This is a genomic window from Ochrobactrum sp. P6BSIII, assembly GCF_014138065.1.
GTDB lineage: Bacteria > Pseudomonadota > Alphaproteobacteria > Rhizobiales > Rhizobiaceae > Brucella.
Genome location: NZ_JACGXB010000008.1, coordinates 1 through 57,671 on the forward strand (window position 1 = coordinate 1; position 57,671 = coordinate 57,671).

Here is a 57,671-nt window from a genome sequence, read left to right on the forward strand (position 1 = left end):
ATTGCTACTCGATACGACCAACTCGCCGAGAGCTTCATCAGCATGGTTCATATTGCTACCGCAAGATACTGGCTCAAATTCGTCCACGCCGCCTAGCTCGCTACCTATCCTGCTGACGTGCAGCTGAATATATCGTTTTGTTAAGAGAGTTGACCGCCTTATCAGGAACCGGCGGCTGGGTATCTCGTTCATTATTGCGGCGGGCGCCAAACGAATAATGGATAATCGCCATGTACAGGTTTTCGGCAATCGCAGCAGTGATCGTGACAGCCCTTGTGTCCACCGTCCCGGCACAAGCGCAAAGCATCGAAATCGGACCAAACGGCATTCAGGTCAATCCAGATGATGACCGCAGAATGCATCGTGATCGCCGTGATTACGGCGAAACAATCAGCGAGCGTCGAGCAGCAAGAATTGCGCGCAACGAAGGCATGGATGAGGTGGAAAGCGTTTCCAGACGCCGAAATGTTTACGTGGTCAGAGGCATAGATCGAGACGACAATGATATGCGCGTCGTCATCGATAGCCGCAGTGGAGAAGTGCTCGAAGTGCAGTGAATTTACGCTGCCTCGCAGCCAAACCCACTCGGTATAGCCAGTATCAAGTAGAATCGAAGAGTCGCCCCTCGCCCTGCAACTGCCGGAGAGGGGCGGAAAACTCTGCTGAAAAGCCTTCTGGATTGAAGTCCGACTTGACTTCACCCGAACCCAGAAGCCCCATTCTGATCAGCTTCGAACCAAATCCGGACTTTTGCGGTTTTACAACAGTCGGACCATCAATCTCATTCCAGAAAAGCGTTAGGGTCGGCTCGTTCTGGCCTTTCGATACCTTCGCCTGCAACTGGACACGGCCACTATCGTTGGAAAGCGCCCCATATTTGATCGCATTGGTGGTCAGTTCGTGAATAAGCAGCGAAAGCGTGGACGCCCCTTTCGGACCGATCATGATATCCCTGCCTTCAAACTGGACCCGGCCGCTTACCGCCAGCGCATTTGTAATGCCGTTTACGATCTCCTGCAGTGAACCTTCAGAACTCTTACCAAGCCGAAGCACATCATGTGCATTCCCCAGCGCGAAAAGCCGTCGGGTAAATGTATGGATCACATCGTCATCAGCATTGTTATTGAAGGTCTGGCTTGCAATCGCGGAAACCACACTAAAAGTATTCTTTATCCGATGCGCAAGCTCCGCATTCAGGATCCTGGCATGCTTTTCGGATTCTACCTTGGACGTTGTCTCGATGACCGTATCGATCATTCCGGCAACGCGCCCTTTTTCATCAAAGATCGGGCTGTAGCAGAATGTAAAATAGCATTGTTCGGAATAACCGTGGCGATCTATCACCAGCGGGAAGTCTTCAATAAATGTCGCTTCTCCCACATAAGCGCGCTCAATCATCGGAAGCAGTTCATCCCAGACTTCCGCCCAGATGTCGCGGAAGGAAGCGCCCATGCAGTTCTCTTTCTCGCCGAGAATCTGCCGAAAAGCATCATTATAGATCGTCGTATACTCAGGTCCCCAGACAATTGCTTTTGGGAACTGTGAGGCGAGCATCATTTGCACTGCGGTAACGAGCGGCGCTGGCCAACTGTTCGGCTCCCCAATCGGATTTTTACTCCAATCCAGATTTCTTATCTCATCGGCCGACCGTCCGCGTGCATGCAGGAAAAGCACCGCACTATCCATTATTTTTTCCATATTTATGAGGAAGTTACCGAGGCGGGCATCGATCTTAGATTCGTCGCATCACGTATTAAAAGCTATTCCAGTTGCCTCTAATATGTCAAACGGCACTTCAGATCGAAACAATCAGAACAACCGCTCATGAACTCTGAAAAACTCGTTGCCTCAATCGTTGTACTCGGAGGCGTTATTCTCCTGACGGCGCTCGGTATACGCCTATACGACACCTATCACGGTATCGATCCCACCTGGGGCAACACCCATATCGGCGTTCAACCCAGACTGGACGATTGAACGTAGCGGCCCACGCCGCACCTCTCCATGAAGCCATGTGATTTGTTGCTCGGAACGAACGCAGGGCAATTTCGTTTATCTTCCTCGGGGGAGCTACAGCAACGGATACCAGCTCACGTTTGCGCTGATACTCTTCTCAAAAGCCTCAAGCGCGGAAAAAACAACAGGCACGAAACGGGCGGCAGCGGCAGTAGCATGGAGGAATGCTATGATTGAGAATGGTTTTGAGGTCCGGCAAGAAGCCGACAACACCTGGTCCGTTTTCGATAAGTTCAGCGGCGAAGTTGTCGTGATTGACGGACATGTTCAAGCGCACTTGACCGAGGCAGGAGCCAGAGAGGCGCTTAATTTGTTGATCCGCAAATACATGGTCCGCCACCATGAGGATGGCAGCGGGCGACTGCCTTAAACAGCGGAGGGAGGAAAGCATGAGCAGCGAACTTGAAAAGCAGCTGGAGATCGAAGAGCTTGCGAAACAACTGTTTGAGCATGAAAATCCAGATCCTGACTTGGACTGGGATGCTGCCACCGGCAAAATCGTCAGCGGCGCAAGCGTTGGCGGCGGCGTTCCGGACGAGGTGAAAGAGAAATACCGGACCAGAGCTGCGCAAATTCTTAGAGACCGCGCAGAAGGTAACGATCGCTAAGCGGGGCAGTAAGGGTAAGTCAAACACTTGGCCGCGTTATGTTGTGCCGATCACCACATAACGCCCGTTTTCCGATTCTCTCAAGATTGCTATCGCAGTTTTACCGTAATCGCGATGATGTTTTCAACATATGCGCGTAGCGTTCTTGCTTATCCCTGCAAATGCGAAACGAATTTCGTATTCTGGTAAGCATCCAGAGCATCGGCTCCACCTTCGGTTCCGTAGCCGGAATCGTTGATGCCGCCGAAGGGCACTTCTGGCAGTGCCAGACCGTAATGGTTAATAGTGATCATTCCGCTACGGACGGATGAAGATATCTTCGCTGCATTGGCCGATGATCCAGTAAATGCATAAGCCGCAAGACCATAATTGAGCCTATTGGCTTCTACCAAAGCGTCGTCAAGTGACTGGAAGCTATTGAGAAGTGCCACCGGACCAAATGGCTCTTCGTTCATGATTGCCGCATCACGCGGCACATCTGCAAGGATCGTCGGCTCAAAGAAATTGCCACGATTGCCAATGCGTTCGCCGCCCGTAACCACTGTAGCCTTATTTTCCTTTGCATCACCGATCAATCGCTCCATGGCGTTGACCCGACGCGCATTGACCAACGGCCCCATTGTCGTCTCGGCATCCAGACCGTCTCCGACTTTCAACGAACGGGCATAAGTTGAAAGACCTTCGATAACCTGATCGTAGACCGGTTCTTCAATCAAAAACCGAGTGGGTGCGATGCAAATCTGCCCTGCATTTCTAAACTTGGCCGCAGCTGCCACTTTGATTGCCCGCTCCACGTCGGCGTCAGCCATGATGACAACAGGCGCATGTCCGCCAAGCTCCATCGTAGCCCGCTTCATATGCAAGCCGCTCAGCGCTGCAAGCTGTTTTCCCACCTGCGTCGAACCCGTGAACGACACTTTCTTAATTACCGAATGAGGGATGAGGTAAGACGAAATCTCTGCCGGATCGCCATAAACGAGATTGATAACACCATCAGGCAAACCAGCATCAGCGAAGGCGCGCACCAGTTCGGCTGGTGCTGCCGGCGTATCTTCAGCAGCTTTCAAAATTATGGAGCAGCCAGCCGCCAGAGCCGCAGATATTTTGCGAACCGACTGGTTGATTGGAAAGTTCCAAGGTGTAAACGCAGCCACTGGGCCAACCGGCTCTTTGACTTCCGATTGCATCACATTCGCAAAACGCGGGGGGACGATGCGCCCATAGCTGCGCCGCGCTTCTTCCGCAAACCAATCGATCAGGTCACCGGCCGCAGCAGCCTCGGCACGCGCTTCCGCCAAGGGCTTGCCCTGCTCAATCGTGAGCAAGCGCGCAATGCTCTCGCCGCGTGTCCGAAAAATATCTGCAGCTTTACGCAGCATCTTATAACGATCAAAAGCCGACACCTTGCGCCAAATCTCAAAGCTGCGCTCGGCTGCCGCCAAAGCATCGTCGAGATCGGTCGTCGTGGCTTTTGCAATATGTCCGATCACGTCATTGGTCGCCGGGTTCAAAACGTCAATCGTCTCGCCGGAACTACCATCCCGCCATGCTCCATCAATGAACAGTTTGATGTCGGAATAGTCTAGCTGAGTGTTGTGCATCACCCTCTCCTCAAACTGTTGCCTGATATTGATGAATGACACCGGATTCTATCAATTCGGCCAGCTTAGTTTTGTCGAATTGGAGTACGTCCTCCAGAATGGATGCACTATCTTCGCCCAGCATCGGCGGCGCCTTATAGGAAGCGTGCTTCTGTGCTTCCAGCCCTTGCGCGGGCCGTACAAGAGAGACCGAACCCAGATGTGGACTTTCCAATGTTTGCACCACATTTCGCGCCACAACATTGGGGCTTTCGAAGGCTTCTGGAACTGTCTTCACCTGGCCCGCAGGCACGCCCATCCTGAGACATTCACTCATCCAATATTCGCGCGTTTGGGTGCGGAAGCGCTCCGCCATCGGCGGTATCAGTTCAGAACGATTGAGCGCTCGCCCGCTTGCCGTCTTGAAACGATCGTCCGCTGCGAGTTCTGGCAGGCCAATGATTTTTTCACAGAGGATTGCAAACTGGCGGTCGTTACCGACAGCGAGGGCAAAAGCGCCATCGGAACACTCGAAAATCTGATAGGGCACCACAGTTGGATGGGCGTTGCCAAAGCGCTTAGGAACGTGTCCGCCATTCAGATGTGCACTACCGACATTGATCAGCGTATTGAGCGCACATTCAAAGAGAGAAATATCTACGAACTGCCCAAGACCCGTGGTCTTGCGCTGGTAAAGCGCTGCCAGAATAGATTGTGTACCAACCATACCCGCTACGATATCTGTCATCGCCACACCAATGCGCATTGGCTCGCCATCGGTTTGTCCGGTGATCGACATCAGGCCGCTTTCAGCCTGAACCACAAAGTCATAGCCGGGGCGACGTGCTTCCGGGCCGGTTTGGCCATAGCCGGATATCGAGCAATAGATGAGCCCGGGATTGAGCGCCTTTAAAGTCGCGTAATCAATTTTCAGACGTTCGACAGTTCCGGCACGAAAGTTCTCGACCACAACATCCGCCTGCTTGGCCAGTTCGTAAATTATGTTCAGACCTTCTGGCGACTTCAGATCGAGCGCCAGGCTTTTCTTGCCGCGGTTGGCACAGAGAAAATAGGTGCTTGCTCCTTTATAATTGGGAACCGACCACGCGCGCGTGTCATCACCGCCTTGAATATTCTCGATTTTCCAGACTTCGGCTCCAAGATCAGCAAGGCTCATCGTGGTCCAGGGACCGGCAAGAACGCGCGAAAGATCAAGAACCTTTATTCCAGCCAGCGGAAGGGCGGAGTTGTTATCGCCCATAACAGGAACCTCAAGTTCGTTCATTATTTTCAAGGTCACGTCCTTCTCAAACATCCGCGATAAGCGGCACCTGATAGTCAAAATTAGTCACGGGAATTACTGAGGTGATCGCCATTCCTGCGGGAAGTGACACGCGACCGCGTGTCCGCCTCCCTGAAGCTGCAATTCCGGCCTGATTTCCGCGCAGATCGCTTCCGCCCTGAAGCAGCGGGTTCTGAACGGGCAACCGGATGGGGGATTGATCGGGCTCGGTACATCTCCCTTGAGCAGAATTTGCTGCCGCTTCCGCTCAATAACCGGATCGGCAAGCGGAACTGCCGACATCAAAGCCTGCGTGTAAGGGTGCAGCGGTCGGTTATAGAGTTCTCCAGCCGGAGCCTTCTCAACGATACGCCCAAGATACATCACTGCAACCGTGTGCGAGATATGCCGCACGACTGACAGATCATGAGCAATGAAGATGTAGGACGTGCCGAACTCCGCCTGAATTTCCTGCAAGAGATTCAGCACCCCAGCCTGCACCGAAACGTCGAGCGCCGAGACAGGCTCATCGAGCACCATAACCTGCGGATTAAGCGCCAAGGCGCGTGCGATCACGACACGTTGCCGCTGGCCGCCTGACAACTCATGCGGATAACGCTTGCCGTGCTCCGGGTTGAGACGGACAAGTCGCAGCATTTCCTGAACACGCTCTTTACGCTGCTGTTGCGAGAGATCACTGATACGAAGCGGCTCGGCGATGCTTTCTTCGATGCGCATACGCGGATGAAGTGAAGCAAACGGGTCCTGAAACACGAATTGCAGGTGCTTGCGTGCAGCCCGCATTTCTTTCGGCGAGAACTGCGCCACGTTCTGTCCCTGAAACAGAACCTCTCCGCTCGTCGGCTCGATCAGCCTGAGCAGGCAACGCCCGAGTGTGGATTTTCCGCAGCCGGATTCACCGACCAGACCAAGCGTCTCACCCTTGGCCAGATCAAACGAAATATCATCGACCGCCTTAACCTCAGCCACATCACGTTGAAAGATCGTGCCGCCTTTGATCGGAAATGATTTGCGAAGATTGCGGACCGAAAGAGCGGCATCCGACACGGAGGATGGAGCTGTTTGCGATGAAAAACTCTGGTTCATAGCGCGGCCTCGTTACTGACCGGAATGTCGGCCTTTCGTTGATATGCAGGCAGACTGTCGGCAAAGTGGCACGCCGATATGTGGCGTCCGAATTGCTGATATGTGGGCGCCGTTGTCTTACAAATTTCCTGTGCATGTGCGCATCGCGGATGAAACGCACATCCTTTGGGGAAAGCACCCAGAACAGGCGGCGCACCATCAATGGAATAGAGTTTGCCGCCACTATCATTCAGTGTCGGGATCGAAGCGATCAGCCCGCGCGTATATGGATGACGAGGATTGTCAAAAAGTTCAAAGACATCCGCTTCCTCGACCACCTCACCGGCATAGACAACGGCAACGCGGTCGGCATGTCCCGCAAGGACACCAAGATCGTGAGTGATGAGAATAAGCCCAAGACCGAGTTTATTCTGCAAGTCTCGCAATACTGCCATGATCTGCGCCTGAACCGTGACATCAAGTGCCGTGGTAGGTTCGTCCGCAATCAGTAGGTCTGGATCATTAGCGACAGCCATGGCGATCATGACACGCTGCCGCATCCCACCTGAAAACTCATGTGGATACTGTTTCACACGCTGATCAGGTTGCGGAATGGAGACTAGCTCCAGCAACTCGATCGCCCGCGTCATAGCGGCTTTCCGATTGAGTTTTTTTTGATGAAGCTGCAAGGCTTCTATCAACTGATCGCCAACCTTCATCACCGGATTGAGAGAAGACAGCGGGTCCTGAAAAATCATCGCAATTTTCGAGCCGCGAAGGCTCCGCATTTCGCGCCGCGATTTACCAACCAGTTCTTCGCCCTGAAATGTAACCGAACCTGAAACCTTGGCATTGGGCGGCGTCAAGCCGATTGAGGCCAGCATCCCGATAGACTTGCCGGAACCAGACTCGCCAACGATACCCAGAACTTCGCGCCGTTTGAGTTCGAGATTGATACCTCTGACCGCGTCAAGCACCTCACCATCGCGGCCAAAGCCGACACGCAGGTTTTCAACTCGGAAGAGACTGGCGTTCTCATTTGGATTTGTCATGTTGTTCTCCAATCACTTCGAACACGGGTCGAAATAGTCGCGAAGACCATCGCCGATGAAATTGAAACCAAGAACGATCGTCAGGATTGCAAGGCCGGGACCCATGGCTATCCACCAGTTGTAGAAATAGACTGCGCCTTCGGCGATCATGGAGCCCCATTCCGGCGTGGGTGGTGTTGCACCAAGGCCGATAAAGCTGAGCGATGCGGCAAGCAAAATGACCTGCCCCAGATCCATCGTCGCGCTGATCAATATGGGGGTCCAGCAGAGCGGCAGAATGTGCTTGAAGAGAACACGGGAGCTGCTGGCGCCAGATGCTATTGCCGCCTCCACATGCTCCCGCTCGCGCACTTCCAGCACCTGCGCCCGCATGAGGCGCGCATAGACAGGCCACCAAACAATGACCATGGCTATCGCAGCATTTTCGAGTCCGGGGCCGAGTGATGCAGCAACAGCCATTGCGAGAAGCATCGGAGGAAATGACAGCGTAATATCGACGAGCCGCATGATCGCCGAGCCAATCAAGCCGCCCTTATAGCCTGAGATAGCACCGGCCAGAGCACCAATGATAACCGCACTCACCACCACTACAAGGGCAATTGGCAGCGAATGCTTGGCTCCATAAAGCGTGCGCGTCAAGACATCGCGTCCCAGAGCATCGGTTCCAAGCCAGTGCGACCAGCTTGGCGCCTGCAAGCGTCGTCCAACCATATCGAGCGGATCGTAGGGCGTCATGTGAGGCGCAAAGAATGTCGCGATGATCCAAAACGCTACGACTATCATCCCGATTGCGACCGGCAGTGTGAACCAGCGGGGTATTCTGAATTTGAGCTGACGCGATGAGGTGTTTACTACTGCAACCATCTGCTTTCCTCTAACCCAAGCGTACGCGGGGATTGGCGAGAACATAGGCGACGTCGGTGAGCAGGTTCGTCACCAGGAACATCACACCGCCGACGATGGTGACACCAATGATAGCTGGGAAATCGAGCGAGCGTGCAGCCTCGACTGCATAAGAGCCCATACCCGGCCAAGCGAAGATCGTTTCAGTCAGCACTGCGCCCGTGATGAGATACGCAAACGAATAACTGATGACGGTCAGAACCGGGACAAGAATGTTGCGCAGGGCATGGCGGAACACTACGCGGAGTTCACCAGCACCTTTGGCGCGTGCAGTGAGGATAAACTCACGCCCGATCACATCAAGCATATTGGCGCGAACAAGACGCGAAATCGTACCCGCCACGGTCCAGCCAAGCACTGTTGCCGGAAGAATCAGATGAGCGAGTGCATTTTTGAATGCTGTGAAATCTCCCGCCAGAAAACTATCGATTGTCATAAAGCCCGTAACTGCAACAGGTGGCGCCATGCGCGGATCCAACCGGCCCGGCCCCGGCAGTAGTTCAAACTGCACCGAGAAGACAAATAGAACGGCGAGCCCCAACCAGAAGACCGGTAGGGAAGAGCCCAACAGTGCAAAAAGCCGCGCCACGTGATCGATGGCGCTGTCACGATAATAAGCCGCCAGAATACCGAGCAGGATACCGACAATAGACCCCAAAACCATGGCCGATAAAACCAGCTCCATGGTGGCTGGTAACCGGGTCATCAGGTCTGTGCTTACCGGGCGCTTTGTGACAAACGAAGTGCCCATATCACCTGACAGCAGATTCTTCAGATAGATGATATAGCGCTCTGGGAGACTGCGATCGAGGCCCCATTTTGCTTTCGCCGCAGCCACAACTTCGGGATTATTCATCTGCTGCTCGGCAACAATAGATGTAAGCGGGTCGCCCTTGGTGATTGTTGTTAGCGCAAAGGCCATGGTTACGATGCCCAGTACCAAAAATGGCATCGCAATGAGGCGTTTGAAGAGATAATTTGACATGCACGGTTCCCATTCTGGAAATCTGGCGCGGTTTTTGGTGCGTCCTTGCACATAGTATTGACAAGCAAATTTGACGCCGTCAATATAATTGGAATTAAATTTCATTTTCTACTGTGATATTCCTTTGAACTGAAACCGAGCACGCTCAGGAGACAATGTGAAGAAAAGAACGAAGCCCAGTTCGTTGGACCTCGATAAAGACAGCGCTCAGGTTTCGAGTGCCCTGGTAAGGGGACTTGAGATTCTGCGAAGCTTCACCCCTAATGATATTTCTCTTGGAAATCAGGAGCTTATTGATCGCACCGGCTTGCCGAAAGCTACCGTGTCGCGGCTGACACTGACTCTGGTCAATCTGGGCTACCTCAACTACGACGAGAATCTCGGACGTTACAGTATCGGCCCTGCGACGATTGCTCTGGGCTATTCGGGTCTTAGCGCAAACGCCGTTGTCTATATGGCGATGCCGCTCATGCGAAAGCTCGCAGAGAAGACCGGCGTTGCTGTTGCAATGGGACTCCGTGAGCAGCGCGAAATGGTCTATATCGCCAATGCGCGTTCGGAAAACCCGGTTTCTCTGCGTCTCAATGTCGGCTCAAGATTGCCATTCTGGCGGACAGCCATGGGGCTTTCCTACTATGCGGGCATGGAAGAAGCCCTGCGAGAAGCCCTGCTTGAACAAATGCTTGCAGCAGAGCCCGATCATGCAGAGAAAATTCGCCGCCTGACAAGCCATGCGCTTGAGGACTTCGCAAGAGACGGCTTCGTTGTTTCATGCGGTGACTGGTACAGCTACATCAACGCTGTGGGTGTTCCATTTCGACCAACTGATGGCACCCAGCTTGTTGCAATTACCTGTGGTGGTATCACCGATATTGCACCGCGAGGCATCTGCTATGGCGAAATCGGACCAGCGCTCAAGCAACTGGCAATCGAGTTGCAGGAGCGCCTGATCGGCAAGATTGAAGCACCCTTACCTTCCTTATCATAGTCATCCATAACGCGACGTCGCAGATTGTTGCAGGAAATCTCATGGCAACCGACATTCTCTATCCAAAAGTCAGTCTGGAAACGAATTCCGGCACAATCTCTCGTTGGCATGTGAAAGACGGTGATCTAGTCCGCCAAGGGCAGCTCCTTTTTGAGATCGACAACGATAAAACTGTCGTTGAGGTGGACGCTCCTCACGATGGAACACTCAAAATTCTAAGGGCCTCGACATCCGACGAAATTGACGTCGGCCAGAGCGTTGCGAGCCTGTTTCTCGAAGACGAAACGATCTCTTCAATTCCCGCCATACCCGCATCGGAACCCACTGCTGGCTTGTCTCCTGAGAGCAAAATGAACTCAGCGAACCCGGCGTCGGATATCCGTTCACACACCACACAAACCGGCAGAGCTATTGCAACGCCACTTGCAAAACGCCTTGCCGGGAACGCCGGAATTGATCTTTCACAGATCAACGGCAGTGGGCCGAGCGGGCGCATACAAAAGAAAGACATTATTGCCGCCATCGAAACGCAACAAACTGTAGGCAACAGATCTCACGAAAGCAGTGACACAGCACTCAACGCCGTGTGGCTGCGTAAGGGAGAAGGAACACCAATCGTCCTTCTACATGGCTTTGCTTCGGATCATAATAACTGGCGTGGGTTGTTTGCCGGAACCCAATGGCAGCAACCCTTATTGGCCATTGATCTACCATCGCATGGCGCCTCGTCGCTTGACCTTGTCGAAAACCTCGACGCAATCGCAGAACGCGTAGAAGCGACTATCAGACAGCTCAACCTCTCGCAAACAATTGTTGTCGGGCATTCCTTCGGCGCGGCGGTGAGCACCCGACTGGCAGTCCGAGGCAATATCGATATCCGTGCACTCGGATTATTTTCACCAGCGGGTCTAGGACCGGAAATCAATTCTGGCTTTGTCGAAAACTTCATTAAAGCCAAGTCGAAAGAAAGCGTCACGCCTTGGCTGCATGAACTTGTTCACGCGAAAGATGTGATTTCAGATGCGTTCATTTATGCCGTGGTGCACCAGCGACAAAACCAGTCGCTGAGCGACGCAATGGGCGCTTTTGCAAAGCAGTTCTTCGCAGATGGAACGCAGACCATATCAATAGCAAACGACCTTGCATCGCTTGAAATACCGGTTCGTGTGGTCTTCGGAAAGCAGGATCGCATTCTACCTTTCAAGCACAGTCGCAACCTGCCGGACAACGTAGCGCTTCATGCATTCGATGCCTGTGGACACATGCCTCACCTTGAAAAGCGCGCCCTGTCACTTCGTATTCTGCAGGAGCTTGTAAGCTCTGCCCGTAACTAAAACACTTTGAAAATGGAAAAAGCCGGAGAAAAATCTCCGGCGTTTTTTGTTTGCTGTACGGTATCTTATTTGGCGACTGAAATCTCGGCCAACGGCAAGTTGCAACAAGCCGAGTAACGAACGCCAGTCACCTTGCTGTTGTAGGCCAGAATAACGTCCGGGCTCAGCATCGGAATGATGACATTGGCAGCAGCCATTTTCTCACCAGCCTGAAACCAGACTTTATCAGCCTGATCGACAGGTGCCTTAAGAGCATCAGCCATGACCTGCTGAATATCGCCAATCACGAATGACGGATCCCGCGCTTCACCGGCACGCTTAGCCCACAGGCTGCCCTTCGCCAGACCAAACGCATCAACATATTGTGATGTGCCAAAGAAATCAGGAGCATAATAAACAGCCGTCAATGGCGTACCGTCACCATTCACCTTTTCGCGCCATGTTGCAAAAGAGACAGGCTGCAGTTCAACCTTGATGTTTACCTTGGATAGATCCTGCTGGATCTTTTGCATCATCTGCGTGAAATCAACGCCGTAAACGTTGAGGTTTGGATAAGTCGCCTCAAGCTTGAAGCCATCCGGATGTCCTGCCTTTGCAAGCAGTTCCTTCGCCTTGTCGGGATTGTATTCAGGTATCTTATGATCAGACCCGCCTGGGAAGCCAATCGGAATGGCGGCACCAATCAACTGGCCTTTGTCGCCCAGCATGAAATCGAGCAGGGTTTCACGATCGATTGCCGTGGAAATTGCCTCGCGTACTTCAGGTGTCAGCGGCACTTCGTTGGATTTTGCACCTGGTGAAAGTGCAATATAGATGAAGTTATAGGAGTGAATGGAATCGATCTTCACGTCGGGATTACGGATGGTCTTGGCAGTTTCCGGATCGATCTGCATGGCAATATCTGCAGAGCCATTTTCAAGCATCTGCGCCTGTGCAACCGCATCCTTCACCTGACGGATGACGACTTCCCCTACTTTCGGAGCCTGGCCCCAATATTTTTCATTCCGTTTCAGACGAAGTTCGGAATTGGGCTCGTAAGCAGCCAGAACGAATGGACCACTACCAGCTGAATTGGCGAGGAACCAGGCCTCGGCATTGTCTTTTTCTGCTGCATCTTCACCGTTTACAGCCTTGGCTTCCGAAATTGCAACAGCACTGTTGATGATGCCGAAATAGGGCGAGGCCACGACATTGAAGAACTCGGAATTGGGAGCCTTCGTCTTTACAACCACTGTTGCTTCATCAGGCGTATCAATGGAGGCGATCGTATCAGCAAGGAATGAAGGACTTGCCTTCACATTCTTCAAGCGCTCCCAGGACCATTTCACGTCCTTGGCCTTAACCTTCGAACCATCCGAGAATACCGCTTTAGGGTTGATCTTGAATGTAAATTCAGTTTGGTCTCCATTCGCTGTATAGCTTTCAGCGAGTACCGGTATGACCTTGTTGTCCTTGTCCAGCGACAAAAGACCTTCATAAACGGCCGAGTCATAAATCTGACAAGTATCGCAGAAGGTGCGGTGTGGATCGAGCGAGTTGATGTCCATGTTGCGCGCGATCACAAGCGAATCCGCGTTTTGCGCATAGGCTGCGGGAACCGCAGTCAGCAGCGTTGCCGCCATCATCAGGCTTTTGAAATGCGCCATCAATAGGCGGTTCAGCCCCGTTTTCCCATTTTTCATATCGTTCCTCATTTTTCTCTTCTTATGTTCAAACTCATCAGGCATTGCGCGTGATTTGTTCCAGCGCCGCCCGAACCTTTTCCGATGACCCGAGAGCCGCCTTGTTCAAGACCAGTGAAACCACAGGTGACGACAAACTGCCGGTCACATGCAGAATTTCATGATCAAGATCGTTGAAGAAACGCCGCTGAATTTCAGCAGCCCAATGCCGTCCGAGCGAAAGCCCGCTCGCGACCTGCTCGGCAATCACCACACGATTGGTCTTGGCTATAGACTGGCCGATCAGTTCCCAATCAATGCCTGTCATATCGAGGCTACGCATGTCGATAATCTCGGCATCTATGCCGGATTCTTCCGCAGCTTTGACGGAGGCCTGTACCATCACAGATGTCGAAAGCACCGTACATGCGGAGCCTGATCTCGCGATGCGGGCCTTCCCGAGAGGAATACAATAATCACGGTCTTCCTTGGGCACGAGGCTTTCACGCTGATAAAACTCAACATGCTCAATAACAACAACAGGGTCGTTTGATTTGAGCGCGCTATTCATCAAACCGACATAGTCAAAGGCATTGGTCGGAGACACGACACGCCAACCCGGAAACATGGCGAACAGTGCCGATGGGTCACCTGAATGCTGGGAGCCGTAACCAGTGTGCGGCGACACGCGAACGCGCATCACAATCGGCACAGGAAAACCATCGCCGAACATATGACGGACTTTGGAAATACCATTGGCAATCTGATCAGCAGCAACAAAGCAGAAGTCACCGAACATGATTTCTACAACCGGGCGCAGTCCCCGCAAGGCAGCTCCCAGTGCGACACCCGTAAAACCATTTTCCGCAATCGGCATGGCGAGCACTCTTCCCGGGAACAGCTCAAGTGCGTTCTTGGTGAACCCGCTGACGCCGCCGGCAAAACGGTGAACATCCTCACCCATGACGATGATTGTCGGGTCCTTCTCCATTGCCCGACCAAGCACATCGGACGCCGCAGCCGCAAAACGCACCTTCACAAGCTCATCGGCGGAATAGTCCTCAATTTCTCTAAAACGAGCATCCGAAAACTCCTGCCCGTCGCCAAGTATGCCTTCATCGACGCTTTCTGCTGAAGGCCATAGAGCATCAGGTATCCGCAGCACATTGCTACCGGGTGCAGTTTCAGTGAGGCGAGATCCTGCAGCCTGCACTGCAGCACTGACTTTCACGTCGATCTCGGCAAGCTCTGCATCGCTGGCAATGCCAAGCTCCTTCAGGCGCCGCTCTGCCTGAGCGATTGGATCACGGCGCTTCCACTCTTCCTCTTCTTCGCCTGTGCGATAGCCGAAATCGCTTCCGGCCTTGCTCCCGCTTTGATGAAGGTAGCGATAGCATTGCGCTTCAATAACGACCGGGCCGCCTTCATCCTCAATGATCTGACAGGCATTGCGCATTGCGTGATGAACAGCGACAACATCCATTCCGTCGCACTCAATGCCAGGGAAGCCCAGCATTGGGCCGCGCGAAGCAATGCGGGTTTCACGAGTAGCATCCTGAATATGAGTCGATACGGCGTAGAGATTGTTCTCAACGTAGAAAATCACCGGAAGACTATAGAGTGCAGCGATGTTCATCGCTTCATAGGTAGCCCCCTGCAAGGAAGCGCCATCGCCAAAGAATGCGACCGATATACCCTTTCTGCCAAGCAATTTATCGGCAAGTGCATAACCGGCTGCATGAGGAATATTGCCACCAACGATAGCACTTGTGCCTGCAATGCCGGATGCGGCATCGCGCATATGCATGGAGCCGCCACGACCACCGCAATAGCCGGGATTAAGCCCCATAATCTCTGCCATTAAACGATAGACGGCATCATTCATGTCGTCGGTAAAATCGGATTGAAGAATATCGAAATCCGATGGCGTCTGTGCATTGATCAGCTTTGTCAGCACCTGATGGTGCGCACGATGCGTACCATTGATCTGATCATCAGAACCGAGCATCGACATGGCACCCACTGCCGCAGCTTCCTGCCCGATACTGGCATGAGCCGGACCATGAACCAGCCCTGCTTTTTCAAAGTCGAGTATTTTTTCCTCAAAGCGCCGGATGAGCTTCATCTGGCTAAACCATTTCAACAGATCACCGGCTTTAGCAGCGCGCCAGTCATCTTCCGTCACATTGAGCCGATACCAGGGCGCAGAAGGTTTGAGTTCAATTTTCTCGGCCATGATAAAGGTTCCCTAATTGCATTCTGCCAGTGGCAGTTTCAGTTCTGCCCTGCGGCGCAGCCACAGGCTGGCGCGGTATCGCGGATCGCCGGTTCTCCCAAACATCCGATCCAGAATATGGACGACAATATCGGCTCCGATCCGGTCACCCCATTCAAGCGGTCCATATGGATAGCCGAGTCCCAAACGCACGGCCGCATCGAGGTCATCGACTGATGCTATGTTTTGATGAACAATATCGGCTGCGATATTCACAATCATCGCCAGAACACGCTGGCAAACAGTTCCGCATGTATCTTCAACCAGCGATGCTTTGCCCCCATCGGACTGCGCCAAAGCGAGGGAGTGTTGCCGCGTAAGGTCAGTTGCTCCCGGTGAAGCGACCAGCGTTCGGTGTTTGTGGATGCCAAATAGCGGATCAAAGCCAATGGTGTTGGCAGAGTTCAAACCTTCCCGCACAATTGCGGAGGTTAGATCATCGCCAATCAAACCGATCAGAACCAGCGCGCTCGCACTTGCATCATTGATGATTGGAACGCCTGCCTGCTGTGCGACTTTGTGCAGCGCCTTGTCAGGTGTATCGCCGATAATCGCCACCGATTTGGGCAGGCTGCGCGGGCCATCGCTTGCTACAGCCGTAGTGGCATCATCTGAATAATCATAAAAGCCGCGTCCACTTTTGCGTCCAAGCAGACCGGCATCAAGGCGCTGCCGTGTGATAACCGAAGGGCGATAACGGGGTTCCTGATAATACTGCCCGAAAATCGCTTCCATGACGGGATGGGACACATCAAGTCCCGTCAAATCGAGAAGTTCAAAAGGCCCCATGCGGAACCCCGCAGCATCCCTGAGAATTGCATCAATCGTAGTGAAATCGGCGATACTTTCCCGGATCATTGCAAGCGCTTCCGTGCCATAAGCACGACCGGCATGGTTGACGATAAAACCTGGTGTGTCGGAAGCCATCACAGGTCGATGACCAATCCGCAAAGCTAACTCTTTTAGAACATCAAGAACCCTGTCATCAGTCAGTGCAGCTTTGATCACTTCCACAACCCGCATTAGCGGAACGGGATTAAAAAAGTGAAATCCAGCTATACGCTGTGGACGTTGCGCTTTTCCGGCAATTGCAGTTACCGACAAAGACGATGTATTTGTCGCGATGATTGCTTCAGACGGGAGGCATTTTTCGAGAGCGGCGACCAACTCCCGCTTCACACCAATGTCTTCAACCACAGCTTCTATGACAAGGTCGGCCACGTCCAAATCGCCAAGAGCATCGACAGGGGTGATCCGGTCCAGAATGTGTGCGGCCTTATCTACGTTCAGTTTTCCACGCGCGACGCGACTATCCAAACGCTTTGACAGCTCCTGCTTCGCAGCCTCAGCTTTTCCCGGAAACTGGTCGAACATATAAACAGACACACCAGCGACGGCCATGGTTTCGGCTATACCGATCCCCATAACCCCTGCACCAACGATACCAACTCTATTGATAAGACCAGAATGCTCCGATATTGCAGCCATACTAGCGCCCCTTGAACTGAGGCTTGCGCTTGGACAAGAAGGCATCAATACCTTCCCGTTTGTCTTCCGTGTCGAAGAGAAGCTGGAACGCTTTTCGCTCCAATCTCAGAGCTGTTTCGAGAGGTGCATCTTCGCCATGAGTGACAGCCTCCTTGATCTGTTCGGCTGCAAGCGGTGGCATCAGAGCAATTTTTCCGGCGAGCTTTAGCGCCTCTTCCAACGCCTGCCCTTCGTCCGTCAATCTACTGACAAGACCATATCTTTCTGCATCCACTGCCGAGAGCATTTCTCCCGTCAGAGCAAGCAGCATGGTCTTATATTTGCCTATTGCCCGTAAGAGCCGTTGCGTCCCGCCTGCGCCAGGCATCAATCCGAGCTTGATTTCTGGCTGACCAAAATTTGCGGTTTTTGATGCAACGATAATATCGGCGTGCATTGCAAGCTCACAACCACCGCCCAACGCATAGCCTTCCACGGCAGCGATCACCGGCTTGGGACAACGAGCGAGACTCTCCCAGTAACGATGAAGCCGCTGGGCGAGAATTTCTCCCGCGCCAGTCTGTGCGAACACTTTAACATCTGAACCAGCGGCGAAATTTCCACCTTTTCCCGCAATGACGATAACCCGCGTTTCCGCATCACTCGCAAGCCGATCAACTGCTTCTGACAGTTTTTGGCGGATATCCATATTCAATGCATTGAGTGCTTCTGGACGATTGATTTCCAGTAAGGCCACACCTGCCGCCGGGCGGCTTTCGATCACCACATCGGTAAGCTCGGTCATCCTCTCCCCAACTTCCCCTGAACCCTTTCCAATTATGCCTAAACCACAAATGGAATTTAATTTCATTTTATATTGTCTCGAACTTTAATCTATGAAACATTCTCTTAGCAATAGGATATTTCTGCAAAACGCGATGTGTTTCATCTTTGTTGAAATCACCCGCGAAGGGGCACTTCATGATCCGCGACCCGGAGACTTTTCAATCACTGTTAGAAACGATCAGACGCTTCGTTAGAGAGCGACTGATGCCCGTCGAAAGGCAGGTGGAAGAAACAAACAGCATCCCCACCGATGTCATAGACGACATGCGTGCCATGGGCCTGTTCGGCCTCTCAATTCCTGAAGAATATGATGGACTTGGGCTAACAATGGAGGAAGAGGTTCTCGTCGGTTTTGAGCTCGGCTATACCTCTCCGGCATTTCGTTCTGTCATCGGCACAAACAACGGTATCGGGTCGCAGGGGATTATCGCTGACGGCACCGAAGCCCAGAAAACCTATTGGTTGCCCAGACTTGCAAGTGGAGAAATCATAGGCTCCTTCGCGCTGACAGAGCCCGATGTGGGGTCCGATGCAGGCGCAGTCAAAACCACGGCTGTAAAAGACGACGATACTTACATTCTTAATGGCGTAAAGCGCTTCATAACCAACGCACCGATTGCCGGTGTGTTTACGCTTATGGCAAGAACTGGCGAAGCTGGGCCTTCCGGCGTGACGGCATTTCTGGTTGACCGAAATTCCCCCGGCCTAACCGTCGGCAAGGCGGACCATAAGATGGGGCAACGCGGCACGCAGACCTGCGATGTCTATCTGGAGAATGTTCGCGTCCCTGCGGAAAACATCATTGGTGGTGTGGAAGGTCGCGGCTTCAAAACAGCAATGAAAGTTCTCAACCGTGGTCGGCTGCATATTTCCTCCGTATGCACGGGCATGGCAGAGCGATTGATTGATGAAGCTGTCGGTTTCGCCAAAAGCCGTATTCAGTTCGGCAAGCCTATTGCGGAGCACCAGATGATCCAGGCCATGATGGCGGATATGAGCACCGAAGCCTATGCCGCACGATGCATGGTGCTCGATTCAGCGCGCGCTTTCGATGATCGGGATCCGGCAATCATTCGCAAGGCGGCAAGCTGCAAGCTCTATTGTTCCGAAATGGTGGGACGTGTCGCCGATCACGCCGTTCAGATACATGGTGGCTCCGGTTATATGCAGGACTATGCCGTTGAGCACTTCTATCGCGATGTGCGCCTTTTCCGTCTTTATGAGGGCACGTCACAAATTCAGCGCATCATCATCGCGCGCGAAATGACGAGGGCCTAAATCATGGAAGTTACCGGCAAGAGCAAAATCCTTTTTGTGCTGGCGCACCCGGTCGGTCATGTGCGGGCAAGCCACGTCTTCAATACTCACTTCGACAAGACCAGTAAAAATGCAGCGGCGGTTCCCTTGCATGTTCACCCTGATGATCTTGCGCAAGTCACCCAATCCATCCGCAAAATGGGCAATGTAAGTGGCTTTGGCGTGACTATCCCGCATAAAATCGCGATCATTCCGCTTCTCGATGCTGTAACCGAAGCGGCGCAAGAAATCGGTGCTGTCAATTTTGTGCGTCGGGAGGCAAGTGGTCGCCTTGTTGGTGACAATTTGGATGGCCCCGGTTTTATCGAAGGATTGCGGAGCAATGGTATCGAACCTAGCGGCATGTCTGTTTTGATGCTGGGAGCAGGCGGCGCTGGACGCGCTGTGGGTTTTGCTCTTGCAAAGGCTGGTGTGCGTTCCTTGTGGATCGCCAATCGCGATAACGCAAAAGCCGCAGCTCTCGCCACAGATATACAGTCGGCCTATCCAAACTGCTCATTCCAAAGCGGACAGGATCATGGCACCCATTTCGACCTCATCGTCAATACGACTTCGCTAGGAATGGCCGAGGAAGATGAACTTCCGATTGGTCTGACAGGTGTCTCTTCCGAGACCACAATATCCGACATCATCGTCAACCCGCCGATGACACGTTTGCTACAGCTGGCTCAGGCTAAAGGGTGCAGGATCATCAATGGAGTGCCAATGCTTGATGCACAGATGGTTCTGGCATGCAAACATATGGGCATTTGAGTCGTGCCAAGGTGTTGATATATTCGATCGCCCGACAAGGACGCACCCGGCAATTGGAGCCTATTGATGAATATTGCGAACGAACCGGACAGCAGCTTGACTGAACCCGATGAAGCAAACGTCAACGAAGCTCAGGCGGAATCTGGTGAGGTGTTGTCCAACACTGTTTACAATACGCTCAAATCGCAGCTAATGCAGGCGCAACTTCTTCCGCTGCAGCGGCTCAAGGTTCGCGATCTTGCACGTTCATTGGGCACATCGGAAACCCCTGTCCGGGAAGCACTGATCCAGCTTTCGCGCGAAGGGGCCATCGAGATCAAGCCGCGCTATTACATCCGTGTGCGCAAACTTTCGGCCAATGAATACGAAGAGATTCGTGCGATGCGCCTGGAACTTGAACCTATGGCGGCGGAGCGCGCATTGCCGCATATCACCGAAGACGACATTCTCCAGCTTGAAGACCTGCATAATAGGCTGATCGCTGCAGAAAAATGCGGCGACTGGCCTGAAGCATTGCAGACAAACTTCGATTTCCATTTCATCATCTATCGTCGTTCAGGCATGAAACATCTGATTGATGTGCTTGAAGCACTCTGGATGCGTATTGGCCCAATCCTGTCGGAACTCTATCCCAACGCTGTGCCATCTTATGCCGGACCTCACCAGCACGAACAGGTTCTGGCAGCCTTGCGTGATCGAGACTCTTACGCTCTGCGCATGGCCATCCGCATGGACCTTATCGAAGGCGGGGCAGCTCTTGTCAGACATCTGAAGTCGTCAGCGTATACAGATTGATCCAAACAAAAAGCCGACGCCACTCGGGCGCCGGCCTGACATTGCATTGGGACTTTGCTTATTCAGCAAGCCAGTTCTGCCAGCGCTCACGAAGCATGTTGCGGTTTTCACCAATCCACTTGAAATCCGGTACGAGCAGCAACTTGTAGTTTTCGGGAGATGTAGCGTAATTCTTCTGCTCAGCTTCAGGCAGCAAAGCCACACCTTCTTTTGAATGAGTCGCGTAGTTTGCTGTCTTGATGAAGGCAGGATGACCTTCTGCATGACCATAGAAGTAATTGATAAACTTCAGCGCGCCTTCCGGGTTAGGTGCATCTTTCAGGATAGCGAAATAGCCTGTATCCATTACTGCATCATTCCAACTTACATTAAATGGTGCGCCATCATTCATGGCGCTCAATGCTCTGCCGGAATAGGACATCGTCATGGCGACTTCCTGATCGCGCATGATCTGTGCCACCTGATTGCCAGTCTTCCACCACACGCTGATATGCGGTTTGATCTCGTCGAGCTTTTTATAAGCCCGGTTCAGATCCATCGGGAAAATCTTGTCGCGCGGCACGCCATCAGCGATCAGTGCGATAGCCGGCAACCACCAGTCACGATCACCGGTGTCCGGCAATCCGCGCGGCCCCGGAAATGTCTTCACATCCCAGAAGTCGGCCCATGTCTGAGGCACCTTGTCCTTGTAAACGGATGTGTCATAGGCCAGCAGCATACCGCCCGTCGTTCTTGCAACACCCTTTTCTTTACAAGAGCCTTCAACGCCTTTCGCTTCGACATTCGGTAGTTTCGAGCAATCAATCGTCAAAAGAAGATCGGCTTTGTCGACCAGGTCGGGACCCGTTGCCGTAACAATATCAAACTCATATTTGTTGGCGCGCTTCATGGCTTCGACACGCGCCCACTGATCCGGTACCTCAATATCAAACGGCACGACATCCGTGCCACTTTCTTGCTTGAAGGGGCCGTAAAACTCTTTCTCAAGCGTCTGGCGCATCTGGCCACCAGTCGTCGCATAAACGACGCTGTCAGCTTTGGCCACAATCGATCCGGCTGCAATCAGCAACCCGGCGCACATCAGTAGTCTGGTTGTTTTCTTGAACATGTTTCCCTCACTTCTATGATTTTCTTATTCTTCAGTCACGACCTGCTGTGAACGCGTAGCAAGCGCGCGCAGTCCTGCAGCCCCCACCAGAACGATGATCGAAAGCAGCGTGAGCATCACGGCAATTGCTGGGATAATCGGTGTCAGATTCTGCTCGATATCATCGAACATCATGCGCGGCAGGGTCTTGTCTCGCACGCCTGCAAGAAAGAACGAAATTACCGGCTCATCGAACGATATGACGAAGGCAAACAACGCGCCCGATAAAACATTCGGCCATATCAGCGGTAAGGTCACGGCGCGAAAAGCCAAAAAGCGGTTCGCGCCACAACACATTGCCGCATCTTCCAAAGCGGGATCGACCTGCGAGAGCGCTGCTACAATCGTAAACACACTGAAGGGCAGTGCAATGATCGTGTGTGCAAAAACGTAACCGGCCGTTGTCTCTGTCAGTCCGACACTTTGAAACATCAGATAGAGCGCAATCGCCAAGGCGATATGCGGCACAACGATGGGCCCAATGAGCAAAGTCTGGAAAATGGTCGCGAGCGCACCCTTGCCGCGCACAATCGCATAGCTTGCACATAACCCAATAATTGCACTCGAAATCGCGGTGAAAAATGCAATCTTCGCGCTGAATGCCGTTGCACTCATCCATTGTGCAGACTGAAAGAAGGCACCAAACCACTGCCACGTAAACCCGCGTGGTGGAAAGGTGATGTAATCCGTCTCACTAAACGCCATTGGCAGAATGATAAGGATCGGCACAACGAGAAAACACAGCACCAGATAGACATAGGCATTGAGGAGCAAATTACGGCTGTTCATGTATTGCCTCCCATCATCCGGTTGAACTTGAACACACGACCGAAGACCAGCGAAACAGCCATCACCAGAAGTGTAAGAATACCCACCAGTGCTGCTGCGAATGGCCAATCCAGCGTTTCACGCAGCTGCTGGGAAATCAGCGTCGCAATCATCATTTCTTTCGGCGAACCAAGCAGCGAAGGCGTGATGAAATAGCCAAGTGCGGTGAGAAAGGTAAGGATCATCCCGCCCATAACTCCCGGCAGGGTGAGCGGAAAAATGACCTCGAAAAAGGTTCGTATTGGGCCAGCGCCGAGGATGGCAGCAGCTCTCGCATAATCCCGCGGCACGTTGCGAATAGCGCCATAGATTGGCAGAACCACAAACGGCAAGAGAACATGCGTCATAGCAATGAGAACTGCGGTTTGGGTGTAAAGCAGTTTCAGCGGCTGATCGATGAGCCCAAGTTGCAGCAAACCTTGATTGACCAATCCATTACGCTGCAAAAGTACGGCCCAGGCAGCGGTTCGCACCAGCACAGACGACCAGAATGGCAACAGGATACAGGCGGTTATGAAGATCAGCTTTGGCCCACTCGAATGCGCCATCAGCCAAGCAATGGGATAGGCCATCAGCAGCGCGATCACGCTGACCAACGCGGCAATCAAGACCGTGCGTCCGAGCACATTGAGATAAACCGGGTTGGAGAAAACCCGCTGATAGTTGTCCAATGAAACCGATGGCTCTGTCACTGACAACGCAAGCAGACTGACCAGCGGATAGATAAAGAACAGCAGAAGCAGCGAGAAGAAGGGCAAAAGCAGAAGCAGCATTCCGCCCTTCGACAGCTTGCGCCCGTCTGGCTCAAAGAACATTTTCAACATCGGCTCAGCTCGCACGAGAATAGACGAGGCTTGCTTCGGGAGCAAAGCCCAATCGCAGCTTTTGTCCTGCACCAATGTCAGGAACCGCCGCACTCGCCAGTCTTGCGCGCAGTTCTGTTCCGTCAGCCATTGCACCCAAAATGGCCGTGTCTGGACCAGCATAGATCACATCACGAACGGTGATTTCCAATCCACGCTCCGCAGGAACCAGACGTTCCGGACGAACTGCCATCAACGCATTGCCGGATTTGGCACCCATGACATTTTCGGATGGTATCGAAACCACGGTCCCGTCGGCGGCTTGCGCCTTGGCCCCATCCCACACGATCGGGATGAGGTTCATTTCACCGATGAAGCTTGCGGAAAACAGATTGGCGGGGCGGTTGTAGAGTTCACGCGCGCTAGCAATTTGCTGGATATGCCCGCCTTGCAGGATAGCAACGCGATCCGCCATCGTCAGCGCTTCACTCTGATCATGGGTGACGAATACGATGGTCATGTCCAGTTCGGCATGAAGGCGCTTGATCTCGATCTGCATTTCTTCACGCAGATTTTTGTCCAGCGCCGACAAAGGCTCATCCATCAGAAGAACGCGCGGCGAATAGACAATAGCGCGAGCCAGCGCAACACGCTGCTGCTGTCCACCCGACAATTGCTTCGGGCTGCGATTGGCGAAATCGGCAAGTCGCACGCGTACAAGTGCCTCGCGGGCAATACGATACCGTTCTTCTTTTGGCACCCCCCTTGTTTTAAGTGGGAAAGCCACATTATCGAGCACAGTCATGTTGGGAAACAGCGTGTAATGCTGAAACACCATGCCGATATTGCGTTTATGCGGGGGTACGCGGGTGTAATCGTTGCTTCCAAATAGAATACGCCCTTTGTCGGGGCGCTCGAACCCGGCCAGCATCATCAGGATAGTTGATTTGCCGGAACCCGATGGCCCCAGCAGGGCAAGGAACTCACCCGGCGCGATCTCCATATCTAGACCGTCTACCGCGGTGTGGCTCCCATAATTTTTAGTCACTCCCTGAATGCTAATACCCAGCCCGGAATCGGGCGTGCTCTCCTGGCTAGCCATGCTTTCCCCTGATGTTTTTGTTGTTGGCAGAGCTTAACCCGCATTTCGCATCCATGTCTATAATGATATATCAAATTTATCGATCAAAATAACCGAACTCGATTTTCCGCACTGCTCTGCCTGATATTTCCCCCAGGCCATGCCGCTGAATGTCCGATTTCTTGCACTAACGGTGCCAAAACCCCTTAATGCGGCAATATTTATCTCAATTATTGGAATCACCCTTGACATATCATCACGACGCGGATCATTTTTGATATATCATAATTTGAGGTGATGAACGTAAAAGCGTCGTCAAATGGGAGACTATCAATGCCTGCGCATTCCACTTCGGCCCAAACCCTGAGCGAACACAATCCAGACGCAAAGCTTCGTGCACGCGCAGAACGTGTGATCCCTAACGGCATGTGGGGACATCAGCGCGCAGCGTCGCTTCCAGAGGGATATCCGCAGTATTTCGCATCAGGCGAAGGCGCGCATGTTACGGATGTCAACGGCAACAGCTATATTGATTTCATGTGTGCTTGGGGTCCCATCATTCTGGGTCACCGCCATGCGCAGGTGGACGCGGCTGCACTCAGCCAGATAGAGGCAGGCGATTGCCTCAATGGTCCAACAGCGCACGCTGTTGAACTTGCAGAGCTGCTCGTTGAAACAGTCCCCCATGCCGACTGGGCATTGCTGCAGAAGAACGGCACCGACGCCACGACCAGCTGCGTAACAATCGCACGCGGCGCAACCAAACGCCGCAAGGTTCTGGTCGCTAAGGGTGCCTATCACGGTGCTGTGCCATGGTGTACGCCATCACTCGTCGGCGTAACGGCCGAAGATCGTGCTCACCTCGTCCACTATGTTTACAACGACGTTGAAAGCCTCACTGCCGCCGCAAAACAGGCCGGTGACGATCTGGCTGCGATCATTGTCTCCGCCTTCAAGCACGACCTTGCCATCCCACAGGAACTTCCCTCCACAGAATTCGCCAAGACGGCACGCGCCCTTTGCGATGCGGCGGGTGCGGCGCTCATTCTTGATGACGTCCGTGGCGGTTTCCGCCTTGATCTGGGCGGAAGCTGGCGCGGAACCGGCGTCGAACCGGACCTTGCCGCCTATTCCAAGGCAATCGCCAATGGTTATTCGCTTGCGGCAGTCACCGGAACCAACCACTTCCGTGAATCCGCAGGACAAGCTTACATGACTGGTTCGTTTTGGTATGCTGGCGCATCTATGGCCGCTGCGGTTGCCACCATCAAGGAACTGAAGCGTATTGATGGACCTGCACGCATGAAACATGCGGGCGAACGCCTGCGCACCGGCCTTGATGCTCAGGCACACGCGCATGGTTTTGAGCTGCTGCAAACCGGACCTGCCGCAATGCCGCTGGTACAATTTGTCGGCGATACGGATGCACAGCTTGGCGCACGTTTCTGTCGCGAAGCGCTGAACCGCGGCGTTTACCTGCACCACAAGCACAACATGTTCATTTCCTGCGCACACACGGATGCGGTGATCGACGACGCACTTTCCCGGACGGAAGACGCTTTCAAGGCAATCTCCACCCGGTAAGGAAAAAGCGTGAACGAACAACCGGGCGACGAAAGGGACAACCTTTCAGACATTGTGTACCAGCAGCTCAAATCAGGGCTGCTGCGGGCACAGTTCAAGCCGCATCAGCGGTTCAAGGTTCGTCAACTGGCTCAGGATCTGGGCACATCGGAGACACCGGTTCGCGAAGCGCTCATGCAGTTGTCACGCGAAGGCGCGATTGAAATCAAACCGCGCTTTTATATTCGCGTACGGCGTTTAACGCTGGCTGAGTACAATGAAATCCGCGCGATGAGGCTCGTTCTGGAGCCTCTCGCAGCCGAACATGCGCTGACAAACATAACCGATGAAGCCATCACCAGACTGGAAACCATTCATCAGCATTTGACTGAAGCCGAACGCACGGAAGATTGGCGCGCGGCGCTGCAGATAAATTCGGATTTCCATTTCGGGCTCTATAAACAAAGCCGGATGGCACATCTGATAGACGTGCTTGAAAGTCTCTGGATCAGGGTCGGCCCACTTGTTTCGGAACTCTATCCAACGGCAAAACCGAGCTATCCCGGACGCCACCAGCACGAGAACATTTTAACGGCGCTCAGCAACCGTGACAGCTATGCGTTACGCCTCGCCGTCCAACTCGACCTCATAGAAGGAGGCGCTGCCCTTCTGAAGCGCCTCCAGCAATACGAAAAAGACAATCCCGGCGATGCCGATCGTTCAGCATTGAACAGCAATCTGAGTTTTTGATTCAAGGAGGAAGCTCACAATGTCCCGCGACAAGTTCAATTTTCCCGAAATGGGGCCACATGCGATCAAGCCATGGGCGGTTCGCAAAGGTTTTGCGGACGAGCACTTTCTTTCAGACTATCGCTATCAGTTTCCGCGTGAAGACCCTGCTCTGCCCGAAGTTTTCGTCTACACAGAGAAGATGTCTTACGACCCCGGTGAAACGGTCGAGTTTCATGGTTCCACCACAGCCAAAACATGGTCGATCCAGATATATCGTGACGGCCACGAACCTCAGATGATGGACGAGGCTTTCGACCTTCCTGGTAGCTTCACCAAAACATCAGAAACGGCCTATATGGACGGCTGCAACTGGCCAGTTCTTTATAGCTGGAAAATTCCCGACGATGCGCGCTCGGGCTTCTATCGCGTTGTCTCGACATGCATGCGTCCCGATGGCGAGCGTTTCGTTCAACATCATTTCGTCGTGGTCCGCCCGACGAAGAAGACGCGCTCGGGCCGCATTCTCTTGATGTTCGCAACTGGCACCTGGATGGCTTACAATGACTGGGGCGGCGCGAACCACTATTTCGGAACATGGGGTCCGAATAAGAATGAAGGCTCGCCGATTTTGAGCCTGCGTCGTCCATGGTCGAAAGGCATGATCTGGTTGCCGCAAGGGGCAGCGCGCGTCTGTAATCCGGTCTGGCAAGACATGGGCGATGCAACCCGATACCCATCCAAAGAATGGGGCTATACGATGGGGTTCTCGCAATATTATTCGTCCGCGGGCTACGCCCAGTATGAGCGCTATTTCGTGACCTGGGCTGAGGCAGCAGGCTATCAGATCGACTATATAACCCAGACCGATCTCCACTATAATTCCGGCATCCTCGACGATTACAATTGTCTGGTCACTGTTGGCCATGATGAATATTGGTCATGGGACATGCGCAAAACCGTCGAGGATTTCGTCGCTCGCGGCGGGCATCTCGCGCGCTTTGGCGGCAACTTCCTCTGGCAGATCCGTCTTGAAAATGATGGTCAGACACAGGTTTGCTGGAAAACCAAAGCGCCTACGCAAGACCCCATCATGCAAACCGATCAGAAACACCTATGCACCGCGAACTGGGCAAGTGGCGCGGTTAACTGGCCGGGGGCTTCGACTGTCGGTGTTAACGGTGAAAACGGAATGTATGGCAGCTGGGGTGGTTTCTCTCCCCGTGGCTCTCGCGGGCTCACCGTCTACCAACCAGAGCATTGGATCTTCGAAGGCACGCATCTACGCTATGCAGATATCTTTGGTCACGAGGCCCAGATCTTCGGTTATGAGGTCGACGGCCTCAATTACTCATTCAAGAACGGCTTCCCCTATGCCGTAGAAGAGCATGGTGTGCCAACCGACAAGATCGAAATTCTCGCCATGACGCCAGCATCGATCTACGAATATGAACTCGACGGTCAGGGACATCGTTACTATGTTCGCGATAGCGATCTGCAGGGCATCTGCGAAATGGCGCCTGATGGTTATGAAGCGGCCCGCAAGCGTCTGGCGCATGGGGCAGGTATGCTCGTATCCATGAAGCAAGGTGATGGTGAAGTGGTAACTGCCGGGCTTTGTGAATGGGTGATGGGCCTCAAGCGCAACTGTGCCTATACCACCACCATTACCCGCAACGTTCTGGATCGGTTTCAGGAAACAGGGCCTTCTCGCGCCTGATCCATACAGCAAATCAGGCCCGAATTTTCATTCGGGCCTGTTCTTATCAGCCATCAGCGCGGCATCGGTTTACTGCCATAATATCCATAGCGCTCGCGAACTTCATCCAGCTCAGCTTCGCTCAAAAGCGCCGGATCGCCAATCTGACAAGCCAATATGTACTGGCGTGCCAACGTTTCGAGTTTTTCTGCCAGCAATGTTGCATGGGCCATATCCCTGCCCCACACCACCATACCATGGCTTGCCATCAGACAGGCGCGATGGTTGCCCATAGCCCGCACGATTTCATAAGCCAAAGCATCAGAACCAAATACGCGATAATCAGCACAGGGAACCTCGTTCCCGCCAAATGAAGCAATCATATAATGGAAAGCGGGCAATGGCTTACGCAGACACGACAATGCAACACAGCTATCCGCATGCGAGTGGATCACAGCACCGGCTTCGGGATGATTGCGCATGATTTCGGTATGGATGCGCCACTCGCTGGAAGGGACACTGCCCGCAAGATGCTCGCCTTCCACCGAAACAAGACTCATGTCTTCAGGCTTCATACGCGATGTGGCGCCGGTCGGCGTAACCCAGATATGTTCGCCTTCCCGAATACTGATATTGCCGCTGCTGCCGTGATTGAAGCCCTTCTGTTCCATATGACGCATCGCATCCACGATTGCGCGACGTGCTGTAAGGCTCTGATCAAAATCGGTTGGCATCGTCTGTTCCCCGTTGTTGGCAGCCAAGAGTTTGTGATGATGCCTAACTTCATAATCCCGGCAATTGACGCGGTCTATCAAAATGATACTTAATTGGAATTAAATTTCATTATCTATGACGCGCAATTACGCATGGCATGATACGAGGATAAAAATGGGGAATAACGGCACTCTTGGGATCATCGCCGACGATATGACAGGCGCGTTGATGGTCGCTGCTTACTATGAAACAGCTGGCATTAGAACCGCTGTCGTGACAGATATCGAAGCTATCCGCGAATGTGCAGGCGAAGCTGTCGTCATATGGGCCGGCAGAACGCGTCTTGCTGAGCCGGATGAAGCAAAACGACAGATCACACACGCAGCTGATGCTTTTGATGCAATCGGATGCGATCAAGTCATTTACAAAGTCTGTGCCAGTTTCGATTCAACGGAACAGGGTAACGTTGGGCCTGCCGCCGACGTGTTGAGCGCACGCTATAACCCGAGCAATCTTCTATTCTGCCCCGGCTTTCCCAAGTTCAACGCCACGGTTCATCAAGGCTATCTCTTCTATCGAAGCCGCCTCATCTCTGAATCCGTCAAGCGCTATGACCCCGCCACGCCAATGAGCGATCCCGACATGGTTCGTTTCATCGGAAAACAGACAGCAGAACCGATAGGACTTTTGCCCCACTCCATACTGCTTAAAGGCAAAGACACAGCGCAAGCACATCTTGATGAGCTCGCAAATGCTGGCAAATGCTATTGCGTTGTCGATGCAAGCGATGACGGCGACGTCAAGATCGCGGCCGAACTGGCACGAGCACAACCAACGATGGTCAGCTCCGATGCTGTTCTCATTCAGCTAGGAATTGACCGCTTTGCCCCCAAGCCAGCTGTAACAGTTGCGCCACCGGCACCAAGCAATGGCACTGCCGCGGTTCTGGTTGGAACAGTTGGCCCCATTGCGGATGGACAGATTGCGGTTTTTGCCAAACAGCACCCGGTTTTGACTCTTGACCTGATAAAAGATGGCGATATCGACGCCATGATGTCAAAAGCAATGAAATGGGCAAAAAATCATCACGGCAAACAGCCTTACCTCATTTCAACTGCGGTCAGTGATACCCGTGTTAAAGAAATCCAGACAGAGCTGGGCGTTCGCGGCGCAAGCGAAAAAGGGGAAAAGCTTATATCGGAGCTCGCTGCAGCCATTTCTGAACTGGGTATCGACAAGCTTATCGTTGTCGGTGGTGAAACATCTGGTGGCGTCATAAAGCGCCTTGGCTTGCAACGACTTCGCGCCCTTCCCGATAATGGAATCGGAACGGGCTTTTGCCGCAGCGAAGGCAATGACCGAATCATCTTCTTCTTCAAATCTGGCAAAACCGGAACTGAAACGGTCTTACTCGAGGCGTTAGCGGCAATGTGAGATCGCTACAAAGAGCGTCATTTTAGTTACAACATTGGCATCATGTCAGAGACGTAAACATGAGCCAAGTTGCAGATAAAGGTACGCGCTCAGGTCACCACTTGTTCTTCATAGGTCTTTTTGACCCGTGGGACACAAAGGCAGATTGGCACAATCAAGACCGCGATCAGCATCATCGCCACAAAGGTCGCGTGCAGTGCATTTTGAAGCGCAAGCCGCAGCGCCTGCTGATCCATCAACATCTCCGCACCATTCAACAGATCGCGAAGTTGTTCTGATGTAATCGCCTCACCGTGATTGGCGTTCGCAAGACCATAGGTCAGCACCGCGCCCAGAACAGTCGCTCCGAGCGTACTGCCCAAATTGCGCGAGAAGACATTTGATGCCGTAGCACTGCCGCGCTCCGACCAGCTCACGCTGTCCTGTGTCAGGATCAATGCCCCGATGTTGAGCAGTCCCATACCGAACCCCATGATGAGGGAACCGGCGCCTGCCAGTGTAGCTGAACTTGATGGGGTGAGCATGACGAGCAGCGACGTTCCGATTGGAATGCAGATGCTGCCCACAATCATGATTGGACGCAGTCCAAACCGCGTAAACTGTCGCGATGCAATCGTCGCTCCGCACGGCCATCCCAGCAGCAACATGGTCAGGGCAAAGCCCGCGACCACAGGAGAACGGTTGAGAACCGTCTGCACATACATCGGCAGGAATGTCGTCAGCCCCATGATCGACATACTCGCCAGGAAAACCGCAAGATTGGAGAACGCGATAGGACGCTTCAGCCACAAATCGGGCGCAACCATCGGCTCCTTCGCGCGGCGTTCCTGCCAGATGAAGGCGACCAGTGAAACACCGAAAAGCGCCAGCGCAAGAATTCCCTCCAGCGAAACTGCGCTCTCCATGAGCGTGAGTGCAATCATCAAAGAGGAGATGGAAACGGCGAAAAGTGCCGCGCCAAGCACATCCACTGATACGCGACTAGACCGCTTCTCTTCATGCAGGAAAAGGAGAAAGCCGGATGCGGCCAGAATACCGACTGGCACGTTGATCCAGAACACCCAAGCCCAGCTCAAATTGTGAATGATCAGACTGCCAAGCAACGGACCGACAACGGCTGACAAGGCCCAGACACTGGCAAGATATCCCTGAACCTTGCTGCGCTGCGCTCCCGGAAAAAGATCTGCCACCACGGTCATGGCCGCAGGCTGGATCGCCCCTGCCCCGACGCCCTGCAAAAGCCGGAAAACAATCATCGACGGCATCGACCATGCAAAGCCCGCCAGCACCGAAGCGACCAGAAACAGGGCAATGCCAACGACAAGAACCGGCTTTCGCCCATAGATATCGGCGAGCTTTCCAAACACCACCGTCGTCGCCGTCTGGGTCAAAAGGAATGACGAGAAAACCCAGGAATACAGATTGAGCTGGCCAAGTTGCGCTGCAATCTGCGGCATCGCGGTCGACACAATCGTTGCCTCGACGGCGATCATGGCCATGCTTGCCATAATCGCGGCGACAACAAGCCCGCGATGAGAATGTTTTTCAGTCATGGATTGCTTTCAGACCGGAATTGGCCGTCATTGACCAGAAGCCTCGCGCTTCTGGCCTGCTTTTAGACCCGCCCAACCGCCATCGCAATAGTTTACCCGCCGCGTGACTACACATTGTTGCTACCTCACGCAGAGGCGGTTCGTGGCAAGAAAGAGCGATGCACATTCAGTTTGAGCAATAACAACGCTCTGGCTGCTTGTTTTAACGCGTAACTTATCCGAAAACCGCGTCACAGAATATGGATGCCCGCTAACGATTGGAGAAGACCATGACGAACAGCACAACGCCCTATTTCCTTGAGGATACGGACGAAAGCGAAATCTCTTCCGATGTTGCAGGCATCGGCAATTTCCTGGTGACCACCCATGTTCCCATCCGGGCAGATGGTTCCATGGAAACCGGCGACATAACCGCCCAGAGCGAATGCACGCTGAACAGCCTCAAAGCATCGCTCGAAAAGGCGGGCAGCAGTCTGGCGAACGTCATTCACCTGACGATCTATCTGACCGACATCAATGAACGCCCGGCTTTTAACGAAGTCTATCTGCGTTTTTTCAAAAAGCCGTTTCCGGTTCGTTGCGCCGTGGGCGTTGCAGGCCTCGCTACCCCGGAAATGCGCGTTGAAGTCACTGCAATGGCTGTGCGCAATCCTTAGTCGGTAAAACTGACGATAAGACGCATTCTTTCATCACATCGGGGCCTCTCGCATGAGCGGCCCCGAGCACAAGCAGGCTTGAACCCACATCCTGCAAGAAAAGCATATCATCATACGCTAATTTCATAACCTACTTATTCGGGCCGCCTAGCCGTCGCTTCCGGGTTTATGCAATGCTCATGCATCAAACCAGAGGAGGGGTTCGATAAAATGAAAAAAATAATAACAATAATGGGTATCGCAGGCGCTATTCTCGCTACCGGATTTTCTGCTTATGCAGGAGAGACGCTGGATCGCGTCATGGAAAAAAAGGCCATGGTTGTTGCAACCAATGCGGGTTGGCCACCCCAAAGCTTTCTGGATGATTCCAACAAACTCGTAGGCTTCGACGTGGACGTGGCCAACGAGATTGGCAAGCGCCTTGGTGTCAGCGTATCCTTCGAAACACCAGACTGGGCAACACTGACTGGCGGACGCTGGCAGGGTCGCTATGACGTCGGCGTCGGATCGGTCACGCCGACCAAGGCACGCGCCAATGTCATCGATTTCGCCGGTGTCTATTATTACAGCCCCTATGTCTATGTCGTGCACAAGGACAGCGAGGCAAAATCCGTCGCTGATCTCAAGGGCAAGGTCATTGGCGTAGAAACGGCAACGACGTCGGAAGATTTCGCGCGTCGGCAGCTGGAGATTGACGCACCGGGCCTTCCCCCAATCGAATACAAGCTGGAACCGGGCGAAATTCGCACCTTCGCGGATTCCATGCTGCCATTCGACGATCTGAGACTGGGTGACGGCGTTCGCATCGATGCGATCATCGCGCCGGAACAGACCGCGCAGAACGCCATCAAGAACGGCTATCCGGTGAAGATTCTTGAGGGCGAATATGCCTTCCGTGAACCACTCGTGGTCATCGCGGAAAAGAACGATCCGGAATGGACCGCCAAGATTGGCGAAATCATCAAGCAGATGAAGTCTGACGGCACTTTGGCGACACTCACTGCAAAGTGGTACGGCAAAGACTACAGCGCCGACTGACATTATCCTTAGATCAATATCGAAATGAGCCATCGTGAAGGTGGCTCATCCGATATGCTTTTCCTGGTGTTGCGATGACTTATCCGGCCACATATTACAGCCAGACGACGGCGGACGCATTGGTGCGCCCGACACTTGAACGCGAAATAACAGCAGATGTTGCCGTGATCGGCGGCGGGCTGGCTGGATTGTCAGCCGCCTTGCAGATGTCGCGCGCAGGCAAAAAAGTTGTTGTTCTGGAAGCCGAGAGCATCGGCTTTGGCGCCTCCGGGCGCAATGGCGGGTTTGTCAGCCCCGGCTTTGCCTCAGGCGGCGATGAAATTGCTGCCCGGGCTGGCAAGTCTGTTGCCAAGACACTGCATCAATTGTCGATTGAAGGTGTCGAATTCGTTCGGCAAAACATCGACACGCTGAAGATCGAAGAAGCCCAGTCCATTCCCGGCATTTTGCATGTCCGCCGTTATGACGATGGTGACAGCCTGAAACACTACGCCGATGCGCTGCAACGCGATTACGGCTACAGAATAGACTTCCACCCAACGGCGGAAACGCGCAGTATCCTGAATTCTCAGCGCTACTTCCAATCCGTCTACGACCCTAACGCATTCCATATCCATCCATTGAACTACCTGCGAGCGCTCGGGCGCGAGATAGAGCGACTTGGTGGACGGATATTCGAGCATAGCCGTGTGGTGCAGTTGCTCGACCAAAAGGACGGCAAGCTGGTCAAAACAGCTCACGGACAAGTCAATGCAGGCGCAGCGCTGATCACCACCGGTGGTTATACGGACGGTCTGGTGGGGCAGATCAGGCGGGCCTATCTGCCGATTGCAACCTATGTGATGGTGAGTGAAGAAGCGCCTGAGCTGATTGCATCCGCAATCCGCACCACGGCTGCGATTGGTGATAACCGTAGGGCCGGTGATTACTACCGCGTGATTGATGGTGGTCGCAGACTTCTATGGGGTGGACGCATCACCACAAGAGCAGCCGATACGCCAGGTGTGGTGCGCGAGTTGCGCAACGAGATGGTGGGAACCTACCCCCAGCTTGCTTCACTCAAGACAGAGCTGGCTTGGTCGGGCCTGATGTCTTACGCCAGACATTTGATGCCCCAGATAGGTCAACTGGACCGCAGCACATGGTATTGCACCGCTTTTGGTGGCCATGGGCTCAACACGACCGCCATTGGCGGCAAGGTCGTGGCCGAAGCCATCTGCGGACAAAGCAACCGCTATAAGCTCTTCGAAAAATTCGGATTGGTCTGGGCTGGGGGAGCCGCTGGCCTCGCAGCCGCACAGCTTACCTATTGGAAATTGCAGATGCAGGATTGGCTTGCTGAGCGAAAGGCAAGCTAGCAGAGGAGAGAACATGCTCGGGAGGTTTTTTCTGATGCGGCCGGAGGCCGCCAAGCGTACCGTTCAGATAGCTTTCTTTGTTATCCTGACGGCACTCTTCTGTTTCATGAATATCCGGTTTTCCGGCATAACAAACTGGCTTGGTATCGACCCCAAAGTTGCGAAAGCGGGTTTCACCAAAGCAACCCTGATCTCCTCGTTACTGCTTAGCGTTATCATCTTCGCCAATTGGAGTTTTCTGAGACTTTTTCCACGTTGGGCACAGATTTCCGGAATATGGCTGGAACTGTTCCTGCTCTTGATGATCTTCTTCTATTCATTCAATCTTTCGTTTGAATTCATAGCCCGCAAGATCGGATTTCTGATCAGCCAGGGCGTCGTCACAACGCTTTACATTTCTGCAGCCTCCATCTTTTTCGCCACCATTCTGGCGTTGGTTGGCGCTGTGGCCAAGCTATCAAGGAACGGTCTCGTCTACGGGCTGGCGACGTTCTACACATCGCTTTTCCGCGGCCTGCCATTGCTGATGCAAATCTATATCATCTACCTTGGACTGCCGCAGGTGGGCTATGTCATCGGGCCTATTCCTGCCGGTATTCTTGCACTGTCCCTGTGCTATGGCGCCTATATGACCGAGATCTTCCGCGCAGGCATCGAGAGCATCCCGCGTGGACAGCAGGAAGGTGCATTCGCGCTCGGCCTCGGCCCTTCGCAGACCATGTGGCTGGTCATTCTTCCGCAGGCAATGCGCATCATCATTCCGCCGACCGGCAACCAGTTCATCGCAATGCTCAAGGACTCGTCACTGGTCTCCGTCATCGGCGTATGGGAGCTCATGTATCTCGCCCGCACACAGGGTCAGACCGAGTTCCGGCACATCGAAATGCTGATCACCGCATCGATGATCTACTGGGCCCTTTCCATCGTTCTGGAATATGGTCAGGCCAAACTCGAAGCTCGCTTCAAAAGATCTCTGGCGCGTTAGACGCGGCAGAGATTCACCTCTGATTGAGTCACCCCAAGAGGGGTGACTTTCTTCCAAATGATAAGCAGAGCGACCATGGACAAGCGTCACGAAATTCTGTTCGAGCCGATCAAGATTGGCCCTGTCACGACGAAGAACCGCTTCTATCAGGTTCCGCATTGTAGTGGCATGGGACATCGCTATCCCGAGCATGATCTTCGCCTGCGTGAGATGAAGGCAGAGGGCGGTTGGGGTGTGGTTTCCACGCAGGAAACCGAAATCCATCCCACATCGGATATTACGCCTTCCAATCAGGGTCGCATATGGGACGACAAGGACACCGACCGTCTCCAGAAGCTGACTGACGCGGTTCACCAGCATGGCAGTCTCGCGGCAATCCAGCTCGTGCATAACGGCATCCATGTCTCCAACCGTCTGACCAGACTGGCGCCTCTTGGGCCCATGGACATGATTGTCGATGTGGAAGATCCGGTTCAGGCAAAAGCCATGGACAAGGCCGACATTGCACGGTTTCGCAAATGGCATCGCGATGCAGCGCTGCGCGCCAAACGAGCCGGTTTCGATATCGTCTATGTTTACGCAGGCCACGACATGACTTTGCTGCAGCATTTTCTGCTGCAACGTTACAACACTCGCACGGACGAATATGGCGGGTCGTTCGAGAACCGATTGCGTCTGTTTCGTGAAGTGCTGGCGGATACGCGCGACGCTGTCGGTGACAAATGTGCAATTGCGGTGCGCTTTGCGGTTGAGGAATTTCTGGGTGATCAGGGCATCCAGCACAATGGAGAAGGGCGGGATGTCATTGCCGCCCTCGCCGACGAACCTGATCTTTGGGATGTGAACCTGTCCGGCTGGTCCAACGATAGCCAGACATCGCGCTTTTCGCAGGAGGGCTTTCAGGAGCCCTATATCTCCTTTGTGAAATCGCTCACCAGCAAACCGGTCGTTGGTGTCGGTCGTTATACATCACCGGACACGATGGTGCAGGCGATCCGATCTGGTGTTCTCGATCTTATCGGCGCTGCGCGCCCGTCAATTGCCGACCCATTTCTACCCGAGAAAATCCGGACTGGTCGCGTCGATGACATTCGCGAATGCATCGGCTGCAATATATGCACCGCCAGCGACAACATCGTTGCACCCTTGCGCTGCACCCAAAACCCGACAATTGGCGAAGAAGCCCGCAAGGGTTGGCACCCTGAAAAAATTGGCAAGCTACAGACCACCGAGAAAGTGCTGGTGGTCGGTGGAGGACCCGCCGGTCTGGAAGCTGCCCGTGCCATGGCCGAGCGCGGCGCAGAAGTCATCATTGCTGAAAAGAACACCCATTGGGGCGGGCGCGTGACAGAGGAAGCAGCCCTGCCCGGTCTTGCAAGCTGGGCGCGTGTTCGCGATTGGCGCATGACGCAATTGCAGCGCGCGACCAATGTGGAGATGTATCTCGACAGCCATCTGGACGCCGATGAAATCCTGACCTACGGAATTGCAAACGTGGTGCTGGCAACCGGCGCGCGCTGGCGCTCGGATGCGGTCGGTCGCTCCCACAGGCAACCTCTGGAAACACTGGAAGGACACACACTCAGTGTGGACGCCATCCTGAAGGACAAAACATCACTTGATGATTGTCGCGGACCTCTCGTGATATTCGATGATGACCGTTACTATCTCGGCTCGGTACTGGCAGAGCTGGCGGTGAGCCGCGGCATTGATACGACACTGGTAACACCGGCGGCAATCGTGGCCCCCTGGAGCGAACACACGCTCGAACAATCGAAGATTCAAACGAGATTGATAGAGCTGGGCGTCAGAATAATCTCGCTGCACAGGCTCGCCAGACAAACACCCGACAGCCTGTCTATCGCATGTGTCTATTCCGGCAAGGAAACCGAAATTCCATGCGAAACGTTGGTGCCGGTCACCAGTCGCCATCCCGATAAAGGCCTGTCGACTGCGCTCGAAGCACGCCGGAATGAATGGCAGGACGCGGGTATAAAATCTGTCACCTCAATTGGTGACTGTTATGCACCATCGATCATCGCCGCTGCGGTTTATAGCGGCCATTCCTATGCGCGTAGTTTTGGCGCAGCAGCCGCAGACGATATGGATATCTATCGATAGATAGCCGACCCGGATTATTGAGTTTTACGTGGAAAATTCGACGGATCAGATTTGGTTTTGTAACGGCTGATTTGTTTGGTCTCGTCTCGTACAACACGACACCAACGGCAGCCGTCCTGTCAGCGCCGCTACGGCGTAGCCACAATCGACTTTCCTCCGTTCAGTTCTTCCATTAGCTAGAAGCAATGAACACGCAGAACTCATTGAATATACCGCTGAGGGCATCTTTCGGCGGATGGAAAGCGCTTCCCTGGATAGCTTGGGGCCACAACAATATTGGGCCGCGGCTTACGCTCCATGATGACCGCATTGAATTCCGGCTTTTTCGCTTGCGCTCCAGGCCCTATTCCAGCGTGTCACGCGTTGACTATCGCACCATGCGAGGAACCGAGAACATCGTATTGGAGTTCAAAAATTCGCTGACAACGTTCATAGGCAATGCCGCAGATCGCACCTTGGCGCGCAATGCCGTGCGATATCTCGGTGAAAAAGGCTGCGCTTTGTCCGCAAACGCTTCCGCTCTGCTCGAAGATATCGCCACACCGAAAGCGTCTTAGGCTGGCGAACCGTTTCTCTGAGCGGTTGGATATTCCCTGACAGGGGCTTGACGAACGCGGTTCGGATACACAAAACCAAACCGAAATTGCAATTCATGCCTTCTGGCAAACGGGAGTAGTCAACAGTGGCAGTCGGTCGTCAATCCATGCCGCCGCTCAATGCGCTGGTGGTTTTCGACAGCGCGGCCAGACTTGGCAGTTTCTCCCGTGCAGGTCTGGAACTGGGCCTTACCCAGAGCGCCGTGAGCCGACAGATCGGCAAGCTGGAAGCGTTCATTGGTTCTAAGCTCTTCAATCGTCTGCCCGTCGGCGTGCAACTGACCGCTATCGGCGAAAGTTATGCCTCGGAAGTCAGCCGACTGCTTGGCGATCTCAGCGCTGTCACAGACGGCCTTCGGGCGTGGATCGGCCCCCGGCAGATCACCATCGCCTGTTCGCGCGGCATTGCTGACCAGTGGTTTCTCTCGCGCATAGGCAAGTTGAAAGCAGAGATTTCAGGCATCGAAATCCGGCTGCGCGTGACGGATGACGTCGCCCATTTGCGGCTCGATGAGTTCGACCTTGCATTGTTTTATCGCAAAGAACGCCCCATCGGCGTCAATCTGACGGTCCTCGGTCGAGAGGAAGTCGTGCCCGTTTCAGCGCCGGGTGCGCCCAACATCATGGAGCAGGAAGCGCCAGTGCTGCTCGCTATCGAAGACACGATGCGCGAGTGGCAGGGATGGCCGGAATGGTGGCACGACGCCCGACTGTCGCCGCCGCCCGGCGCGCTGGAATGGCGGCTTGGCGATTACGGCCTTTGCGTCGCCGCGGCAACGCAAGGCATCGGCATCACACTCGGCTGGACATGGCTGATCAAGGAACAGCTGGCGAGCGGGACTTTGGTGCCTGTGCATAGCCATATGATGCGGTCGGACGCCTATTTCTATCTGATGCGGCCAGCCGACCGTCACCAGCGCAAAATCGTGCGGGAAGTGGCCGACTGGCTGATTGCAAGCAATGGAACCGATCCTATCACGTAAAGATGATGGGACCGGCGAAACGCATCATTCCTGCGGGAGTGCGGCGCGGCGGCGCGACACCATGCGGAAGCGGATATATCCGAAAACGGTGATGACCAGCCAGGCAACCTGCGAAATGAAGGATCCGAGGTTGAAGTTCCAAGCCAGCGAATAGATCAGGGCGACGCCGCCCAGCACATTCAGCAGCGGAATGACCGGATCGTCGACGGTAAAAATACGCAATTGAATCAGCGCATAGCCAAGAAGGTAAAAGAACGCGCCCACCAAGCCGATAACATCCGGCAAACCCATTTTCGATCTCCAGGATCATCCAAATCTGAAAAAGCAGGAGCGGCTTCCCTTACGGAAAAGCGCCCCTGCCGGTACTGTTGGACGCTCCTTTATTCCTGTTCGCGCAAATGCCAAGACACACATTTCGCATGGGGGTATGCTTAAAAGTCATACCCAGAAATCCGACATCAACCCTTGAAAATAAGGGCTACAGTAAGCTACCCCACCCGCAAAAGCCGATAAGCTATGACTTAAACACAGGGGTACAGAATGCCTGAGCAAAAAAGCCAGTTTCAATTGACGCGTCGTTCTTTCATGGCGGGCGCAGCCGGCCTCGGTCTGGTGGGCATCACCGGCATGAGCGGCCTGATCACCTCGCCCGCTGCGGCGGCAGGCGAAGGCGCGCCAAAGAAAGGCGGAGTGCTCAAGCTCGGCATCGGCGGCGGCAGCACGACCGACAATTTTGATCCGCGCCTTCTGAAGGACTGGGTTCCGGTCAATCAGGCCTACATGCTGATGAACGGCCTTGTCGAAATCGACGCCGACAATAAGGCTGTGCCTGAACTGTTCGAAAGCTGGGAGCCATCAGCCGACGCCAAGGAATGGACCTTCAAGGTTCGTCAGGGCGTGACCTTCCATAACGGCAAGACGCTTGACGCCGACGACGTCATCTATTCGATCAACCTGCATCGCGGCGAAACCACATCTGGCGCACGTTCGCTCGCATCGGAATTCACCGATGTCGCCAAGGTCGATGCTGGCACGGTCAAGATCACGCTGAAGAGCGGTAATGCCGATCTGCCTTACATCCTGTCCGATTATCACTTCCTCGTCGTTCCGAAAGACTGGACCGATTTCAACAAGCCGGTCGGCACCGGACCTTTCGTTTTCGAGCGTTTCCAGCCGGGCGTGCGTTCGCGTTTCACGCGCAATGAAAGCTACTGGAAGCCGAACACGGCATGGGTTGATGCGGTTGAAGTCATCGTTATCAACGACGTGTCTGCCCGTACCAACGCCATGATGTCCGGTCAGGTGCACGCCATCAACCAGCTGGATTTCAAGACCGTCGATCTGTTGAAGCGCAATCCGAACCTCAACATTGTCCAGTCGTCTGGCGGCCAGCACTTCTCCTTCCTGATGGATTGCACGCAGGCACCGTTCACCGACAACAATGTCCGTCTTGCCGTCAAGCACGCCATCGACCGTGAACAGATGCTCAAGACCGCCTTGCGCGGCTATGGGCGTCTCGGCAACGACAACCCGATCCCGAGCACCGACCCGTTCTTCGACGCCGCACTGCCGCAGCGCGCCTATGACCCGGAAAAGGCCAAGTTCTATCTGAAACAGGCCGGCATGGATTCGCTGAAAATCCAGCTGTCCGCTTCCGATGCGGCCTTCACGGGCGCTGTCGATGCCGCAGCGATCTTCCGCACCGCCGCCGCCAAGTCGGGCATCGAGATCGATATCAAGCGTGAACCGGCTGACGGATATTGGGACAATGTCTGGATGAAAGCGCCGTTCTGCATGTCTTATCGTGGTGGTCGCCCGACCGCCGATCAGGCCCTGTCGGTCGCTTATGCATCCAACGCATCGCAAAACGATACGCATTGGAAGAGCGCTGATTTCGACGCCAAGCTGCTCGAAGCCCGCGCGATGCTCGATCAGGCCAAGCGCAAGGAAATCTACGCCGAATTGCAGGCCATGATCAGCAATGATGGCGGCGCGCTTATTCCGATGTTCGGCGACTATCTCGACGCCACCTCCAAGAAGCTCAAGGGCGTAACCACGCATCCGATGTTCAATCTGATGGGTGCGCGCCTTGCCGAAAAAGTCTGGCTGGAAGCATAAATGTTCGTTCTAATCATCAAGCGTGTGGGGCTCGGGCTCCTCACGCTGTTCCTCGTGTCGGCGTTGATTTTCGCCGGCACGCAGATCTTGCCGGGTGACGTGGCGTCCGCCATTCTCGGTCAGAATGCCACGCCGGAAGCGCTTGCGACGCTGCGCGAAAGCCTCGGTCTCAACCAACCGGTCCTCGCACGCTATTTCGCGTGGCTGGCTGGTTTCGTGACTGGCGATCTCGGCACCTCGCTTGCCAATCAGCAACCGGTAGCCGATCTCCTGTGGCCGCGTTTCTGGAATACGATGGCGCTTGCAGCCTTTGCAGCAGTTATCAGCGTCCCGATCGCCATTCTCTTTGGCCTCATTACCGCGGTTAAGCGCGGCGGCATCTTCGACCGCGTTGTGAATATCGTGGCGCTCGCCTTCGTTTCGCTGCCAGAATATTTCCTCGGCCTTTTGCTGATCCTGTTCCTGTCGATCCGCTTCAACCTGCTGCCGAGCCTTGCCGATACCTATGAAGGCATGACGTTCCTTGAATGGATTCAGGCCACGGCCCTGCCCGCACTGACGCTGGTTCTGGTGACCGTTGCGCAGATGATGCGCATGACGCGCACCGCCGTTTTGTCGGTTATGGATCAGGCCTATGTTGAAACCGCCTATCTGAAAGGTCTGCGCACCAAGCGCGTTGTGACCAAGCACGCTTTGCCCAATGCGGCAGCGCCAATCGTCAATGTGGTGGCGTTCAACATCGCTTACCTCATCACCGGCGTGGTGCTGGTCGAAGCGGTCTTCAACTATAACGGCCTTGGCCGCTTCATGGTTGACGCCGTTTCCAAGCGTGACCTTCCGCTCGTGCAGGCTGCGGCCCTCGTCTTCGGTGCGGCCTATGTCATTCTCAATATCATCGCCGATGTCGCTGCCATCGCGCTCAATCCGCGCCTGAGGCACCCACGGTGAAGACAATGAAGAAATCTATTCCCCTGACGGCGTGGGTCGGTCTCGCCATCGTCACCTTATGCCTCCTGATGTTCCTGTTTGGCCCCATGATCGCGCCTTATGGTCAGGAAGATATTGTCGGCGCGCCATTTGATCCGCCATCGGCCCAGTTCTGGTTCGGTCTCGACCAGAATGGCCGTGACATGCTCTCGCGCCTGCTCTTTGGTGCGCAAATGTCGATTGGTGTTTCACTGGCTGCATCGCTGTTGTCGTTCAGCGTCGGTGTGCCTCTCGGTTTCCTTGCCGCCATTTTCGGCGGCTGGGTCGATACGATCCTGTCGCGTATCGTCGATACCGTCATGTGCATTCCGGTGCTCATCTCGGCGCTCGTCATCCTTCAGGCGCTCGGCTCTTCTCTCCCGGTGCTGATCATCACCATCGCATTGCTCGATTCCACCCGCGTGTTCCGTCTGGCGCGTATTGTGGCGCAGGGCGTCAATGTGCTGGAATATGCCGAAACCGCCCGTTTGCGTGGCGAAGGTCTCGGCTGGCTGATCTGGCGTGAAATCCTGCCGAATACGCTGCCGCCGCTGATCGCGGAATTCGGCCTGCGTTTCTGCTTCACCTTCCTGTTCGTAGCCGGTCTGTCATTCCTTGGTCTCGGCATCCAGCCACCGTTTGCGGACTGGGGCGGCATGGTGAAGGACAACCAGCAGGCCATTCTCTACGGCCTCTACGCACCGCTCTTCCCGGCGGCTGCCATCGCCATTCTCACCGTTGGCGTCAACCTCGTCGTGGACTGGCTTCTGGCCGGACGCACGACCACGCAGGGAGCTGATCGATGAGCAAGGATATCGTTCTTTCAATCTCCGACCTCGTCGTCAAAGCACCCAATGGCGCAACGCTTGTCGATCATGTCGATGTGACGCTGAAGCGTGGTGAAGTGCTGGGCCTCATCGGAGAGTCCGGTGCTGGCAAATCCACCATTGGTCTGGCCGCAATGGGCTATGGCCGCGGCGGTTGTAGAATCGCGGAAGGCACCGTTGTCGTTGACGATATTTCGTTGATGGACGGCACCCGCGAGACCCGTGAAAAGGCGCGTGGCGCACGCATCGCCTATGTGGCGCAAAGTGCTGCGGCGTCGTTTAACCCGGCGCATCGCATCGGCGACCAGATTATGGAAGGCCCGCTTTATCATGGCCTGATGACCAAAGCGGAAGCAAAGGCATGGATGCTGGAACTGCTGCACGCGCTACAGCTTCCAGACCCGGACAATTTTGGCGACCGCTATCCGCATCAGGTTTCCGGTGGTCAGTTGCAGCGTGCCATGGTCGCCATGGCCATGTCCTGCCGCCCGGATATTCTGGTGCTGGACGAGCCGACCACCGCACTTGATGTGACGACCCAGATCGAGGTGCTGGCACTCTTGCGCAGCCTTATCCAGCGTTATAACACCGCTGCTCTTTACATCACGCATGACCTCGCCGTGGTGGCGCAAATCGCCGACCGCATCATGGTTCTTCGTCATGGCAAGATGGTCGAGCTTGGCTCTGCAGAAGAAATTCTCGAAGCACCCAAGCAGGACTATACCCAACGTCTGGTATCCGAACGTGAAGCCAGCATTTCGGGCGAACAGGCCGAACACAAGACCGGCGAAATCCTGCTCGAAGTGAAGAGCGCAACCGCCTATTACGGCAAGAAACTCGTTCTGACCGATGTGGGTTGCTATATCCGTCGCGGTGAAACGCTTGCAGTTGTGGGCGAGTCCGGTTCCGGCAAATCGACGCTTGCGCGCATCATTGCAGGCCTGCCGCCGCACTCAAGCGGCATCATCACGCTTGCCGGGCATCGGCTGGAAGCGAACTACAAAAAGCGTAGCCGTGAAGAACTGCGCCGCATTCAGCTCGTTTACCAGCTACCCGACGTGGCGTTGAACCCGCGCCAGACCGTTGGTGAAATCATCGGTCGTCCGATGAAATTCTATTTCGGCATGAATGAGGACCAGCGCGAGATTGAGGTCAAGCGCCTGCTTGAACTCATCGGCCTGCCTGCCGATTTCGCAAGCCGCCTGCCGGGCGCGCTTTCGGGCGGACAGAAACAGCGTGTGTGTATCGCCCGTGCGCTGGCCGCCAAGCCTGATCTCATCATCTGCGATGAAGTCACCTCGGCGCTCGACCCGCTTGTCGCGGAGGAAATTCTCAGACTTCTGCGCAAGTTGCAGGACGAATTGCACGTGTCATATCTCTTCATCACCCACGACCTTGGCGTCGTCCGTCGGCTCGCCGACCGCACCATGGTGATGCAGAAGGGCAAGGTGGTCGAAACCGGCACCACGAAGGCAATCTTCGAACCGCCTTACGAGCCCTATACGGAGCAGCTCATCACATCCGTTCCGGAGCTGCGCCGCGACTGGCTGGACGATATCCTCAAGGCACGTGCCGCCGGTTGAACTACCGATGCGGCGCTAATGCCGCACCGGCTTCTCTTATTGAAATTGGAACCGATCATGACTGTAAACGTCACCGAGCATCTGTGGATCACTCTCAAGGATGGCACCCGTCTTGGCGCGCGCCTGTGGCTGCCTGAAGGCGCCGAGGAAAATCCCGTTCCTGCCGTGCTCGAATATATTCCGTACCGCAAGCGCGACGGCACGCGTGGCCGCGATGAACCAATGCACGGCTACTTCGCCCAGAACGGCTATGCCGCGATCCGCGTTGACATGCGCGGCACGGGCGAATCCGATGGCCATATGGCCGATGAATATATCCAGCAGGAACAGGATGACGCACTCGAAGTCATCGCCTGGATTGCTGAGCAGCCATGGTGCAGCGGCAATGTCGGCATGATGGGCAAGAGCTGGGGCGGCTTCAACGGTCTCCAGGTTGCAGCCTGCCGTCCGCCCGCATTGAAGGCGATCATCACCGCCTATTCGACCGACGACCGTTTCCGCGACGACATCCACTACATGGGCGGCCTGCTGCTCAATGATAATCTGTGGTGGGGCACGATCATGCTCGCCTATCAGTCGCGTCCGCTCGATCCGGCGATTGTGGGCGCTGGCTGGCGCGATGCATGGATTGAACGTCTGGAGCGTCTGCCATTCTTCCCTGCGCTCTGGCTTGAACACCAGCATTACGACGAATATTGGAAGCATGGCTCGGTCTGCGAAGACTGGTCTGCAATCCAGTGCCCGGTTCTCGCCATCGGCGCATGGGCCGACAGCTACACCAATGCCGTTCCGCGCCTGCTTGAAAACCTTCAGGTTCCTGCGCGTGGTATTATCGGCCCATGGGGCCATGTCTATCCGCAGGACGGCCTGCCGGGCCCGGCAATCGGCTTCTTGCAGGAAGCTGTACGCTGGTGGGACCAGTGGCTCAAGGGCAAAGAGACCGGCATCATGGACGAGCCGAAGCTGCGCGCCTATGTCTGCGATACCATCGAGCCAACCGGCTCGCGTGACTTTACCAACGGTCGCTGGGTTGGCGAACAGAACTGGCCGTCGACCGAAATCACGCCGAAGCCTTTCGCGCTTGGCGCTGACTTCACGCTGGGCAAGGCCGATGCTGCCAAGGGCATATTGTCCATCTCCTCGCCAAGCAGCCATGGCAAGGCCGGTGGCGAATGGATGGCGACAGGTTGCCCTGGCGAACACCCGACCGATCAGCGTCTTGACGATGGCGGCTCGCTCAACTTCGACACCGCTGTTCTGATCGAAGACCTGGAAATTCTGGGCGCACCGGTTGCGCGTCTGACATTCACCGTCAATCAGCCGGTTGCACAGGTTTCGCTGCGTCTGAGCGATGTTCTGCCCGATGGCCGTATCACCCGCATCAGCTATCAGGTCTTCAACCTCAACCACATCAACGGCCACGACAAGCCGGAAATGCTGGTGCCCGGCAAGACCTATGAAATCGCGATCAAGCTCAACGATAGCGGCTACAGCTTCAAGAAGGGCCATCACATCCGTCTTTCGGTTGCGACCGGCTACTGGCCGATGGTCTGGCCATCGCCAAAGCGCGTGACCTTGACGCTCGACACAGCCACGTCGGTTCTCGATCTGCCTGTGCGCCAGCCGTCTGCCGACGATGCAAAGGTTTCCTTCCAGAAGCCCGCGCATGGTCCTGCAACACCGATGACCCAGCTTGATCCGGGCAGCGTGCGCCGCTGGACCGAACAGGATCACGTTACCGGCGAAACGCTCTATGTGACGGAAGGCATTGGTGGTCTGTTCGGCGAAGGCATTTTGCGCTTTGACGATCTCGGCACGCAATTGAGCCACAGCCTCAAGCGTGAACTGCGCATCAATGACAATGACCCGCTATCGGCATCTTATGTGCTGACACAGGCCTATCAGATGGGTCGCGAAGGCTGGATGATCGATATCGAAAGCACTACGAAAATGCATTCGGACGCCGCAAATTTCTATATTTCCGGCGTGCTGACGGCGAAGGAAAATGGTGCAGCGGTGACGACCCGTGAATGGAACCAGACCATTCCGCGCGATCACCTCTAATAGCCGCGAAAAGCGTCAATCCAATTCGTTGGATTGACGCCATCTACACGAATGCAAAATATGCTGAACCAAGGTTAGCGAGCAATCACTCGCGCAGTGTATCCGCGACAAGGGCATTGGCATGACCATGGCCCATGCCATGTTCCTGCTTGAGCCATGCGACCAGCTCCATGTGCTTCTTACCGCTTTGGCCGCGGATCAGCTCTTTCCATTCAGCGATCGGACGCCCATATTTAGCTTCTATAGACGGAAAATAGGACGCGGGGCCCTTTACAGTATTCGTCGCCATTGCTCCTCCCGGGCATCAGGTTCCTCACGCGACAAGTGATAGCACGACCAGACGCGCTGTCACTATCCGCCTTTTCGGCCACGAATTGTCCGGCAACTATCAGCGTCGCGAAAACTTTACCGGAGCAGTAACCGTCCTGTTGACGTCAGGCGGTGGTGCGGGAACCGGCGAAGCGCGCTGCACCAGCGACAGGACTTCATCGTCGAGTTCCGGGAAACCCGACGAACGTGCCAGAGAAGCTGATAATACCTTGCCTGTTTCATCGATGCGAAAGCGAACATAGACGACACCCTCCTCGTGCCGAGACTTCGCGCCCGCCGGGTAACGCTTACGCCGCTCCAGATGCGCCATCAGCCGTGACTGCCAGCGGGCCGGACTGACTGAAGAGGCAAACATGCCGGATGCCGACTGGCGGGCCGCATTGCGATTGGATTGTGTTACCTGCGCCTGCGCCTGATTGGCCTGCCGCGATGCGGCCTGCTCTTGTTGGCGCTGTTTCACTGGTTTTTTCTTCGGCTTTTCTTTCCGGACGGTCTGCTTTTCCGGCTCTTGCGGCTTGGGCCTTGTGAGCGTCAGCGGAACCTCGACCTTGTCGAGCTGAACCAGCTCTTCCGCCGGTTCGTCTTCAACCGGCTCAGGCTCCTGCTCCACTATTTCCTCGGGCTGTTCCGGCTCTTCAATCGGCTCCTCCAGCTTCTTCGCAGGCGTGCTTGCATCGGCGGTTTCCTGATCGGGAGAGATTTCGTTTTCTTCCGTCATCTGGGCTTCCGGCGTTTCCGCAAGCTCGATCATGATCGCGGCAGGCGGTGTGTTATCGGCAGCCGCCATTGCAGGCTCACGCAGGAGCCAAAGCGCCCCCCCAACATGAACGGACAGAACCACAAGCCCTGCCGCAGCCCACAGGACAAACTCCACAAAACTGGTCTCGAGCTCCCAATTGTCGTCCATATGGTTCATGTCACGCTGGCCTGCATCCCGTGACACATCAGGCGCACGGCCCTGCCCGTCGCTGCGGCCCGACAAAGAGCAGCAGTCCTGTAAAAAGCAACGCGTTGATCGTCATTTCAAAATGCCAGAAGGGGCGTGGACCGAGCGCCAGTGTGACCACACAAAGCATGGCTACCAAGGCGAAAATCGCCAACCGGAAAAAACGAGGAAACGCGCCGAGCCGCCGCCAGAGCGAAAGCGTATGGCGCGCAACGCCGTTCGTCTCGAACCAGTGCAAGGCGCGCGATGACAGCTGGATAAGGCAGAGAAGCGCACAGAAGGCAAACAAGGTCGACGGCATCAGCGGCACTTGCAGCCCAACCAAAGAAGCAGCGCCAAGCATGAAGCCAAGTGAGAGATAGCCAGCGCGCTGCCTTTCATCAGGATAGCGGATTGTTTCACTGGAAGGGACATCGACATTGCTGGTTGATAGTTCAATGGCATTCATTGGAACATCTCCTTCACAAGAGCATGTGATACGAAGGAACGGCTCATCCATCTGGACGATGGTGCGAACCGTTCCTACCCTCAACCTAGAAGTGGAAGTTGAGGCCGAGCTTCACCGTATGCGTATCAAGCGAGTTCGATGCCTTGCGTCCATTCACGACACTGGAACTTCCCTGGTGTTCGACAGTCTCGTAGATCGGGCGCTCGCTCGGCTCACAGAACTCTCCACCAAGGATTTCGCAGATGAACGGCTCCGGCGGCACGATCTCCGTCCCAATCTGTTCCGATGTGGTGTAGTTGCCGCTGGTTCCGGTCCGTCCGTTTTCGAAAGCAAAGTTACGGTTTCCAAACCGGCTGTAATTGTAGTCGGCCTTCACCGACCAGCGGTCGTTGATCGCATATTCCACACCGCCGCCGATGGTCAGTCCGGCCCGCATCCCCGAAGATTGGTCAACGGCAAACATGGCCGTGCTTTCCTTGCCCATAATGTCCATCGAATAGCGGTACTGATCGCGTGTCTGCCTCTCATGCAAGAAGGCCACGCCCGCTGTGCCGTAGACAAGCCAGCGATTGTCGAGCGCATAGCCGAGACGCCCCCGAACCGAGCCTGTCCAGTCGACGTCGTAATGGGTCACGGACTGAATACCCATTGTGTCATTGACCGGCTGGAGCCAGTCCTCCTGCATCATGGCGGTCTGCGAACCACGCATCCGCGTCTTGCTTACATCAGCTTCTATACCAAGCACGACACGGTTGCCGAACTGGTAGTTATAACCGGCCTGCACACCATAGAGCGGCGCAGCGCCGAAGCCGCGATCAGCCGATTCAGATGAAGAGATTGGGTCCACAGTGCCATCAAGAGCGGTGGTTGTGCCCCATGTCCGCCCCGATGACATGCCGGTATGAACACCGGCATAGAACCCGGTCCAGTCGATCCCCGGCGCGCCGCCTTGCGAGCGGGAGAACGGCGACAGTTGCGGCAGTTTTTGATCCCCACCAAATGTGCTCGTCAGACCAGCATAGAAGGTGCGCCCCGGTCCCGGCTGGTTCACCAGACCCAGCGGATCGACATAATATTGATCGGTCAGATTTTCGATGCGCGCCGTCGCCGTCAGGCTGTCGGTGACCTTGTACTCGGCGAATACATCCACCAGCGTATAAGGCTTCCAGCGCGTCTGCGAGATGAACTCGCTTGCGCCGGTTGCGGTCACATCGCCATGGCCGATTGCGCGCGGGCCAATATAGGAAACGCGCCCGCCAAGCGTCAGCCGGTCGTCGAGCATTTTCTGCGACAATGTGAGATCAACCGAGTATTTCGGCGGAACATGGTTGGTCGCATAGTCACCATAGAGCGACTTGTTTCCGCAAGTGTCAGAGGTTCGGCAAAACTCCACGTCGAGATAATAGTTTGCCGAGAGATCTGCGGTGAAACCACCAGCCTCATACCGGCTGGAAAACTCAAGACCGGAAAACTGGGCCCGGTCGATATTGTGGATGCGCATGCTTGAATAGCCGAGCGGGCTGCTCCACCATTCACGCGAAATATAGTTCTTGATGTCCCAGTTAAAGTAACCGAGCTTCATCATGAGTGTGTCGTCGCTCTGGAACACGTCACTCCGTTTGAGATTTGCACCGATGTCCCAATTGTTACCCCGCTCTGGAGCAAGATCGGGCTGGATGACGGTGAAGACACCCATGGACTCCACAACGCTCGGGAAACGCAGCGCGTTCGAATAATTCACATAGAGCTGCGCGCCGTCAAAAGGCTCGACCACAACGCCCGCCGTCGGGCTTACCCCACCCTGCGAACGCTCGCTCGGCTCCGCTTCCACATTGGAACTCTCACCACGGTTATGCGACCAGTAATGCGAATAGCGCAGACCTGTATTCAACGTCAGCCAGTCCACCGGCTTGTAGGACATTTTGGTGTAGACGGCGGCTTCGTCGCGATAGACGCTTGGCAGTTGCAACCACCCTTCGAGCAGCTCGGTATATCCGCTCGGCTTGGTATCCTCGTTGAGATAGGAAACGCCATAGGTGAGATCGACCGAACCATAGCGGCTCAGATCGAAACTTGACGTATTCGATACATCGCCGCCCCACATGACCGTGTCCGCACCAGTTCTGTAGTCGGACGGAAGACCCACCGATTCCGATGTCGGTATCGGCGAACCGCGACGCGGATTGCGCATCTCCAGCTTGGTCAGCCACAGATTGGCCTTCATGTCGATCAGATCGTTGTCGTCCGGGTTCCAGCGATAGCGTAGCGTGCCCGTATCGAGCTTGGTGCCCGATGTCAGCTCCTGCTGTGTCGGCTGGGTGCGTTCGCTGGTGAAGCGCGAGGCGAGAAGATCGCCCGCTTCACTGCGAAAACCGTTATAGCCAAGCTGAAGCTCGTGGCCGCCATCAAAACGCAGCGTCGCCTTGGTCAGATAAGATTCGGTCTGGAGCTGTGTGTTCAACACCTCTTCGCCAGCACGGTAATTCGTCAGACCACCATTCTCGACATAAGACGGCCAGTTTTCACACCAGCTACCCGAACTGTTGCAGATCCTTCGCGGCCCGACATTGATCGGTTCCGCCGCAGGGCCATGCTTACCTGCATAGTAATTGCCACGCTTGCGATAGGCGTAGCCCGCAAGGAGATCGTAGTTTTCCTCCTTCATGGCCGCCACGATGCTGCCTGAACCGGCGGTCGGCGTGAGAAGAGACGGCCTGTCCAAGCCATCGCTTGAAGGAACGGCCACGGGGTTGTTAGCCGGAGAATAGGGCCACTCATAACCGCCCTTCGCGCCGCCATGCGGCGTTGCGGAGTTTCCGGCATATTCTCCCTTCACGCGAAGACCCCAGGTGTCGCCCGGCTTGACGATATCGTCCGCATTCACTGTGCGAATGGCGACGCTGCCCGCAATACCGCGCGACGTCGCATCCGATCCCTTGCGCACATCGATGCCACCGATGAAGTCAGGGTCGATATAGGTTCGGTTGGAAAGGCCCTGATAGCCCTGATAGACAGTGATGCCGTTTTCTGCGCCATCGATGGTGGTGGCAACGCGCCCGAAGCCCTGCATGCCGCGAATATTCACATCGACCGCACCCGCGCCGTTGCGGGCTTCGCCCGACATCACACCCGGTGTGCCGCGGAAGATATCAGCGGGGCTGGACCCCCTGAACCGCTCGATTGTCTCGGCGGAAATATAGTTCGTCGCTGCCGGTGTCACGTAAGGCGCATCTGACGCCGCGACACCGCTGCCGCTCGTCACCGTGATCGTATCAAGAAGTGTCGTCCCGGCAACATCAAGCGGTGCTTGCCCCGCTGCCGTCTGGCCGGAAAGCGCCACCGTACTGCCGCTTGTAAAACGATAGGAGATGCCAGACCCGGTGAGAAGCCTCGTCAGCGCCTGTTCTGATGTCATCGTGCCGGAAACACCGGTGGAACGTTTTGCCGAGGCCAGTTCCGGCAGATAGGTCACCTGCAATCCCGCCTGCTTGCCGAATGCGGCAAGCGCACCGGACAGCGACCCGGCGGGGATGTTGAACGCAGTCTGCCTTGTTGTCTGGGCTTGCGCGGCGCCACTTGTCGCCAATGACAGTGCGAAAACGCAGGTCGATCCCAGAAGCGCCGTGGTTAGAATACCTATTCCAAACTGCCGCCGAACACGATTATTGACATCAAGCCCCATAGCTCAACCACTCCAATCCGCCATTTATAGAAATGGGCTGTCGTATGGCAGCAGCTAACTTCCGGCCCTGTTATCTGAAACGGACGGAGCTGTGTAATTTTCTCCCCCTGCTTCAAAAAAAGAGGAAGAAAAATCAGATCGTGGAAATAATCGTGAGCCAGGGGGATATCTGGCGGACTTTACCGCCATAGGGCTCGACGACGGCTTCGAGCGCCGATAACGGCTGGTTGAGGTCGAACACACCTGAAATGCGCTCAGCACCAAAACTCGATTGGGCCAGCACCACGCGACCAGATTTCCAGCGCGCGATACGGGCCACAACCGAGGCAATGCTATCGCGATCCGCCACCAGCAGCCCTTCCCGCCAGGCCGCGATCTGGCTGACGTCGCGGATGCCGCGCTCGAAGCTGGAACTGCGTGGATCAAAGGACAGCCATTCGCCTGCACCGACCGGTGGTTGTGCGGGTAAGCTTTCCGCCTGAACCTTCACATCCACAGCGCCATGATCCACAGACACAGCGAGATAGCCTGCATCATTGCTGACATCGAAAGCTGTTCCCAGCGCCGTTGCCACCAGATTGCCTGTCTGCACCTGAAATGGGCGCGCCGTATCTGGCGAGACGTCGAAAAAAGCCATGCCAGCCAGCAGCTCGACATTGCGGGCGTGCTCGCCGAAGCGCGACCGGATGGCGCTGTCCGGTCCGAGTGTCACCTGCGTTCCGTCCTCCAGCGCGACACGCCGCAGTTCAGCGGTAGCCGTCAGATAGTCGGCGCGCGCCTGCAAGACGAGCTGCGGCCCAAGCATGGAACCCACCCCGATGGCAGCCAGACCGGCTACGCCGCCAAACAGAACCGAACGGCGCGACATTCCTCGCCCCGGGCCTCCTGCGCTGCGCTGCGCCTGCATGACCTTTCCGGCCATGCCATGAATTTCCATTGCCTCACGCCAGGCCGTCTCATGGTCGGCGCTGCGTGCGCGCCAGCGCGCAACGAGGTCAAGCGCGACCGGATTACCGGGATCGTCCTGCATGCGGATGACGAGGTCCAGCGCTTCCTCGAACAGCCTTTCGCTTTTCGACACTTTGTCATCCATCAACGAACGGTTCCTCGTGGCGCTGCAACTCCGCAAGCCGGAGCAATCTCTCTATAATTGGTGAAACGGACGAGCGGCGGAAATTTTCACCCGCAAGCGGCAGAACAGCGATCAAAAGGACGCGTCTTCCTTCAGCCGCTGGCGCAAATGCAGATAGGCACGCTTGATCAGCGTCCATGTCCGCGACACGGAAAGGCCAAGCTCGGATGCAACCTCAGCAATCGTCTTTTCATCAAGGCGATGCATCTCGAAGGCCCTGCGCGTCTTTTCCGGCAATTCCAGGAGCGCGCTTTCGATGATCGCGAGACGCTGCCGGTCATAGACCACGGCTTCAGGCGTCGGCGTGGTATCGGCAATCCGCTGCCATTCGTCTTCCGCGAGATCGGATTGCTGGAACAGCCTTTCGCGCCGGTAGAGGTCGATCGACAGGTTGCGGGCGATCTGATGCAGATAAGCGCGGGGGTTGTTGTCCGCCTGTGGCGTTGCGGTCAAAACCCGGACGAATGTGTCCTGTGTGAGATCGGCAGCCGTTTCCGCATTATGCCCTCTGCGCCGAAAGAACCGGTTCAGCTCCCGGGCATGGTTCTGGAAGAGACGGTGCAAGTTCCACATTGGTCGAAACTTTAATTAACCCGGTCGGATGGGAATGAACAAACTGGCGCGCCGCCACAAGGCAGCGTGTCTGCCTCTCATCTTATATATGACTATAATAGTCAAGTTTAATTTGTTGTGATCCCTGTGCTCGTCGAACACGACGCTTCGCAATATTTTCTGATGAAATTGAAGCGCCGATCATACCGCTGATGGCTGCGCTTCAAAGAAAAACCGCTCGATTCGGGCCTTTAAAGACATCGAGAGCGATCCTTTCTAGCACAAACGAGGTTTTATGCGGTCGCGCATAGCTGCCATGTCTTATTGAAGCTTGTCATTGACACCACCGATAAGTATTTGCGCTGCAATTACTGAACATCGGATAATCCAATGAGCCCGAACACTTATGTGGCCACGGTTGTTGTGGCTTGTGCATTATTCCTGGCTTGGTCCATCGCAGAGCGGTTTCGATACGAAATGGCGAGCACACAAATCTCTGCCCAATCAGCAGAGTGGTGAGCCTTTTGTTGCGCATTGGCCGATCGGTCGAGATGACGCTATTCCGCTGATGGTCGCCGTTTGCCGCCTGCCGATCCAGAGGCCGGCAGCTTTGAAGGCTCCTGATCCGAAAGACAATTAATCACAACGTCTACAATCTCAGACGACACAAAATCTGCTTGTATTCTACCTTGAAGCTCCGCGGCTTCCTTGTCACTCTTGGTTGACTCAAGCGACCATATTGCAACGCCAATCAGGGCATCTGGATTAAAGCGCTTCAGCCGTCGGATTGAAAATCTGCCGCGTGTTGCAGATTCCACATTCAGATAACAGACAACGACCGCCGATGCTGCGGCAATAGCTTCTCTACTCAACTGACTTGGCAACAGTCCCGCATGACCAATCACGGTGGCCTGCGCACCTTGAACCGACAGCGCCTGTCCCACCATTTCGGCAGTTATATCGTCCAGCGCGTCATGCCCCCCAATGCTGACGACCACCTTTCCATCACCAGATGGAAGTTCGATCTTGGCCCCTTCTTCCGATACGGTTTCAACGGTGACATCTTCATCATTGTCGAGTTCTTCATTCGCGATCATGCGAAGATTGGCGACCAACATATTTGCGCTGTTCGTCACATCGTCGAGCTGCTTGTCATTCAGCGCACCGCGCGCTCTGTCCTGCTCTGCTATAAGAAGAGCTGGAATTGCAACCGTGCCATAATACTCAACCAGAAACTTCTCTTCGAGTATCTCTTCCGCGTTGTCTGTCGCTTCTATAGGGTCTCCAGCGAGCAGGCGTTGATAGAGTCTCTCCTCGGGATCAAGAACCGGCTCATCGCCGAACAATATCTCGAAGAACTCAAACTGCGGCACATGCCGACCCAAGACCACAAGACAAACCGTCAATGGGGTGGAAAGCACCAACCCCACTGGCCCCCATAACCACGCCCAGAAAATGGCTGATACAATGATTGCCAGTGGTGACAGCCCCGTTCTGGACCCGTAGAGCCAGGGCTCGATCACATTGTTGCTGATGAGTTCCACAACAATAAAAAGCGCAATCGTGCAGATGAGCAAAGGCCAGAAATATTGGCATCACCGCGGCTATCACTGGTCCGATATAGGGCACAAACCTCAAGACAATGGCGAGCATACCCCACAACAGCGCATTGGGTATACCAAGCAACCACAAGCCTATACCCAATGGAACACCATAAGCGATGTTGACCATAAGCTGCGTCAGCAGATACTGGCCCACACGACTACCAGCTTCCTGTAGGGCCTCGGTGGTTCGGTGCAGATCGCCATAGCCGACAAGTCGGATGAACCTGTCACGCAGTTCCTCCCTTTCAAGCAGCATGAACACAACGACCACGATGACGAGGCCCGTTGTAGCCAAGGGGCTGACCAGTGGCCCTATGATACTTTCCAGTGTTTCAATGGGGCTTCGACGCGAGAATATCTCGACCAGAACCGGCTTTCTTTCCGGCTCCGGATTGATGCCGGGAACGTCCGGCTTATCTTCCGGACTATTGATCTCGGCGCCCACCCTTTCGGCAAACCGGTTCAGACGGTCGATAATCCCGCCTTCCGTACCTGCCTTCTTCAGGTTCCGTATCTTTTCGATGATATTGTACTGGTAGGTTGCAATATTCTGTCCAACTTCCGTTACCTGAAAAGCCAGAATCGCGCTGAACACTGCGATGATCAGAAAGCCGCCAGCAACGCTGGTGATGATTGCCACCAGCCTCGGCAGCCCGAACCTTCGAAGGAAGGCCACAATTGGCGCAAGCATAAAGGTCAGCAGGATCGCAATGGCCAGCGGCAGAAAAACATCTTTGGCGAAATAGAATACAGCAATCACCCCGGCCATTGCGGCCAGAGTGGGCAATCTGGTTTGCGCTGCGTTCAAAGGCAGATTTCGATTAGGAACCCCACCATAACGGTCCATAGTGCATCCGGCTAATAATTACTCACCTTATAAATAGCGCTGCGTCACTTTTGTTCCGTCAAATGAAGAACGAGCATGGAGAATAAGAAAAAAGCGGCCATTCGGCCGCCTTTTGATTAAAACTTCGCACCAACTCGCAGTGCTATCGCGTGATCTCTTGCGCCAGAACCGCCGAAGCCGGTTCGATATTCGACGCCTGTGGTCCAGGCATTATCGAAGCTGAAATCGAGCGACAGACCCACATTGGCGCTATCGTTGCTCTCGCCCTGAACATCAAGCGCATAGGGAAGCCCGCCAAGCGCGCTATATCCCATGGCGGCCCGGCTGGAACCCTGG

49 protein-coding genes and 2 pseudogenes (1 of these 51 running past the window's edge) are annotated in these 57,671 nt (G+C 54.8%); 25 read left to right on the plus strand and 26 right to left on the minus strand.

Translation table 11 applies throughout. The annotated features are described in order from the left end of the window. Both FHW00_RS24545 and FHW00_RS12730 read left to right on the plus strand, forming a co-directional pair. Nucleotides 1-96, plus strand: a pseudogene (locus FHW00_RS24545) (IS5 family transposase); the annotation flags it as partial. Nucleotides 97-230: 134 nt separating this feature from the next. Beyond that, a complete protein-coding gene (locus tag FHW00_RS12730; protein WP_078338885.1) occupies nucleotides 231-557 on the plus strand; it encodes a PepSY domain-containing protein in 327 nt (108 codons plus the stop codon). A gap of 43 nt (nucleotides 558-600) precedes the next feature. On the opposite strand, the gene FHW00_RS12735 is transcribed toward FHW00_RS12730, so the two are convergent. Beyond that, the gene (locus FHW00_RS12735) at nucleotides 601-1,686 is read right to left on the minus strand and encodes an HWE histidine kinase domain-containing protein (RefSeq protein WP_078338886.1); all 1,086 of its coding nucleotides are present in this window, start codon (nucleotides 1,684-1,686) and stop codon (nucleotides 601-603) included. 138 nt (nucleotides 1,687-1,824) lie between these two features. Between FHW00_RS12735 and FHW00_RS12740 the strand changes: the two genes are divergently transcribed. From FHW00_RS12740 to FHW00_RS12750, 3 genes are all read left to right on the plus strand, one after another. Further along, nucleotides 1,825-1,977 (plus strand): hypothetical protein, encoded by a 153-nt coding sequence (locus FHW00_RS12740; protein ID WP_162762630.1) that lies wholly within the window; start codon nucleotides 1,825-1,827, stop codon nucleotides 1,975-1,977. Nucleotides 1,978-2,185: 208 nt separating this feature from the next. Continuing rightward, entirely contained in the window at nucleotides 2,186-2,386 is a 201-nt protein-coding gene (locus FHW00_RS12745) for a hypothetical protein (RefSeq protein WP_078338887.1), read from the plus strand. Nucleotides 2,387-2,405: 19 nt separating this feature from the next. Further along, nucleotides 2,406-2,624, plus strand: a complete 219-nt coding sequence (locus FHW00_RS12750; protein WP_078338888.1) for a hypothetical protein — start codon at nucleotides 2,406-2,408, stop codon at nucleotides 2,622-2,624. Nucleotides 2,625-2,773: 149 nt separating this feature from the next. On the opposite strand, the gene FHW00_RS12755 is transcribed toward FHW00_RS12750, so the two are convergent. From FHW00_RS12755 to FHW00_RS12780, 6 genes are all read right to left on the minus strand, one after another. Then, on the minus strand, nucleotides 2,774-4,225 hold the full coding sequence (locus FHW00_RS12755) for an NAD-dependent succinate-semialdehyde dehydrogenase (RefSeq protein ID WP_078338889.1): 1,452 nt from the start codon (nucleotides 4,223-4,225) through the stop codon (nucleotides 2,774-2,776). Between the two features lie 10 nt (nucleotides 4,226-4,235). Continuing rightward, entirely contained in the window at nucleotides 4,236-5,489 is a 1,254-nt protein-coding gene (locus tag FHW00_RS12760; RefSeq protein ID WP_078338890.1) for a CaiB/BaiF CoA transferase family protein, read from the minus strand. A 72-nt stretch (nucleotides 5,490-5,561) separates the two neighbouring features. Beyond that, nucleotides 5,562-6,593, minus strand: a complete 1,032-nt coding sequence (locus FHW00_RS12765) for an ABC transporter ATP-binding protein (RefSeq protein WP_078338891.1) — start codon at nucleotides 6,591-6,593, stop codon at nucleotides 5,562-5,564. Further along, nucleotides 6,590-7,624, minus strand: a complete 1,035-nt coding sequence (locus FHW00_RS12770) for an ABC transporter ATP-binding protein (protein ID WP_078338892.1) — start codon at nucleotides 7,622-7,624, stop codon at nucleotides 6,590-6,592. Before FHW00_RS12770 ends, FHW00_RS12765 begins: the two co-directional genes overlap by 4 nt. A 12-nt stretch (nucleotides 7,625-7,636) precedes the next feature. Beyond that, entirely contained in the window at nucleotides 7,637-8,488 is an 852-nt protein-coding gene (locus FHW00_RS12775) for an ABC transporter permease (RefSeq protein ID WP_078338893.1), read from the minus strand. A gap of 10 nt (nucleotides 8,489-8,498) precedes the next feature. Next, nucleotides 8,499-9,512: an ABC transporter permease gene (locus tag FHW00_RS12780; RefSeq protein WP_078339064.1), complete on the minus strand. Its 1,014-nt coding sequence runs from the start codon at nucleotides 9,510-9,512 to the stop codon at nucleotides 8,499-8,501. Nucleotides 9,513-9,669: 157 nt separating this feature from the next. Here FHW00_RS12780 and FHW00_RS12785 point away from each other — a divergent pair, with 157 nt between their 5' ends. Together FHW00_RS12785 and FHW00_RS12790 are read left to right on the plus strand one after the other, a co-directional pair. Further along, nucleotides 9,670-10,500, plus strand: coding sequence for an IclR family transcriptional regulator (locus tag FHW00_RS12785; RefSeq protein WP_078338894.1), 831 nt, complete (start codon nucleotides 9,670-9,672; stop codon nucleotides 10,498-10,500). A 41-nt stretch (nucleotides 10,501-10,541) separates the two neighbouring features. Continuing rightward, nucleotides 10,542-11,834 (plus strand): acetoin dehydrogenase dihydrolipoyllysine-residue acetyltransferase subunit, encoded by a 1,293-nt coding sequence (locus FHW00_RS12790; RefSeq protein WP_078338895.1) that lies wholly within the window; start codon nucleotides 10,542-10,544, stop codon nucleotides 11,832-11,834. 65 nt (nucleotides 11,835-11,899) lie between these two features. Here FHW00_RS12790 and FHW00_RS12795 read toward each other — a convergent pair whose 3' ends face one another. From FHW00_RS12795 to FHW00_RS12810, 4 genes are all read right to left on the minus strand, one after another. Then, nucleotides 11,900-13,459, minus strand: a complete 1,560-nt coding sequence (locus FHW00_RS12795; protein ID WP_078339065.1) for an ABC transporter substrate-binding protein — start codon at nucleotides 13,457-13,459, stop codon at nucleotides 11,900-11,902. Nucleotides 13,460-13,553: 94 nt separating this feature from the next. Beyond that, a complete protein-coding gene (locus FHW00_RS12800; RefSeq protein WP_078338896.1) occupies nucleotides 13,554-15,731 on the minus strand; it encodes a dehydrogenase E1 component subunit alpha/beta in 2,178 nt (725 codons plus the stop codon). Nucleotides 15,732-15,743: 12 nt separating this feature from the next. Beyond that, nucleotides 15,744-17,258 carry a 3-hydroxyacyl-CoA dehydrogenase gene (locus tag FHW00_RS12805; RefSeq protein WP_078338897.1) on the minus strand — a complete coding sequence of 505 codons (1,515 nt, stop codon included), beginning with the start codon at nucleotides 17,256-17,258 and terminating at the stop codon, nucleotides 15,744-15,746. A gap of 1 nt (nucleotide 17,259) precedes the next feature. After that, on the minus strand, nucleotides 17,260-18,108 hold the full coding sequence (locus tag FHW00_RS12810; RefSeq protein WP_078338898.1) for an enoyl-CoA hydratase: 849 nt from the start codon (nucleotides 18,106-18,108) through the stop codon (nucleotides 17,260-17,262). A gap of 110 nt (nucleotides 18,109-18,218) precedes the next feature. Here FHW00_RS12810 and FHW00_RS12815 point away from each other — a divergent pair, with 110 nt between their 5' ends. The 3 genes from FHW00_RS12815 to FHW00_RS12825 all read left to right on the plus strand — a co-directional run bounded on the left by FHW00_RS12815 (nucleotide 18,219) and on the right by FHW00_RS12825 (nucleotide 20,948). Next, complete coding sequence (locus FHW00_RS12815) at nucleotides 18,219-19,361, plus strand: acyl-CoA dehydrogenase family protein (RefSeq protein ID WP_078338899.1); 1,143 nt, start codon at nucleotides 18,219-18,221, stop codon at nucleotides 19,359-19,361. A 3-nt stretch (nucleotides 19,362-19,364) separates the two neighbouring features. After that, nucleotides 19,365-20,153, plus strand: a complete 789-nt coding sequence (locus FHW00_RS12820; protein WP_078338900.1) for a shikimate dehydrogenase family protein — start codon at nucleotides 19,365-19,367, stop codon at nucleotides 20,151-20,153. Between the two features lie 66 nt (nucleotides 20,154-20,219). Beyond that, complete coding sequence (locus FHW00_RS12825; protein ID WP_078338901.1) at nucleotides 20,220-20,948, plus strand: GntR family transcriptional regulator; 729 nt, start codon at nucleotides 20,220-20,222, stop codon at nucleotides 20,946-20,948. Between the two features lie 58 nt (nucleotides 20,949-21,006). Here the strand turns inward: FHW00_RS12825 and FHW00_RS12830 are convergent, their stop codons facing one another. The 4 genes from FHW00_RS12830 to FHW00_RS12845 are packed head-to-tail and all read right to left on the minus strand — an operon-like array spanning nucleotide 21,007 to nucleotide 24,828. Next, entirely contained in the window at nucleotides 21,007-22,056 is a 1,050-nt protein-coding gene (locus tag FHW00_RS12830; protein ID WP_078338902.1) for an extracellular solute-binding protein, read from the minus strand. 24 nt (nucleotides 22,057-22,080) lie between these two features. After that, nucleotides 22,081-22,884 (minus strand): ABC transporter permease, encoded by an 804-nt coding sequence (locus FHW00_RS12835; RefSeq protein WP_078338903.1) that lies wholly within the window; start codon nucleotides 22,882-22,884, stop codon nucleotides 22,081-22,083. Further along, nucleotides 22,881-23,747, minus strand: coding sequence for an ABC transporter permease (locus tag FHW00_RS12840; RefSeq protein ID WP_078338904.1), 867 nt, complete (start codon nucleotides 23,745-23,747; stop codon nucleotides 22,881-22,883). The genes FHW00_RS12835 and FHW00_RS12840 overlap by 4 nt, the downstream gene beginning before the upstream one ends. A 4-nt stretch (nucleotides 23,748-23,751) precedes the next feature. Then, nucleotides 23,752-24,828: an ABC transporter ATP-binding protein gene (locus FHW00_RS12845; protein WP_078338905.1), complete on the minus strand. Its 1,077-nt coding sequence runs from the start codon at nucleotides 24,826-24,828 to the stop codon at nucleotides 23,752-23,754. Between the two features lie 312 nt (nucleotides 24,829-25,140). On the opposite strand from FHW00_RS12845, the gene FHW00_RS12850 reads away from it, so the two are divergent. The 3 genes from FHW00_RS12850 to FHW00_RS12860 are packed head-to-tail and all read left to right on the plus strand — an operon-like array spanning nucleotide 25,141 to nucleotide 28,819. Next, entirely contained in the window at nucleotides 25,141-26,391 is a 1,251-nt protein-coding gene (locus FHW00_RS12850) for an aminotransferase class III-fold pyridoxal phosphate-dependent enzyme (RefSeq protein WP_078338906.1), read from the plus strand. Nucleotides 26,392-26,400: 9 nt separating this feature from the next. Further along, nucleotides 26,401-27,120, plus strand: a complete 720-nt coding sequence (locus FHW00_RS12855) for a GntR family transcriptional regulator (RefSeq protein WP_078338907.1) — start codon at nucleotides 26,401-26,403, stop codon at nucleotides 27,118-27,120. 19 nt (nucleotides 27,121-27,139) lie between these two features. Beyond that, a complete protein-coding gene (locus FHW00_RS12860; protein WP_078338908.1) occupies nucleotides 27,140-28,819 on the plus strand; it encodes a N,N-dimethylformamidase beta subunit family domain-containing protein in 1,680 nt (559 codons plus the stop codon). Between the two features lie 53 nt (nucleotides 28,820-28,872). On the opposite strand, the gene FHW00_RS12865 is transcribed toward FHW00_RS12860, so the two are convergent. Beyond that, nucleotides 28,873-29,532, minus strand: a complete 660-nt coding sequence (locus FHW00_RS12865) for a class II aldolase/adducin family protein (protein WP_078338909.1) — start codon at nucleotides 29,530-29,532, stop codon at nucleotides 28,873-28,875. A 193-nt stretch (nucleotides 29,533-29,725) separates the two neighbouring features. Between FHW00_RS12865 and FHW00_RS12870 the strand changes: the two genes are divergently transcribed. Then, nucleotides 29,726-30,946 carry a four-carbon acid sugar kinase family protein gene (locus tag FHW00_RS12870; protein WP_445557938.1) on the plus strand — a complete coding sequence of 407 codons (1,221 nt, stop codon included), beginning with the start codon at nucleotides 29,726-29,728 and terminating at the stop codon, nucleotides 30,944-30,946. Nucleotides 30,947-31,035: 89 nt separating this feature from the next. Here FHW00_RS12870 and FHW00_RS12875 read toward each other — a convergent pair whose 3' ends face one another. Next, nucleotides 31,036-32,499 (minus strand): MDR family MFS transporter, encoded by a 1,464-nt coding sequence (locus FHW00_RS12875; RefSeq protein ID WP_078338911.1) that lies wholly within the window; start codon nucleotides 32,497-32,499, stop codon nucleotides 31,036-31,038. A 269-nt stretch (nucleotides 32,500-32,768) separates the two neighbouring features. Between FHW00_RS12875 and FHW00_RS12880 the strand changes: the two genes are divergently transcribed. From FHW00_RS12880 to FHW00_RS12905, 6 genes are all read left to right on the plus strand, one after another. Then, nucleotides 32,769-33,155 (plus strand): RidA family protein, encoded by a 387-nt coding sequence (locus tag FHW00_RS12880; RefSeq protein WP_078338912.1) that lies wholly within the window; start codon nucleotides 32,769-32,771, stop codon nucleotides 33,153-33,155. A 210-nt stretch (nucleotides 33,156-33,365) separates the two neighbouring features. Continuing rightward, the gene (locus FHW00_RS12885) at nucleotides 33,366-34,193 is read left to right on the plus strand and encodes a transporter substrate-binding domain-containing protein (protein WP_078338913.1); all 828 of its coding nucleotides are present in this window, start codon (nucleotides 33,366-33,368) and stop codon (nucleotides 34,191-34,193) included. Between the two features lie 74 nt (nucleotides 34,194-34,267). After that, on the plus strand, nucleotides 34,268-35,551 hold the full coding sequence (locus FHW00_RS12890; RefSeq protein WP_078338914.1) for an NAD(P)/FAD-dependent oxidoreductase: 1,284 nt from the start codon (nucleotides 34,268-34,270) through the stop codon (nucleotides 35,549-35,551). A 13-nt stretch (nucleotides 35,552-35,564) separates the two neighbouring features. Further along, entirely contained in the window at nucleotides 35,565-36,536 is a 972-nt protein-coding gene (locus FHW00_RS12895) for an amino acid ABC transporter permease (RefSeq protein WP_078338915.1), read from the plus strand. A 75-nt stretch (nucleotides 36,537-36,611) separates the two neighbouring features. Beyond that, nucleotides 36,612-38,657 carry an oxidoreductase gene (locus tag FHW00_RS12900; RefSeq protein ID WP_078338916.1) on the plus strand — a complete coding sequence of 682 codons (2,046 nt, stop codon included), beginning with the start codon at nucleotides 36,612-36,614 and terminating at the stop codon, nucleotides 38,655-38,657. A gap of 682 nt (nucleotides 38,658-39,339) precedes the next feature. Then, nucleotides 39,340-40,236 carry a LysR substrate-binding domain-containing protein gene (locus tag FHW00_RS12905; protein WP_078338918.1) on the plus strand — a complete coding sequence of 299 codons (897 nt, stop codon included), beginning with the start codon at nucleotides 39,340-39,342 and terminating at the stop codon, nucleotides 40,234-40,236. 24 nt (nucleotides 40,237-40,260) lie between these two features. On the opposite strand, the gene FHW00_RS12910 is transcribed toward FHW00_RS12905, so the two are convergent. Beyond that, nucleotides 40,261-40,527 carry a CBU_0592 family membrane protein gene (locus FHW00_RS12910; RefSeq protein ID WP_061348194.1) on the minus strand — a complete coding sequence of 89 codons (267 nt, stop codon included), beginning with the start codon at nucleotides 40,525-40,527 and terminating at the stop codon, nucleotides 40,261-40,263. A gap of 249 nt (nucleotides 40,528-40,776) precedes the next feature. Here FHW00_RS12910 and FHW00_RS12915 point away from each other — a divergent pair, with 249 nt between their 5' ends. From FHW00_RS12915 to FHW00_RS12935, 5 genes are read left to right on the plus strand one after another with little or no spacing between them, the layout of a single operon-like run. Continuing rightward, nucleotides 40,777-42,354: an ABC transporter substrate-binding protein gene (locus tag FHW00_RS12915; protein WP_113533882.1), complete on the plus strand. Its 1,578-nt coding sequence runs from the start codon at nucleotides 40,777-40,779 to the stop codon at nucleotides 42,352-42,354. Further along, a complete protein-coding gene (locus tag FHW00_RS12920; protein ID WP_078338919.1) occupies nucleotides 42,355-43,302 on the plus strand; it encodes an ABC transporter permease in 948 nt (315 codons plus the stop codon). A gap of 5 nt (nucleotides 43,303-43,307) precedes the next feature. After that, complete coding sequence (locus tag FHW00_RS12925) at nucleotides 43,308-44,126, plus strand: ABC transporter permease (protein ID WP_121539578.1); 819 nt, start codon at nucleotides 43,308-43,310, stop codon at nucleotides 44,124-44,126. Next, nucleotides 44,123-45,730, plus strand: coding sequence for an ABC transporter ATP-binding protein (locus FHW00_RS12930; protein WP_078338921.1), 1,608 nt, complete (start codon nucleotides 44,123-44,125; stop codon nucleotides 45,728-45,730). The genes FHW00_RS12925 and FHW00_RS12930 overlap by 4 nt, the downstream gene beginning before the upstream one ends. Nucleotides 45,731-45,787: 57 nt before the next feature. Continuing rightward, nucleotides 45,788-47,794: a CocE/NonD family hydrolase gene (locus FHW00_RS12935; RefSeq protein ID WP_078338922.1), complete on the plus strand. Its 2,007-nt coding sequence runs from the start codon at nucleotides 45,788-45,790 to the stop codon at nucleotides 47,792-47,794. A gap of 85 nt (nucleotides 47,795-47,879) precedes the next feature. Here FHW00_RS12935 and FHW00_RS12940 read toward each other — a convergent pair whose 3' ends face one another. The 8 genes and pseudogenes from FHW00_RS12940 to FHW00_RS12975 form a co-directional block, all read right to left on the minus strand. After that, entirely contained in the window at nucleotides 47,880-48,083 is a 204-nt protein-coding gene (locus FHW00_RS12940) for a DUF4287 domain-containing protein (RefSeq protein WP_078338923.1), read from the minus strand. Between the two features lie 99 nt (nucleotides 48,084-48,182). Beyond that, nucleotides 48,183-49,106: a TonB family protein gene (locus tag FHW00_RS12945; protein ID WP_445557929.1), complete on the minus strand. Its 924-nt coding sequence runs from the start codon at nucleotides 49,104-49,106 to the stop codon at nucleotides 48,183-48,185. After that, nucleotides 49,069-49,518, minus strand: coding sequence for a DUF454 family protein (locus FHW00_RS12950; protein WP_078338925.1), 450 nt, complete (start codon nucleotides 49,516-49,518; stop codon nucleotides 49,069-49,071). Before FHW00_RS12950 ends, FHW00_RS12945 begins: the two co-directional genes overlap by 38 nt. A gap of 85 nt (nucleotides 49,519-49,603) precedes the next feature. Further along, entirely contained in the window at nucleotides 49,604-53,200 is a 3,597-nt protein-coding gene (locus FHW00_RS12955) for a TonB-dependent receptor domain-containing protein (protein WP_078338926.1), read from the minus strand. A 133-nt stretch (nucleotides 53,201-53,333) separates the two neighbouring features. Beyond that, a complete protein-coding gene (locus tag FHW00_RS12960) occupies nucleotides 53,334-54,293 on the minus strand; it encodes a FecR family protein (protein WP_078338927.1) in 960 nt (319 codons plus the stop codon). 111 nt (nucleotides 54,294-54,404) lie between these two features. Next, nucleotides 54,405-54,905, minus strand: coding sequence for an RNA polymerase sigma factor (locus tag FHW00_RS12965; protein ID WP_078338928.1), 501 nt, complete (start codon nucleotides 54,903-54,905; stop codon nucleotides 54,405-54,407). Between the two features lie 536 nt (nucleotides 54,906-55,441). Beyond that, nucleotides 55,442-57,290: pseudogene (locus FHW00_RS12970) on the minus strand (AI-2E family transporter); the annotation flags it as partial. Nucleotides 57,291-57,451: 161 nt separating this feature from the next. Continuing rightward, nucleotides 57,452-57,671, minus strand: the end of a protein-coding gene (locus FHW00_RS12975) for a cadherin-like beta sandwich domain-containing protein (protein WP_078338929.1). Its footprint extends 2,861 nt past the window's final position; only the last 220 of its 3,081 coding nucleotides appear in the window; the start codon falls outside the window, past its right edge — the gene reads right to left on this strand; the stop codon is at nucleotides 57,452-57,454.

Coding starts and splice junctions, on each gene's coding strand:
- FHW00_RS12730 (WP_078338885.1), top strand. CDS start 231: ATGTACAGGTTTTCGGCAATCGCAGCAGTGATCGTGACAGCCCTTGTG.
- FHW00_RS12735 (WP_078338886.1), bottom strand. CDS start 1,686: ATGGATAGTGCGGTGCTTTTCCTGCATGCACGCGGACGGTCGGCCGAT.
- FHW00_RS12740 (WP_162762630.1), top strand. CDS start 1,825: ATGAACTCTGAAAAACTCGTTGCCTCAATCGTTGTACTCGGAGGCGTT.
- FHW00_RS12745 (WP_078338887.1), top strand. CDS start 2,186: ATGATTGAGAATGGTTTTGAGGTCCGGCAAGAAGCCGACAACACCTGG.
- FHW00_RS12750 (WP_078338888.1), top strand. CDS start 2,406: ATGAGCAGCGAACTTGAAAAGCAGCTGGAGATCGAAGAGCTTGCGAAA.
- FHW00_RS12755 (WP_078338889.1), bottom strand. CDS start 4,225: ATGCACAACACTCAGCTAGACTATTCCGACATCAAACTGTTCATTGAT.
- FHW00_RS12760 (WP_078338890.1), bottom strand. CDS start 5,489: ATGAACGAACTTGAGGTTCCTGTTATGGGCGATAACAACTCCGCCCTT.
- FHW00_RS12765 (WP_078338891.1), bottom strand. CDS start 6,593: ATGAACCAGAGTTTTTCATCGCAAACAGCTCCATCCTCCGTGTCGGAT.
- FHW00_RS12770 (WP_078338892.1), bottom strand. CDS start 7,624: ATGACAAATCCAAATGAGAACGCCAGTCTCTTCCGAGTTGAAAACCTG.
- FHW00_RS12775 (WP_078338893.1), bottom strand. CDS start 8,488: ATGGTTGCAGTAGTAAACACCTCATCGCGTCAGCTCAAATTCAGAATA.
- FHW00_RS12780 (WP_078339064.1), bottom strand. CDS start 9,512: ATGTCAAATTATCTCTTCAAACGCCTCATTGCGATGCCATTTTTGGTA.
- FHW00_RS12790 (WP_078338895.1), top strand. CDS start 10,542: ATGGCAACCGACATTCTCTATCCAAAAGTCAGTCTGGAAACGAATTCC.
- FHW00_RS12795 (WP_078339065.1), bottom strand. CDS start 13,459: ATGATGGCGGCAACGCTGCTGACTGCGGTTCCCGCAGCCTATGCGCAA.
- FHW00_RS12800 (WP_078338896.1), bottom strand. CDS start 15,731: ATGGCCGAGAAAATTGAACTCAAACCTTCTGCGCCCTGGTATCGGCTC.
- FHW00_RS12805 (WP_078338897.1), bottom strand. CDS start 17,258: ATGGCTGCAATATCGGAGCATTCTGGTCTTATCAATAGAGTTGGTATC.
- FHW00_RS12810 (WP_078338898.1), bottom strand. CDS start 18,108: ATGAAATTAAATTCCATTTGTGGTTTAGGCATAATTGGAAAGGGTTCA.
- FHW00_RS12815 (WP_078338899.1), top strand. CDS start 18,219: ATGATCCGCGACCCGGAGACTTTTCAATCACTGTTAGAAACGATCAGA.
- FHW00_RS12820 (WP_078338900.1), top strand. CDS start 19,365: ATGGAAGTTACCGGCAAGAGCAAAATCCTTTTTGTGCTGGCGCACCCG.
- FHW00_RS12825 (WP_078338901.1), top strand. CDS start 20,220: ATGAATATTGCGAACGAACCGGACAGCAGCTTGACTGAACCCGATGAA.
- FHW00_RS12830 (WP_078338902.1), bottom strand. CDS start 22,056: ATGTTCAAGAAAACAACCAGACTACTGATGTGCGCCGGGTTGCTGATT.
- FHW00_RS12835 (WP_078338903.1), bottom strand. CDS start 22,884: ATGAACAGCCGTAATTTGCTCCTCAATGCCTATGTCTATCTGGTGCTG.
- FHW00_RS12840 (WP_078338904.1), bottom strand. CDS start 23,747: ATGTTGAAAATGTTCTTTGAGCCAGACGGGCGCAAGCTGTCGAAGGGC.
- FHW00_RS12845 (WP_078338905.1), bottom strand. CDS start 24,828: ATGGCTAGCCAGGAGAGCACGCCCGATTCCGGGCTGGGTATTAGCATT.
- FHW00_RS12850 (WP_078338906.1), top strand. CDS start 25,141: ATGCCTGCGCATTCCACTTCGGCCCAAACCCTGAGCGAACACAATCCA.
- FHW00_RS12860 (WP_078338908.1), top strand. CDS start 27,140: ATGTCCCGCGACAAGTTCAATTTTCCCGAAATGGGGCCACATGCGATC.
- FHW00_RS12865 (WP_078338909.1), bottom strand. CDS start 29,532: ATGCCAACCGATTTTGATCAGAGCCTTACAGCACGTCGCGCAATCGTG.
- FHW00_RS12870 (WP_445557938.1), top strand. CDS start 29,726: ATGACAGGCGCGTTGATGGTCGCTGCTTACTATGAAACAGCTGGCATT.
- FHW00_RS12875 (WP_078338911.1), bottom strand. CDS start 32,499: ATGACTGAAAAACATTCTCATCGCGGGCTTGTTGTCGCCGCGATTATG.
- FHW00_RS12880 (WP_078338912.1), top strand. CDS start 32,769: ATGACGAACAGCACAACGCCCTATTTCCTTGAGGATACGGACGAAAGC.
- FHW00_RS12885 (WP_078338913.1), top strand. CDS start 33,366: ATGAAAAAAATAATAACAATAATGGGTATCGCAGGCGCTATTCTCGCT.
- FHW00_RS12890 (WP_078338914.1), top strand. CDS start 34,268: ATGACTTATCCGGCCACATATTACAGCCAGACGACGGCGGACGCATTG.
- FHW00_RS12895 (WP_078338915.1), top strand. CDS start 35,565: ATGCTCGGGAGGTTTTTTCTGATGCGGCCGGAGGCCGCCAAGCGTACC.
- FHW00_RS12900 (WP_078338916.1), top strand. CDS start 36,612: ATGGACAAGCGTCACGAAATTCTGTTCGAGCCGATCAAGATTGGCCCT.
- FHW00_RS12910 (WP_061348194.1), bottom strand. CDS start 40,527: ATGGGTTTGCCGGATGTTATCGGCTTGGTGGGCGCGTTCTTTTACCTT.
- FHW00_RS12915 (WP_113533882.1), top strand. CDS start 40,777: ATGCCTGAGCAAAAAAGCCAGTTTCAATTGACGCGTCGTTCTTTCATG.
- FHW00_RS12920 (WP_078338919.1), top strand. CDS start 42,355: ATGTTCGTTCTAATCATCAAGCGTGTGGGGCTCGGGCTCCTCACGCTG.
- FHW00_RS12925 (WP_121539578.1), top strand. CDS start 43,308: ATGAAGAAATCTATTCCCCTGACGGCGTGGGTCGGTCTCGCCATCGTC.
- FHW00_RS12930 (WP_078338921.1), top strand. CDS start 44,123: ATGAGCAAGGATATCGTTCTTTCAATCTCCGACCTCGTCGTCAAAGCA.
- FHW00_RS12935 (WP_078338922.1), top strand. CDS start 45,788: ATGACTGTAAACGTCACCGAGCATCTGTGGATCACTCTCAAGGATGGC.
- FHW00_RS12940 (WP_078338923.1), bottom strand. CDS start 48,083: ATGGCGACGAATACTGTAAAGGGCCCCGCGTCCTATTTTCCGTCTATA.
- FHW00_RS12950 (WP_078338925.1), bottom strand. CDS start 49,518: ATGAATGCCATTGAACTATCAACCAGCAATGTCGATGTCCCTTCCAGT.
- FHW00_RS12955 (WP_078338926.1), bottom strand. CDS start 53,200: ATGGGGCTTGATGTCAATAATCGTGTTCGGCGGCAGTTTGGAATAGGT.
- FHW00_RS12960 (WP_078338927.1), bottom strand. CDS start 54,293: ATGGATGACAAAGTGTCGAAAAGCGAAAGGCTGTTCGAGGAAGCGCTG.
- FHW00_RS12965 (WP_078338928.1), bottom strand. CDS start 54,905: ATGTGGAACTTGCACCGTCTCTTCCAGAACCATGCCCGGGAGCTGAAC.